We start from the raw sequence: 50,275 nt of genomic DNA, 5'->3' as shown, positions 1-50,275 counted from the left end.
CGCCGCGTTCCTCCGCATTACCGCTTCCTCGCGATAAGCCGGCAAGCACCGCGACCTCGTCGAGCCCGGCGATATGGAGGAAGGCCTCACCGCCGCCAGCGCCATCGGCGACGACGCGCTGATGAAGGGCGCCGGCCGAGCGGTGAACCCCGAAAGCTTCACCCACGGCTCCAGCGCCGAGCGCATGCGCTGGCTCAAGCGCGGTCTCGACACCGGGAACGAGGATGCGTGTGACACGTTCACGTCGGCAGAGTGACACTTTGGTGGCGCGGCGAACTGCGCCGTGCCGGGGCATGCAGGAGGACAGACGATGCACCGCAAGTTGCTGGTCGCGGCAATCACCGCGGGACTTCTCGCCACACCGGCGGTGGCGCGTCAGGAAGACAAGCCGATCACGGCGCGCGATCCCGATGCGATGGACGTGGCCAAGACGCCGATCAACGACCTGAACGTCGGCCGTGATGGCGAGATCCCGCCGCTGCTGGTCAAGGCGGGCAGCGAACCCTATTCGCTCGCCGGCCTGGGCAAGTGCCGCCAGATCGCAGGCGCCATCCAGGAACTCGACGAGGTGCTGGGGCCCGACATCGACTTGCCCGCCGCGGAGCGCGATCGCATCAGCGCAGGGCGGGTGGGCCAGTGGGTGGTCGCCTCGTTCATTCCGTTCCGCGGCCTGATCCGCGAAGTCTCGGGCGCGAATGCGCAGGACCGCAAGGTCAATGCCGCGATCCAGGCGGGGCTGACCCGTCGGGGCTTTCTCAAGGGCGTCGGACAGGCAAAGGGTTGCCGTTACCCCGCCTCTCCCGCGCCGGCGCACGTGGTCCAGGCGCGCATGGACGAACTCCAGGCGGGCGACCGCGAGGACAAGCCCGGCAAGAAGGCGAAGAAGGGCGACAAGGACCTTGCCTTCAAGTCCGAGCCTGAAGTCAAGCAATCAACTCCGCGGAAGTGAACCGCGCTGGACGCGCGATGACGCGTCGAAGCGTCGTTTCGAAGCTGCTTTCGGGCGGCTGACCAACTGTGAGCCCGGCGCGACGACATGCTCGCCGGGTCGGGCTCAGTTCCGGCGGGTCGTCTCCTTGCGCAAGTCGTGGACGCGCCCATTCCTGTTTTCGATCACCGGGCTGAAATCCACCGGCTCGTTCACCAGATCGTCGAACAACGCGCGGAAGTGCACGAACGCCCAGCGCAGTTCCTCGATGCCGCCTTGGCCGCTGGCATGCGCTTGTGCGATGGCATGCCCCGTGCGGTACTGCACGATGAGTTCGCTATGCTCTACGGGTTGATCTTCGGTGCCCGGCTCAAGGTCGGCAACCGGATAGCCGCAGGCGAGCATGACCTGCGTCAGCAGGGTGTCGGCACGTTTGACGGCGCCAGCGGCGTCGGTCACGAACTGCGACTGCACCTGCCGCCAAGCAGCGATGAAAGCGTCACGCTGCCCCGGTGACAGGCACCAGCTTCTTGGACCGGCCATCCCTCTCTCCCGCTCGTCCAGCATGAGACCCAGCGCGCTGGCGCCGCTTTTGGGCGCCAGTGTCCGCCGGTACTCCTCGCCGAAGCGGTCGCGCAGAGCGGCACTGCGACCGTTACGGACGAAGATGGCGGCCGCGCCCGCAATGGCCACGACCAGCAAGAGGGCGACCGCGATTTCGAATGGACCAAAGGCTACCACGCAGCGCTCCCGCTTCTGCTCGCACACAACGGGAAAGCGGACCGCACTCAGTTGGTTTCCGCACCCCGCGCGATGTGGCAGTTTTCAGCCGCGGGGATGGTAGAAGTCATAGACGGCCTGCGCCACGGCCGAACTTACCCCCGGCGCGCGCTGGAGGTCTTCGAGGCCGGCGGCGCGGACCTTGCCCGCGGTCCCGAAGTGCAGCAGCAGCGCCCGCTTACGCGCTGGGCCGATGCCGGGGATCTCGTCCAAGGGGCTGGCGCTGATCGCACGGCTGCGCTTGGCGCGATGTGCGCCGATGGCGAAGCGATGCACTTCGTCGCGCAGGCGCTGGAGGTGGAACAGGACGGGCGAGTTGACCGGCAGCATCTTCTCGCGCCCGTCGGGGAAGTGAAAGACTTCCCGGCCCTCGCGACCGTGATGCGGTCCCTTGGCGATGGCGATGAGGTTGACGTCCTCGATGCCGAGTTCCTCCAGCGCGTCGCGCACCGAACTCATCTGGCCCTTGCCGCCGTCGATCAGCACGAGGTCCGGCCACATGCCGCTCTGCCGCTCCGGGTCCTCCTCCTGCGCGCGGCCGAAGCGGCGGGTCATCACCTCGCGCATCATCGCGAAGTCGTCGTCTGTCTGGGCGGACTTGATGTTGAACTTGCGGTACTGGTTCTTCACGAAGCCTTCTGGCCCGGCCACCACCATCGCGCCCAGCGCCTTCGTGCCCTGGATATGGCTGTTGTCGTAGATCTCCACCCGCTGCGGGATCTCGGGCAGCTCGAGGAACTCGGCCATCTCGCGCCAGACCTTCGCCTGCGTCCCGCGCTCGGCAAGGCGTCGGTCGAGCGCCTCGACCGCGTTGCGAGTGGCCTGAGCGATCAGCCGGCGACGAGTACCACGTTGCGGCACCGAAATCTCGACCTTGCCCCCTGCCCCTTCCCTCAGCGCCTCGGAGATGAGGTCCGCCTCGGGGAGTTCGCGGTCGACGAGGATACAGCGTGCGGGCGGCACCTCTTCGTAGAACTGCGCCAGGAAGCTCTGCATCACCTCTTCCTCGCTCAAGTCTTCGGTGTGGGTGGGGAAGAAGGCGCGGTGCCCCCAGTTCTGGCCACCGCGGATGAAGAAGGCCTGCACGCCGACCTGCCCGCCCTTGGTCGCCATCGCGAAGATGTCGGCATTGTCCAGCCCCTCCGCATTGATGGCCTGGCTGCCCTGGATGAAGGTCGCCGCCCGCAGACGATCGCGCAGCATGGCGGCACGCTCGAAGTCGAGGTCCTGCGCCGCTTGCGCCATCTGCGCCTCGATCTTGCGCTGGACCGCGCTGGAGCGGCCGCCCAGGAAGTCCTTGGCCTCCTGCACGAGCTCGTCGTAGCCGGCCTCGTCGATCCGCCCCACGCAGGGCGCGGAGCACCGCTTGATCTGATAGAGCAGGCAGGGACGGTCGCGACGGGCGAAGAAGCTGTCCGTGCAGCTTCTGAGCAGGAACAGCTTCTGCAGCGCGTTGATGGTCGTGTTGACCGAACCGGCGCTGGCGAACGGCCCATAGTAATTGCCCTGAGCCTTGCGCGCGCCGCGGTGCTTCATGATGCGCGGGAACGCATGGTCGGCCCGCAGGAGGATAAAGGGGAACGACTTGTCGTCGCGCAGCAGCACGTTGTACGGCGGGCGGAAACGCTTGATCAGCTGCGCTTCCAGCAGCAGCGCTTCGGCTTCGGAATTGGTCGTGACGATGGTCATCGAGCGCGTCTGGCTGACCATGCGCTGCAAGCGCCCCGGCAGGCGCTCCCACTGCGTGTAGTTCGCGACCCGGTTCTTCAGCGCCCGCGCCTTGCCGACGTAGAGCACCTCGCCGCGCGCATCCTGCATGCGATAGACGCCCGGCTTGGGTGGCAGCGTGCGCACGGTGTCGCGGATCACCTGGACGCCGGCCTGCAAGTCCGGCTGATCCGATCCGCGCACGGTGTACGTGGCACGGTCCTCGTTGAAGCGTTCGAGTCCTTGGGGGTGTTCGGGAGTGCCGGCAGGTGTTCGCGCCATGTTCGTGCAGATAGAGATCGAAAGCCCGCAGGGGAAGTGAGGCGCGGCCGGCGCTTGGGGACTATTTCTCAGACTGCGGCGCTATGGCCGAGCCGGCCCGGCAGGATCATGCCCTGCCGGGCTGGACGATCAGAACAGCTTGCGGAAGTCGATGCCGAGCACTCGACCCTGCGGCGCGCGATAGCCAGGCTGGTAGGCGATCGGAGTGTCGCCGTTCTCGTCGGTCACCCGCTGGCGTGAATCGAGGAGATTGTCCGCCACCAGCGAGAGCCGCGTACCCTTGAGGAACGGCATCCTGGCGACCAGGTCCTCGTTGCGCCCGAGATCCGCGAAGATCCTAAGCGAAACGTCGAAAGTGCTCCCGAAGCGCAAGTCAGAGCTACCGGGCGCGCCGGAGCCGTTGACCCGCGCGGGCGCCTCCCACTCGGCCTTGAGCCGCAGGCCGTAGCCGTTCTTGAACAGCCCGCCCTCGGCCTCGATCGCATGCCGCGGCACGCCGCCGGCCGCGATCGCGTCGCCGTCGAGCTCGTCGAGCACGGGCACGCCCGGCGCGATGCTCACCGTGTCGGTAAAGCGCCAGGTATGGTAGACCGCGATGTTCCAGCGGCTACCGCGCGGGCCGCCAGGGCCCATCGGCGGGCCGCCCGGCCCCATCGAGGGGCCGCCGGGCCCGCGCCCGTTCATGCCGCCTTCGCCGCGCGGAGCCCCGCCTCCACTCGATTGCATCGGCGGCGGGCCGCCTGCAGACCGCATCTCACGCATCGCATCCCCGGCCGGCGCCGGCGCGCCGCTGCCCGCGCTGCCGCTGGTCGTTGCGCTGCCATCGGCCGTGCAGAAGCGCGCTCGCAGCTGTTCGAGCCGCTGCGGGTCGACCTTGCCGTCAGCCCCGACAAGCCGCTCGCGCATGCGGCTGGGCAGGCTGGTGATGTCCGGCGGGCCACTGCCACCGGAGCAGAGCGCGGTACGGATCCTCTCGAAGCGTTGCGGATCGAAAGCACCTTCACCCGGTCCGCCGGGGCCGGCAGGCCCGTTCGCGCCATCGGCGGCGCAGGCACGCTCCTTGAATTCCGCGAGTTTGGCGGGGTCGATCTTGCCGTCGGCTCCCAACAGGCGCTGCCGCAGTCCCTCGGGCATTTGCGAGAGGTCGGGTGCGGTCGCACCCGGCGCGCAGAGTTGCTGGCGCACCGCAGCAAAGCGAGCCGGATCGAAGCCCGGGCGCCCGCCCGGGACTCCTGCCGGCTTCCCTCCCAGCGTCTGCACGCCCGGCATCGGGCCGTTGGGACCGGTCACCGGGGCCGCGGGCGCGCCCTCCGGCGCCGCCGCGGCACGGCCGGCACCCCCGGTGGACGTCGAGGACGACGAGGAGTCCCCCAGGCTACCGGACAAATTGATGCCCCAGCGCATCGACGAGGTCTTGACCTCGTCGAACGTGACCGGTCGCCGGTCCAGGGCGATCAGATTGCCCGCTGCATCGCGCGTCACGCGGTCGGAAAACGCTGCCTCGACCGCAGGGGTGAGCAGCGGGAACGACTGGGTGACGTCGCTCGACCGATTGCGGAAGTACTCGACGATGAGGCTCGAGCGGCTGAGGAACGGTAGCTGCCACTGCGCCGAGAGCTTGATGTCGCGCTGCGTCTCCTTCCGGAGGTTCGGATTGCCGCCGCTGATCGTCGTCACCAGAGCGGTGCGTGACGTCGTGAAGTCGTACACCGCGACGTTGTAGGTCAGGATGTTGGGAGCGGCGAGTTGGGTGAGCTTCGGCGCGGCCTCCTCGACGATGTAGCTGGCCTGAAAGCTGAGCTTTTCGGTGGGAGACCAGGTCAGGCCGGCGCTCCAATTGCTCAGTGTGCCGAAATCCGAAAGGCGGTCGAGCCCGCCGCTCAGGTTGAGCGTCAGGTCCCCGACAGCACCCAGGAAGTCCTCCCCCTTGCTGGTGAGGGGCAGTGCCAGGTTCACGCCGCCGAGCACGTCGCCACGCTTGAGCGTGACGGCGCCGAGCGTGTTGCGGGTGTCCTCGCTGCTGGAGCGATCGAAGTCGTAGCCCGCCTTGACGGTGAGATTGGCCTCACCGGCCGGCATGCGAAATGGCTTGCCTGAGATCGTCGCGAGATTGCTGAGCGTGAGCTGGCGCGTGGTCGCCACGTCGACTCCGGCGCCGGGCACGAACGGCAGCGCGCCGTCGATCGCCAATGCGCCTGCATCCACCTGGGCCTGGAGGTCCGATCCGTCGCGTCGGCGATCCACCCGCGTGCTCGAATCCGCGTAGGTGGCGTTGGCGGTGGCGCTCAGCTGCCACTCGCCCACCATGGTGCTGTACCCCAGCCCACCCTCGAACGTGTCGGATATGGCGCGGGTGGTGAGCGGGTCGGGTAACGTCCGCTGAAGGCTGCCGCTGTCATCGGTCAGGGTGACGGTGTCGAGGCCCGAAAGCGAGGTGGTCTGTGAACGGGTGTAGCCGCCGGTGACGGTGATCGCCCCGGCGAGGCCTTTCTCGCCCAGACCCTGGGTCATCGTGCCTTCCAGCACCAGCTCGGAATCCTTCCCGGCAAGGCTGCGATAGCGAGCCGGGTCGGGGTCGGTGGCGAGATCGGACGTGCGCGAGTCATCCTGGATGATGTTGCGCTCCGCCTCGGTCAGCATGCTCGTCTCATCGAGCTTGGCGGTCACGTTGTAGCGGCGCGGGCCGGAGATGCTGAACAGCCCGCTTTCCAACTCGTAGTTGTCGTAGCCGCCGCGGGTCGGGCGGTTGTACTCGCCCGATGCGGTGACAGCTGCGAACTGCTCCTTGAGGATGATGTTCACGACCCGCTGGTTGGCGGCATACCCGAACCGCAGCGCGACTTCCTCCGGCAGCACCTCGACGCGGCGGATCGCCTCCGGCGGGATGTTGCGCATCTCTCGGAAGCTGGTGATCCGCTGGCCGTTCAGGAGCATGACGGGACGCCCGTCGCCGCGACCGCGGCCACTGCCCGTCTGGGGCGAAATCGCTTCGAGCAGTTCCTCGATCGAACTGGCGCCGTAGGAGGCGATGTCGTTCTCGTCGAACACCTCTATGGGCTGCTGCGGTACGTCGATCTGGCCCATGATCCGCGGCGCAAGGACGATGATCTCGTCGCCCTGCACTTCCAGCGGATCGTCGGCATTGCTGTCGTCGTCTTCCGCAGCTGGCGGCACCGGCGTCTCGGCCGCATATGCAGCGGCGGGCATGCCGAGGCACGCGACAAGGCTTATCAGAGGTAGGGAACGCAACTGCAATCTCCGCCAAGGTGCATCTGTGTCAAAAAGTTAAGTTCCTCCCCACAGCTCTGATGCCTCGCCGGCCCAGGAACGACAAGGCGCTGCCCAGTATCATTTTGTCGCAACCGTCTTGCGCCGCGATGAACCGCGAAGGCTTCCAATTTCGGGGAGTCGTGGCTATGTCGCGCCGCGATGACACACCAGAACAACGGACACTGATCGCCAATGGCGAAAGAAGAACTCCTCGAAATGCGCGGTCGCGTGGTCGAACTGCTGCCGAACGCCATGTTCCGCGTGGAGCTGGAGAATGGCCACGAAATCCTGGGTCACACCGCCGGCAAGATGCGCAAGAACCGCATCCGCGTCCTTGTCGGCGACGAGGTTCTGGTCGAACTGACGCCCTACGACCTCACCAAGGGGCGCATCACCTACCGCTTCATGCCCGGTCGCGGTGGCCCAGGGCAGTACTGACGGCGGGTCCGGAGCCGGTTCGGTCGCAGGCTGCGCCGCACCCCCTGCTCTCGTCCTGGCATCCGCCAGCCCGCGCCGTCGCGAACTGCTCTCGCGCCTCGGCGTGACGACGTTCACGGTCGCATCCGCCGACATCGACGAGACGCCCCGCCCAAGGGAGAACCCCCGCGACTATGCGCGGCGGATGGCCCGTGAAAAGGCCTTGGCGTCGATGCCCGGAGAGGCGTTTGTCCTCGCCGGCGACACCGTGGTCGCCGCAGGACTGCGCATCCTTCCCAAGGCCGAGGACGAGGCGACCGCGCGCTCGTGCCTCGCATTGCTTTCCGGGCGACGCCATCGCGTCCTTTCCGCCGTTGCCCTGCGCGCGCCCGACGGCTCCTTGCGCGAGCGGTTGAGCGAGACGGTCGTGCGCTTCAAGCCCCTCTCCACGCCGGAGGTCGAGGCCTACGTCGCGGGCTACGAATGGCACGGCAAGGCGGGCGGCTACGCCATCCAGGGCAGCGCCGAGGGTCTCATCGCGTGGATCTCCGGAAGCCACTCGGGCGTCGTCGGCCTGCCGCTATTCGAAACGCGCGCCCTGTTGAAGGCGGCAGGATTCGCGATTGCCTGAGTGGCTCGTAGAGGACGGGATCGGCGAATCCCGTGCCATCCTGGTCGACGGAGGGAACGTCCTCGCCGCCCGTCTTGACTGGCCCGGCCGCCTTGCCGCGGGCCAGGTCGCGGACGCCGTGCTGGTGTCGCGGCGCGCCGGTTCACGCCGCGGCACGCTCCGCTTTCCAACCGGCGAGGAGGCCCTGGTGGACGGGTTGCCGCGATCTGCAGCCGAGGGCGCCCTCCACCGCGCCATCGTCGTGCGCTCGGCCATGGCCGAAACGGGGCGGCTGAAGCGCGCGCAGGCCCGCATCAGCGATGCACCGGTTCGCCCCGCACCGACGCTGGCGGAGACTTTGCGCGCAACGGGTCAGCCTGTGCGCCTCGTACGCCGCTTTCCCGACGACCCGTGGCCCGAGATCGCGCTGGAAGCGCTGGACGGCATCGTTCCGTTCGACGGCGGGTCGCTGGTCGTGACACCGACGCCGGCGATGACGCTCATCGACATCGACGGCGGGCTCCCGCCCGCAGCGCTGGCCCTTGCCGCCGTACCCGCGGTGGCGCAGGCGATCGGGCGGCTGGACCTGGCCGGCTCGATCGGCATCGACTTCCCCTCGCTCGAGGGCAGGGACGACCGCAGGGCTGTCGACGAGGCACTGGAACACGCGCTGGCGGCGTGGCCGCACCAGCGCACCGCCATGAACGGCTTCGGCTTTGTCCAGATCGTGGCACGCCTGGAACGGCCATCGCTCCCGCAGCGGATGCGGGGAGCTCCCGCAGCGGCGGCGGCCCGCCTGCTCCTGCGGCAGGCGGAAGCAATCACCGATCCGGGCGTCCTGCTCCTGACGGCTTCTCCTGCGGTTCGCGCGGCCATCAGGGACGAATGGATCGCCGAACTTACCCGCCGGACCGGCCGGGTACTGCGCTGGCGCGACGCACCGGGCCTTGCGCTCACCGGCGGATTCGCGCAGGCGCTAGGCGCATGACCCGTCTCGAACGCAAGTGCCCCATCTGCGGCAAGCCGCGTGCGGCCGAACACACCCCATTCTGCTCCAAGCGCTGCCGCGACCGCGACCTGCTCCAGTGGCTGGAGGACGGCTATGCCCTGCCCGGACCGCCGAGCTTTCCCGACAATCCACAGGACGATTGAAATCGTCCCGTCATTTTGGGGTTGCCAAGGTCGGCGCGCTTCGCCATAGGCCCGCCACCAACCGCTCGCCGGTCCCTTCGGAGGCCGCTGCAGATGCGATGCCCGGGTAGCTCAGTTGGTAGAGCATGCGACTGAAAATCGCAGTGTCGGTGGTTCGAATCCGCCCCCGGGCACCACTTCCTTTCCTTGCAAGAAAACGGCGAAGACCGGCCGGTGGTTCCGGCCCGACCTGACGGAACCGCCCCCTCGGGTCGCAAATTGTCGCACGTGCGAAATGGAGCCTTGCGAGGTCGGGTCTTTGCTTCGATAGGACGATGCAAGTCCGAACAAGGCGTGCGCATTGAAACCCGATACCCCCCCAGCTTCCCGGCGCCTCTTCAGCTGGCGCCGGCCTTTCATGCTCGTCGTGGCCGCCGCACTGTCATCCTGCGGGACTGAAGCGCCGGATCAGGGCGGCAAGCCCCCGGCACAAGTCGGCTACATCGTGGCGCAAACCAGCAGCGTCCCGATCGGCGTCACCCTGAGCGGCCGGACCGTCGCGTTCGAGACCTCGGAAGTCCGTCCGCAGGTCACCGGCGTGATCCGCAAGCGCTTCTTCACCGAGGGGAGCACCGTTCGCGCCGGTGAGCCGCTGTTCGAGATCGATCCCAGCCTCTACCGCGCTGCGGTGAACCAGGCGCAGGCCAATCTCGCCAGCGCTCGCGCCACGGCCGATGCGGCGCAGGTTCGGGCAGATCGCTACCGTCCTCTCGCCGAGATGGAAGCGGTGGCACGGCAGGACTACACCGATGCCCTGGCGGAGGCGCGCACTGCCAAGGCCTCGATTGCTCAGAACGCCGCCGCGCTCGACACCGCGCGCATCAACCTGCGCTTCACCACGGTGCCGGCGCCGATCAGCGGCCGGATTGGCCGGTCCTTGTTCACCGTCGGCGCTCTCGCGAGCGCGACCCAGGCAGAGCCGCTCGCAGTGATCCAGCGCATGGATCCGATCTACGTCGACATGCAGCAGTCCGCAGCCGATCTCACGGCGCTGCGCCGCCGGCTGGCGGAAGGCGGAGTCCTGCCCGGCAGCACCGAAGTCCGGCTGATGCTCGACAGCGGCGCGGCCTATCCGCTCCCGGGGACCGTGCAGTTCTCCGAAGTGACGGTGGACCAGAGCACCGGCACCGTGACGCTGCGCGCCCGCTTCCCGAACCCGGACGACCTCTTGCTTCCCGGCATGTTCGTCAGCGCCATGTTCGACCAGGCTGCGGACCCCAACGCGATCCTGGTGCCCCAGAATGCCGTGCAGCGGGACTTCGACGGCAGCGCCTTCGTCATGCTGGTCGGGCCCGGCAACAAGGCCGTGCGCCGCAAGGTCACGGCCGAGCGCACCTCGGGCGCGAACTCCGTGGTGACGGCGGGCCTCAGGAAGGGTGACAAGGTCATCGTGCAAGGGCTGAACGGGCTGCGGCAGGGCACAAGCGTGAAGCCGGTACCCAGTTCCAGCCCGCAGAAGGTCGCTCCTCCCCGCGAGGGCGAACAGCAAGACGGCAGATCGGGCGCGGGTTCCGGCACCGGCGGGGGCCACTGAGCCCGGCATGTCACGCATCTTCATCGATCGTCCGATCTTCGCCTGGGTCCTGGCGATCATCGTCATGCTGGCGGGCCTTGCGGCCCTCAACTTCCTCCCCAAGGAGCAATACCCGGACATCGCGCCGACGCAGGTGAACATCCGTGCCACCTACCAAGGCGCATCGGCAGAGACGATCGAGAACTCGGTCACCCAGATCATCGAGCAGCAGCTGACCGGGATCGACGGGCTGCTCTACTTCAACTCCACGTCCAGCAACCGTGGGCAAGCATCGATCAGCGCCGTCTTCGCGAAGGGAACCGACCCCGACATCGCGCAGGTCCAGGTCCAGAACAAGGTGCAGTCAGCGCTTCCACGCCTGCCGCAGACGGTGCAGGCGCGGGGCGTCACCGTCACCAAGTCCAATCCCGATGAACTGCTGCTGGTGGCAGTCTATGACGAGACGGACACGCGGCAGAACCAGGACGTGTCCGACTATCTCACGTCCAACATCCAGGACCCGCTGTCCCGCGTGAACGGTGTCGGCGACGTCAACGTCTTCGGTGCACCGCACGCGATGCGCATCTGGCTGGACCCGCGCAAGCTCGCAGCCGTGGCCCTGATGCCGAGCGACGTCACCTCGGCGATCCAGGCACAGAATACCGAAGTGGCGGCGGGCGAAGTGGGCGGCATGCCGGCCGTGCCGGGACAGGCGATCAACGCGATCGTCACCGCCGGTTCGCGGCTCCAGACCGAGCAGCAGTTCCGCGACATTGTCGTGAAGACCAATGCCGATGGCTCGATCGTGACGGTCGGCGACGTCGCGCGGGTGGAGATCGGGGCCGACAACTACAACACCATCAGCCGCGTCAACGGCCATCCAGGCGCGGGTATCTCGATTTCGCTCTCCCCCGGCGCCGACGCGCTGGCCACCGCCGAGGCGGTGAAGGCCAAGATGAAGGAGCTCGCGGCGAGCCTGCCGGACGGCCTGACCTACATCTACGGCAGCGATTCCACCGAGTTCATCAAGCTGTCGGTCGAGGAAGTGCAGAAGGCGCTGTTCGAGGCGATCGTCCTCGTCGTGATCGTCATGTTCGTCTTCCTGCAGACCTGGCGCGCGACGCTGATCCCGGCGATCGCCGTGCCGGTCGTGCTTCTGGGGACCTTTGCCGTCTTCTATGCGGTCGGCTTCTCGATCAACACGCTGACCTTGTTCGGCCTGGTACTGGCGATCGGCCTCCTTGTGGACGATGCCATTGTCGTGGTGGAAAACGTCGAGCGCCTGCTGGAGGAGAACCCCGGCATGACTCCGCGCGAGGCGACCATCAAGTCGATGGAGGAGATTCAGATCGCCCTCGTCGCGATCGCGCTCGTGCTCTCGGCGGTATTCCTGCCGATGGCGTTCTTCGGCGGCTCGACCGGCGTCATCTACCGCCAGTTCTCGCTGACGATCGTGACGGCCATGGTGCTCTCCGTCCTCGTCGCCCTCATCCTCAGCCCCGCGCTGACAGCGACGCTGCTCAAGGCGAAGGTGCCGGAAGACGAGCGCGAGCCCAGCTTCGTCGAACGGCGCCTGCCATGGCTGGCGCGCGGATGGGACCGCTTCCACCATGGCTTTAACCGCGGGTTCGAACGGACGACCGAACTCTATGTGCGGCAGGTCGACCGCGTCGTGCAGCGCAAGTGGCGCTGGCTGGGGCTGTTCGTCCTGACCTGCATTGCCACCTTCTTCCTGTTCCAGCGCCTGCCCACCGGGTTCCTGCCCAACGAGGACCAGGGCAACATCATGATCCAGTGGCGCTTGCCCGCAGGCACGCCCCGCGCCCGCACCGAAGAAGTCCAGCACGCGGTCGAGGACTACTTCCGCACGTACGAGAAGCACAACCTCAAGGGCATGTTCACGCTTTCGGGCGGCGGCCAGGGAGCGTCGGGGCAGAACAGCGGACAGGCCTTCATCAACCTGACCGACTGGTCGGAACGCACCGATTCCAAGGACAGCGCCGAGGCTATCGTGCAGCGGGCCAGCGCGGCTTTCCGGGGGCTGCGCGACGCCCAGGTCTTCGCGCTCGTGCCCGGATCCATCCGCGGCCTTGGCAGCTCGTCGGGCTTCACGCTCGAGCTGCAGAATGCCAACGGCATGAGTACGGAGCAGTTTGCCGAAGCGCGCGAGAAGCTGCTCGCGGCGGCTACCGCCAGCCCCCAGCTCCAGGGCGTGCGCCTCAGCAACCTGCCCGACGTGTCGACGCTGAAGATCGACACCGACACCCGCGCTCTCACCGCGTTCGGACTCACCCCGGGCAACGTGAACGCGACGCTGTCGACCGCCTGGGGCGGCAACTACGTCAACGACTTCATCGACAAGGGCCGCGTGAAGCGGGTCTACGTTCAGGGCGATGCGCAGTTCCGGTCCCGTCCAGAGGACCTGGCCCAGTGGTTCGTGCGCGGCAGCGATGGCCAGATGGCGCCCATCTCCGCCTTCTCGAAGATCGGCTGGTCCACCGCGCCCAGCTCGACCTCCCGGTTCAACGGCCTTCCGGCGTTCGAGTTCTCGGGCAATGCGGCGCCGGGGACCAGTTCCGGCACCGCGATGGGGATCATGGAGCAACTCGCCTCGCAGATCCCGGGCGTGAGCGTGGCTTGGGCCGGCTCGTCGTACCAGGAGCGGCTGTCGTCGGGACAAGGCCCGGTGCTCTATGCCTTGTCGCTGCTGGTGGTGTTCCTGTGCCTCGCCGCGCTCTACGAGAGTTGGTCGATTCCGGTCGCGGTGATCCTGGTGATCCCGCTCGGCCTGCTGGGCGCCATCGTCCTGGTGACGCTCCGCGGCCTGGAGAACGACGTCTACCTGCAGATCGGTCTGCTCACGACCATGGGCCTCGCCGCCAAGAACGCGATCCTGATGATCGAGTTCGCGGAACAGGCCGAACGGCAGGGCAAGCGCGTGATCGACGCCGCGATCGAAGCCGCGCGCATTCGCCTGCGCCCAATCCTGATGACCAGCTTCGCGTTCATCTTCGGCGTGCTCCCGCTGGCTCTGGCAAGCGGCGCGGGCGCCAACAGCCGCGTCGCCATCGGCACGGCCGTTGTCGGCGGCATGCTGACCGCGACCATCCTTGCCATCTTCTACATCCCGCTGTTCTTCGTCCTCGTGCGCCGCAGCGTGCGCGACGGCCTCGCCAAGGCGCGGCAGAAGCGGCAGGAGCGCCGAGGCCGTTCGGGAGAGACAGCATGAGCCTGACAGCACGCGTGCGCCTGTTCGCCGGGCTGTTGCCGGCGCTGGCGCTGGGAGCCTGCTCGCTGGCACCCAAGTACGTGGCCCCCGCGGCGCCGGTGCCCGCGTCCTGGCCCGTAGGTGACGCGTACCTGGCGCAGTCCGAAGCGGGGCTGCCACTCGTCTCGTACAAGGACGTCTTCCGCGATCCGCGGCTCCAGGCCCTCGTGGATCAGGCGCTCGCAAACAATCGGGACCTTCGCGTGGCAGCAGCCAACGTGACGGCAGCGCGCGCGCAGGTTCGGGTCATCAGGGCCAACCAGTTTCCCGCGGTGGGCGTGTCCGGATCGGCTGCGCATCAGGACGTCGGTGGCCGCGCTGGCAGCAGCGGTTCGAGTTATTCGGTGGAAGCGGGCGTCTCCAGCTTCGAGCTGGACCTCTTCGGCCGGCTCGCCAACGCCACGGAGTCGCAACGCAACACGGCGCTGGCCACCGAAGCGGCAGCCCGCACTGTGCGCCTCGGCCTTGTTGCCGACCTCGCGCAGGCCTGGGCGACCTACGCCGCGGACCGCGACCTTCTCCGGGTAGCGGAAGCGACCGCCGCCAACGCGCAGGAGAGCGTCCGCCTCTCGACCGCCCGCCTGCGGGGCGGCGTCGCCGCGCGCACGGAGTTGCGCCAGGCCGAGCAAGTGCTGGAAACCGCCCGCGGCGACATCGCCCAGCAAAGGGCGCTCCTGGCACAGGACGTGAACGCCATGCGCCTCCTTGTGGGCGCCGATGTCGATGAAGCTCTGCTCCCGGGGGGCATGGACGAAGTCAACACCAGCCTCGGCGAGGTTCCTGCCGGCACCAGCACGCAGATCCTGTTGCGCCGCCCCGACGTGATAGAGGCCGAGTACGACCTGCGCGCCGCGAACGCCGACATCGACGTCGCGCGGGCTGAATTGTTTCCGACCCTCTCGCTCGACGCGCTGATCGGCTTCGCCAGCTCTTCGTTGTCCTCCCTGTTCGACAGCGCCTCGCGCACGGCGACGCTGGGGGGCGGTGCCAGCTGGTCGATCTTCAACGCCGGCGGGCGCACCGCCAACGTCGAGGTCACGCGCGCCCAGCGCGACGCCGCTCTGGCGACCTACGAGAAGGCCATCCAGACGGCGTTCCGCGAAGTCGCCGATGCCCTGGCGGACCAAGGCACGCTGGCGGAGCGACTGCGCGCCGCCAGTGCTTTCACCGCCGCGGCGCAGGACACGGCGCGGCTGACCGAGGCGACGTATCGGCGCGGGCTGGTCAGCTCGCTCGACAACCTCGATGCGCAACGCAGCCTCTATTCCGCACGGCAGGCGGAAGTGGCGGTACGGCTGCAGCAGGCCAGCAACCGCATCACCCTCTACCGCGTCCTCGGCGGAGACCAGGGCACGGTGCCGCAGGAGCGCTGAACACCCCGCCTGCGACGGTCTGCTAGGAGAAGAGCGGCAGGATCTGCGGCAGCTCCACCGTCGTGCGGATGCCCGGCTCGGCCGCGCAGACCGCCGGGATCGCGTTGACCGGTCGATGCGCGGTGAGGCCGGGCGTATAGGCGGCGTAGTCCTCGGCAGCGACGGGGAAGTAGATGTCGACCTTCACCGGCGTGTCGCCCTCGGTGGTGATCCGCCAGCCGGATTCACGCAGATCCCAGTCGTCGTCGATGTCGGTCGTCACGTACCAGTTGGCGCGGAAGCGCAGCACGGGGCGGCCCTCGTGCTTGCACGTGATCGTCGTGCGCATGGCGCCCACCGTGCCGGCCGGGACGCTGCCCGCGGCGATCTGCAGGTCCCGCGTCGTCGGGGACAGTTCCCCATGCGCCTCTATCTCGTCACAGGGTAGCCCGATCGCCTGTGCCACTTGCGACAGCGAGCTGCCGAAATCACCCCTGAGGTGCTCTGCCCGGCGCTGGTCGAACGGCGCCATCGGTGCGGCGAAACCCATGATATGGAACAGCATGTCCGGCGAGTTGCGGCTGGACACGTCGGCGTACTCGTCGATCGTCAGCAACCGGTGCTCGCGCTGCAGCGACAGCAGCGGAATGGCCAGGGCTTCGGTCACGAACCCGGGGCTCGAGCCGGTCGAGTAGATCGAGCTGTTTCCTTTGGCACAGGCCTCCTCGATCCGGGCGCGCTTGTCGGGGTCGATCATCGGCGGGTAGTGGAAGTCGCCGCGGGTGGTGACCACGTTCTTGCCCGAAGCCAGCAGCGCGCAGAGTGCGTCCCAATCCGTGCCCTGGGGCATGTAGAGCACGCAGTCGGCGTCCAGCCCGACGATCTCCTCCAGCGAGTTGGTCGCCGTGATCCCCGTCGCCGGCAGCCCACACAGCTCGCCCGCGTCCTTCCCGGCCTTGTCGGGCGAGCTGACCCAGAGCCCCGCAAGTTCCATGCGAGGATGCTCGATCACCATGCGCAGCGCGCGGGTTCCGACGTTGCCGGTCGCCCACTGCACCACCCGCCAGGTATCCTGCTGCGACATTCGCTTCCTCTCTGCTTTGGCTGAAGATCGGTTTCGTCGAGCCCACCGCCGACCGGCCGCTACCGCAGTCTTGGTGCCGCCTTGATGCCGGGCAATCCCCGGGTGGGAACCGCTCCTCCGCCGATCAGAAGTTGACGCCGAACTCGATCCCGTAGGTCACCGGCTTGCTCCAGTTCGCGCCGATGCCGTAGCTGGAATACTGCGCCTGCGTCCGATAGCGGCTGTTGGTGACATTGTCCCCGAACAGCGCGACGTAGTACCGGTCCTCGGGAGCGTTCCACTGCGCGCGCAACGCCAGCGTCTCGTACCCGCCTTGCCGGAACTGTATGCCCGAGGGGCCGAAGAAGAAGCTGGAGGAGTGGAACAGGTTGCCGGACAGCGCGAGTTCGCCCCCGCCGAGCTGCGTCTCGTAGCGCGCACCCAGGAAGCCGGTAAACTCGGGCGTGCGCTGCATGGTAACGTCGGTGAGCGTGGTGGGCGCGACGACGAAGGTGACGCCGCTTGCGGCGCACCCGGCGGCGGTCACCGGGTCCAGCCCGGCGCAGCGCACATAGACCGGCGCGTTGTTGAACGTCTTGTACCGGGCATGGACGTAGGAGGCACCGGCGTTGAGCTGGAAGGCCGGGGTGAGCTGGTAGTGCAGAGACCCTTCCAGGCCATAGATCTCGGAAGTGGCCGCGTTGATGAGCTCCGCCGTGGCGGTGCGGAAGATCGAGACCTGCAGGTTCTTGTAATCGTAATAGAACGCAGCCGTCTCGAACGAGAGCCCCCGCTCCTCGAACTTGAAGCCGATCTCGTAGGCGTTGATGTCCTCTGGCCGGACATCGTTGCAGACGAAGTTCGTGGCCGGGGTCTGGCACGAGCCGCCGACGTCCAGCAGCGCGGCCTTGTATCCCTTGGTGAACGAGGCATAGACGCTCGTCTTGTCCGTGGGCTTGTAGCGCAGCACGACGCGCGGGGTGAGCTTGTTGTCGGAAATGCTGGGCACCGGCACCTCCGTCGCCACGAAGGCGCGGTTCCAGTACGCATCCACGATCTTGTCGTTGGAGTAGCGCGCGCCGGCGGTGAGGAAGAGCTGGGGCGTGAACTCGTAAGTCGCGTCGATGAACGCCGCGTAGCTCTTCACCGTGGTGCTCGACCCGCCCAGGCGCACGCGCGAGTTGGGATCGTTCCCGGCATTGTCGATGAAGGTGACGTACGTGTCGGTGTTCTCGAAGTAGAACAGCCCCGCGGTCCACTGCAGCTTCGACCCGCTCTTGGAGGTGAGCAGGAATTCCTGGCTCCAGGTCTCGTTGAGGTTCGGCAGGCCGAGCTGGAACAGGTCTGCCCCGGAGTAGTCCAGGTCCTGCGACATGTTGGTGTTTTCGCTGCGGTACTGGCTGTACGAGGTCAGGTCCGCGAAGCCGAGGTCAGCCCGGATCGTGCCCTGGACGACGTCGCTGTTGGAGCGGAAGAACTCGTCCACCGAGCCCGTGGCGATCCTGTTCTTTGCCGTGGTGTAGGTGCCGGGTATGCCGCCGAAGGGCGCGCCCAGTCCGAAGTCGGAAGTGTCCAGGCTTGATGCCAGCATCGTCGAGGGATCGTCGACGTCGCCGTGCTTGTAGCGCAGCAGGAACTCCACGTTGTCGCTCAGTTCGGCCTTGAGGCCCAGGCGCACCGACCAGTTCTCGTACTCACCGACGCGCCGGCCGCTGGAAATGTCGTGCTGCCAACCGTCGCCGCGCCGGTACTGCCCCTCGATGCTGAGCGCCACCCTATCGGAGATGACGTAGTTGGCGAAGCCTTCGGCCCGCGCCTCGTTGTAGCGGCCGTAGCTGGCACGCCCTTCGAACGAATTCGCGTTGGTGTTCGGCTCGCGCGTCGAGACGAGAATGGCGCCGCCCGTGGTGTTGCGGCCGAACAGCGTGCCCTGGGGCCCCTTGAGGACCTGGATGCTGTCCACGCTGATGAGGTCGAAGTCCGCGGCAAGCGGATTCGGCGAATAGAACCCGTCGATGTAGATGCCGACGTTGCCGCCCCCGCCCGAGGTGGTCACGGCGGTGCCGATGCCGCGAATGGTGGGCTGGAAGAAGCCGCCGGCAAAGTCGAAGCGCAAGGCCGGGGTCACCTTGCCGATATCCGCAAGCTGCTGCACGCTCGCCGTCTCCAGAGCGCTGCTGCTGATATTGGTGATCGAAATCGGCACGTCCACCTGCGCTTCCGCGCGGCGCTGGGCCGTCACGATGATCGCGCCGTCGTCTACAGTGGCGGATTCCTGGGCCTCGGCCTGGGCGAAAGCCGGCAGCGGGGCCAGCGCCGAAAAGCCCACCAGCGCGAACACGGACGCGCAAGTCCTTGCGATCTTCACGATCATCCCTCCCATTTGCAATTTTGCTTGACCGTACACGAAGGGGCGCGGGCTGCCAGCGGCCCACTGGACACCTGTCAAACATATCGCGAGGGCAGAATCACCGCATCAGGGGGCGATGTAGCCGATCGTCTCCTGCTGCGGATCGTAGGACTCCGCCTTCCACCGGACGGAGCCGAAAGGCCGCTCCAGCCGGCGGCGGACCCGCCGCCCGTGATGGCTGCGGTTGAAGGCGTCAGCCTGCGCCTGGATGTCGAAGTCGGCCTGTGTGTAGCGCCCCCGCATCCGTAGGTAGTCGCCCCAGGTGGGGCAATGATAGCGCTCGGTCCAGATCGCCGGATCCTCGATGTCGCGCGCGATGGTCCAGTCGAAGGCGCCGATGCGCTTGCGGACGCGCTGCATGGCGACCATCACGGCGTAGAATTCGCGGGCTTGGTCGGGGTTGACGTCGTACTCCACCTCCACCACGATCGGGCCTGATCGCAAGGTCAGCGCCAGGGTTGCGGCGGGCTCGTAGCCGATCTCGACCGAGTCCATGTCGGCGTCCGGCTCCTTGCCTAGCGGAAGCAGGAATCCGAGCAGCGCCGTTGCGGCGACCGCAATGCCCGAGGCGATGAGGGCGAAGGCGACGTCGTAGTTCGTCGCAACGACGCCCCAGGCCCATGCGCCGATGCCGATGCCTGCGGTGATCGCCGAGGAGAACAGCGAGAGCGCGCGCGCCGTCACCCATCGCGGCGCCGAAAGCTGGACGGTGACGTTGAGCATGGCGATGGTCAGGATGTTGCATGCGCCGACCACCAGGAACGCCGCACAGGTCAGCACCAGCGAGTGGCTGAAGCCGATCGCCACCAGCGCCACGCCGGTGCCGATGGCGAAGAGCCGGACGGCTCCCTCGGTCGAGAGCGCCGCCTGGATCTGGCTGACGAACAAGGCTCCTGCGACCGCGCCAACGCCCTGTGCGCCGAGCAGGATGCCGAAGGTCGCTGCATTGCCGGCCAGAAGGTCCTTCGCGATGAGCGGAGCGAGAGCCGAGGCGGTCGCCGTCGTCAGCCCGAAGGCGAGGACCCGCAGCAGCGCTGTGCGTACCGCCGGCGCGTGAAGAGCATAGCGGGCACCGGTCAGGATCGCGCGGTCGATCCGCTCCGGTGGCAACCGCGAGGGTACGTGCCGGCGGCGCCACAGGAAGAAGGCGACCAGCAGCGGCAGGTAGAGCAGCGAGGTCATGCCGAACACGGCCTTCACCCCGTAGACGACGACGATCACCCCGCCCAACGCCGGACCGAAGCTGCGCGCGACGTTGTAGCTGATCGTGCCCAGCGCCACGGCGGCGGGCAGGTGCGCCCGCGATACCTGCTCGGGGATGGAGGCCTGCCACGAGGGGGAGAACAGCGCCACGCCCGCGCCGATGAGGACGCAGAACGCCAGCAGCAACCACGGTGTCGTCAGCTCGAGGAAGGTGACGCCCGCCAGCACCGCCGCGCTCACCGCGCTGAAGGTGAGCCCGGTGATGGCGATGCGCCGCCGGTCGAACATGTCGGCGATCGCGCCGGCCGGCAGCGTGACCAGCATGAGCGGGATCATCAGAGAGGTCTGGACGAGCGCCACCATCGCCGGCGAATTGCTGAGCCGCGTCATCTCCCATTGCGCGCCGACGCCGAGAAACAGCTGGCCGAAGTTGGAGAACAGGCTCGCCGTCCAGATGTTGCGGAACGTGCGTTCGCGCAGCGGCGCGAAAGGCCCGCCTGCCTGTGTCTCGTTGGCCGCTGCCGCACCGCCTGTCATGGCCAAATCTATCCTGCCCTGTCCCGTTCGAGGTCGATGTTGTCTCCCCGACCGGCCACGTCAAGCCGCACGCGCCGCCGATCCCGCTCCTGCCCCCCCATGCGATATGCTAACCTTAGTCAGCAATCGCTGCGGCGATAGCGCCCGCGGCTGATTGCAAAAGCCTGAGCGGCCCCGCATCACGCCTGAAACGCGCGCTTTCCTGCGCGCCCGACATCCAAGGAGACCCCCGTGACCGAGGCCTACATCATCGACGCCGTGAGGACGCCGCGCGGAATCGGCAAGATGGGCAAGGGTGCCCTGTCGCAGATGCACCCCGAGCACCTCTCAGCCACCGTGCTCGCCGCCATCAAGGAGCGTAACGACCTGGATACCGCCGACGTCGACGACGTGATCTGGGGCGTCTCCGCAGCGCTCGGCCTGCAAGCGGGCGACATCGGGCGCATGGCAGCGCTCGATGCCGGTTATGACGTCAAGGCCGGTGGCGTCACGCTCAATCGCTTCTGCGGCTCCAGCCTCACCGCGACCAACCTGTCGGCGGCGATGATCATGTCGGGCATGGCCGATCTCATGGTCGCCGGGGGCATGGACATGCTCTCCTATGCCAACGCCTATGGCATGAAGATGCGTGAGGCCGGGGTCGGTAGCGCGGGAATGGGCGCGGGCAATCCCCGCCTCCAGGCCAAGCACCCGCAGTCCAACCAGGGCGTCGCCGCCGACGCGATCGCGGCGATGGAAGGCATCACGCGCGAGGAACTGGAAGCGCTGGGGGTCGAGAGCCAGCGCCGTGCGGCCGTGGCCATGGCCGAAGGCCGTTTCGACAGGTCGACCATCGTGGTCCGCGACGACGAAGGCAACGTCATCCTCGATCATGAGGAATACCCCCGCCCCGACACCACGGCCGAGAGCCTGTCGCAGCTCAAGCCCGCGTTCGAGATGTTCTACAACATGCCGTCCGCGCCGGGTGGGAAGACGTATGCGGAGCTCATCAACCAGGTCTATCCGGACGTCGAGATCAAGCCGATCCACCATGTCGGCATTTCCTCGGGCGTCGTCGACGGCGCCTCGGCCATCCTCCTCGCGTCGAAGGAGTACGCGCAGGCCCATGGCTTGAAGCCGCGCGCGCGGATCGTGGCGATGGCGGAAACCGGGGACTGCCCCACGCTCATGCTGAACGGACCCGTGCCGGCCGCCCGCAAGGTGCTCGCAAAAGCGGGCCTCGCCACGGACGACATCGACGTCTTCGAAGTGAACGAAGCCTTCGCGGTGGTCGTAGAGAAGTTCATCCGCGACCTTGACCTCGACCGCGCAAAGGTCAATCCGAACGGAGGCTCGATCGCGCTCGGGCATCCGATCGGCGGCACTGGCGCCATCCTGATCGGCACCGCCCTCGATGAACTCGAGCGGACCGGCGGGCGTTACGGTCTCGTCACGATGTGCGCGGCGGGCGGTATGGCCCCGGCGATCATCATCGAACGCGTGTGACGGCGCAGGACAAGGAGCAATGCGTGGCGACTGACGTCGAAGACAAGCCGCAAGGGACGATCATGAACCCGCTGGAAATGCGGGACGAAAGCCCGAAGCGGCAGGTCGGGCTGCGCATGACCATCATCGCGCGGCTGCAGCGGAACAACTTCGACCGCAAGGTGGCCGCGCTCAACGTCACGCGTTCGCAGTGGGCGATGATCGCGATCGTCGCCCGCTATCCCGGCTCCACGCAGCGCACCATCGCCGAATACCTCGAGATGTCGGAGGCCTCGGCCGGCCGCCTGATCGACCGCCTCTGCGCGGACGGCCTGCTGGAACGCCGGGACCGGCGCGACGACAGGCGCGCGCGCGCCGTTTATCTGACGGAACAGGCCAAGCCCCTGCTCGACCAGCTCGGCGCCATCGCTTCCGACAGCGAACAGCGCATGTTCAGCGGATTCTCGGACGACGAAGTCGACCTGCTGCTGAACTTCATGACCCGCATCTACGAGAACGTCAGCCGCGGCTGACCCGACGCCTCCCGGGCGTCTCGCCGTGCACGGCGCTCGCGTCCACAACGAAAAGGGCGACGCCATCGGCGCCGCCCTTTCCTTCTTGAGAGCTCGTAGGAGGCTTACTTCGCCGAAGCGAGTTCCTTCTTCGACATCGAGGTGGTGACCTTGCCACCCACGTCGCTGAGGCTCGAAGCCGGCACGGTCACGAGGCGGCCGGCCAGGATGACCTGCGGGTTGCCGTCGGCGGTGACGCGGTAGATCGGGGCGATGCGGGTGCCCTCGGCCGAGTAGAGCATCTTGCCGGCGTTCACGGCAACGGCCGCCGACGATTCCTCGGTGGCTTCACGGACCTGGGTGGTCTCGGCAAGAGCAGCAGCCGGCAGAGCGGCGACGGTGGCGAGCGCAACGAGCGAGGCAAACTTCTTCATGGTGTGTCTCCGAAACTGCGAACCTGAGGAGTGGGTGTATTCAACTTACTAAGCTGAGTTAGTATTTCTAACGCGTTGGGTCAATTGCTATTGTTGCAACTGCTAACGCAAATCCGGCAACATCATCGCTGCGGCGGGATCTGCGCCGAAGGAGGCGGGGCCGCGCCTCTGCAACCCCTGCAAACCTGCCGGACTTGGGCCATGATCGTCCGCACGATGGCCTGTGCGGTTGATCCTCCCAAGCAATGCGAGCACATCGGGGTCACTGTCGCAAACGGCTGATGAACGGCCCGCGGCCGGCAATCACAAGACAATGGGTAGGGACTGGCAGCAGATGTCGACAAAGGTCATGCAGGGCGTTCGCGTTCTCGAAGTGGCGCAGTTCACCTTCACACCTGCGGCCGGTGCAGTCCTCGCCGACTGGGGCGCGGACGTGATCAAGATCGAGCACCCGGTCCGGGGCGATACGCAGCGCGGCTTCCTCAACATGGGCGGCGTCACGCTCGACCCGCTGCGGCACACCTTGTTCGAGCACCCCAACCGCGGCAAGCGCAGCGTCGGCATCGACCTCTCCACGGCCGAGGGGCAGGAGGTGCTCTACGAACTCGCCAAGCAGTGCGACGTGTTCCTCACCAACTACCTCCCGCAGGTGCGGCAGAAGAACAAGTTCGACGTCGAGCACATCCGCGCCGCCAACCCGAACATCATCTATGCCCGGGGTTCGGCGCTGGGCAACAAGGGCCCCGAGCGTGAGGTCGGTGGCTTCGACGGCACCTGCTTCTGGTCGCGGAGCGGCATCGCCTACTCGATGACGCCGGAGGAACTGGGCGCCCCGCTGTCGCAGGGCATCCCGGCCTTCGGCGACTCCATCGGCGGCATGTTCATCGCCGGGGGCATTTCCGCGGCGCTGTTCCACCGCGAGAAGACCGGGGAGGCGACGGAGCTGGACGTCTCGCTCCTCTCGACGGCCGCCTGGGCCTCGGGCGCGCTCATCGCGCAGGTCGCCGAGACCGGGATTCTCACGCGCAACCCGATGCCGGGTTCCGGCGGGGCGACGCGCAATCCGTTCATGGGCAACTACCAGACGAGCGACGGCGGCACGATCAACCTGTGCACGATCTCACCCACCGGGCACATCCGCAGCCTGTTCGAGCATGTCGGCGTGCCCGAGGCGGCGGAAGACCCGCGCTTCTCGGAACCGCGCGCGCTGTTCGAGAATGCCGGCGCCGCCAGCGACATCCTGGTCAAGGCCTTTGCCGAGCACCCGTTCGAATACTGGCGCCAGCATCTCAAGAGCTTCTCGGGCCAGTGGGCTCCCATCCAGAGCTTCCAGGATCTCCTCACCGACGAGCAGGCGCTGGCGAACGACATGATCGTCGAGGTCGAGGGCGCGGACGGTGGTGCCCCGCTCAAGCTGGTGCGCGGCCCGGTGCAGTGGAACGGCGAGCCGGTCGAGACCTCGCGTTCCCCCCAGGCCTCGGAGCACACCGAGCTGGTGCTCATGGAAATGGGCATCGAATGGGACCGCATCGAGGAATGGAAGGCCAAGGGCGCGATCGCCTGATCGCGCCTCGGGCCCTGGGGAGAAGAGAAGGACGATGACGCAGGTGATGGCAGGCGTACGGGTGCTCGAAGTCGCCCAGTTCGTCTTCGTCCCTGCGGCGGGCGCGGTCCTGGCCGAATGGGGCGCGGACGTCATCAAGGTCGAGCATCCGGTCCGCGGCGACACGCAGCGCGGCATGCTCACCATCGCCGGCGCGCGCCTCGACCCGGTGGTCAACCCGATGATCGAGCATCCCAACCGCGGCAAGCGGAGCATCGGGGTCGACGTGGGCACGCCGGAAGGTCAGGCGCTGATCTACGAACTGGCCAAGAGCGCCGACGTGTTCCTCACCAACTACCTTCCCGCGGCCCGTCAGAAGCTCAAGATCGACGTCGAGCACATCCGTGCGGCCAATCCGGACATCGTCTATGCACGCGGCACCGGCTTCGGGGACAAGGGCCCGATGCGCGAGCGCGGCAGCTTCGATGCGACGGCGTTCTGGATCCACTCCGGCCTTGGCCATGCCATGACGCCGCAGGAGTTCGGCGTGCCGCTGACGATGGGCGTGGGCGGCTTCGGCGATTCGATCAGCGGCATGTACCTTGCGGGCGGGATCGCCGCCGCGCTGTACAAGCGAGGCCAGACCGGCGAGACCTCGGAAGTGGACGTCTCGCTGCTCAACAGCGCGATGTGGTCGATGGGCCAGGTCGTCGCGCCGTACCTCCACACCGGCACGATGATGCGGGTAGGCACGCCGCAGGCCGGAGGCGCCAGGGTCAATCCCTTCCTGGGGCACTTCCCGACCGCGGACGGGCGGGTCATCAGCCTGTTCATCATGGTGCCCGATCCCTACATCCGCGACACCTTCGAGCACCTGGGCATCCCCGAGGCGGCGGACGATCCCCGCTTCGCCGACGCCCTGTCGCTGATGGAGAACAGCGAGGCTGCCAGCGCGCTCATCACCACGACCATCGCCGCGCAGCCCTTCGCCTACTGGTGCGAGCGTCTGCAGACGATGCGCGGCCAGTGGGCGGCGGTGCAGACGCTGCTCGACCTCGGGGAGGATCCCCAGGCCATCGCCAACGACAGCTTCGTTGAGGTGGAGCCGATCGACGGCTCAGCGCCGATGCGGATCGTGCGCAGCCCCGTCCAGTTCGACCATCTCCCCTTCGCGACGCCCCGCGCGCCGCAGCTATCCGAACATACTGAGACGGTACTTCTCGAGCTGGGCCTTGAATGGCCCGAGATCGAGCGCCTAAAGCAATCCGGTGCGATCGCGTGAGACAACGCAAGTCCACCCGGACCGAACGCAAACACGAGAGATGAAGGAACCTGGAATGAAGCCTGGAACTCGCCTGAAGAGCGCCGCCTGCGACACCGAAGTCATGGTGATCCGCGCCGCCGACGGCCAGATCGCGTGCGGCGGCGCACCGATGGGCGAGGCCAAGCCGGCCGACGCGGCGCCGCTTGCGGCCGACTTCTCGGCAGGGACGCTGATGGGCAAGCGCTACGTCGATGCGGAGGGCAAGTACGAGCTGCTCTGCGTCAAGCCGGGCAAGGGCTCGCTCAGTGTCGACGGCATCGCCCTCGTCGTCAAGGATGCCAAGCCCCTTCCCGCCTCCGACTGACCTTCCTCCCTCCGACAGGCACACCGCAAACCGATGAACATCGCTCTCCTACTCGAAATGGCGGCCGAAGCCGCGCCGGACCGCATCGGCCTCGTATGCGACGGCAAGCGCTGGACCTACGGCGATCTGCTCGCCGCCGCCCGCGGAGCGTTCATGCTGATCCAGGACAGCGGCGCCGACTACGTCGCGCTGCTGGACGAGAGCAGCGAGGCGGCGGTGATCGCGGTCTTCGGCGCGGCACTGGCCGGCGTGCCCTACTGCCCGCTGAACTACCGCCTGCCCGACGGGGACCTGGCGGCGCTGCTGGGCCGCATCGCACCCGCGCTGGTGATCGGAGACGAGGAACGCGTGCTGCGCATCACCGGTGACGGCGAGGCGGGCGATTGCGGGCATACGATCCTCTCGCGCGAGGAGTTCACGCTCAAGGCACAGGAAACGGTGCCGGGCGACGACGCACGCGAGTACGATCCCGGCGAAGGTGTGGCCATCCAGCTGTTCACCAGCGGCACCACGGCCGCGCCGAAGGCTGCGATCCTGCGCCACTCGAACCTGCTCGGCTACATCCTCGGCACGGTGGAGTTCGCCAGCGCGGACGAGGCCGACGCCGCGCTCGTCGTCGTGCCGCCTTACCACATCGCGGGCATCTCGGCGCTGCTCTCCTCGATCTACGCGCAGCGCAAGATCGTGATGCTGCCCAGCTTCTCGCCCGAGGGCTGGCTGGCGCTGGTCCAGGCGGAGGCGATCACCAATGCCTTCGTCGTCCCCACCATGCTGGCGCGCATCGTGGAGGCCATGGAGAAAGGCATCACAGGCGAGACCGCCAGCCTTCGCGCCATCGCCTATGGCGGCGGCAAGATGCCGCTCGAAGTCATCCACAAGGCGCTGGAGCGCTTCCCTTCGGCAGGCTTCACCAACGCCTACGGCCTGACCGAAACCAGCTCGACCATCGCGCTGCTCGGCCCGGACGAACACCGCGAGGCGCTGGCGTCCGATGACCCGAAGGTGCGCGCGCGGCTCACCTCGCTCGGCAAGCCGATCCCCACCGTGGAGATCGAGATCCGCGGCGAAAACGGCGAGGTCCTGCCCGCCGGTGAGCCTGGCGAGATCTACGTGCGCGGGGAGCAGGTCTCCGGCGAGTACAAGGAGAAGAGCGCGCTCGATCCCGAAGGCTGGTTCCCCACCCGCGATGCAGGCTACATGGACGAAGACGGCTACCTCTTCCTCTCCGGGCGCGCGGACGACGTGATCGTGCGCGGCGGGGAGAACATGTCGCCCGGCGAGATCGAGGACGTCCTGCTCACGCATCCGGCCGTGGTGGACGCCTGCGCCTGCGCCATTCCCTCGGTTGAGTGGGGCGAGGCGGTGGGCGTCGCCATCGTCACGCGCGACGGGCACGACACCCCGGCGGAGGCCGAGCTGAAGGAACTCGTCCGCTCGCGCCTTCGCTCCTCGCGCGTGCCCGAGAAGGTCGCGTTCGTGGCGGAGCTGCCCTACAACGAAATGGGCAAGCTGCTGCGGCGCAAGGTGAAGGAAGTCCTTGCCGGTTGAGGACGCCTCCACCAGCCCGGCGATCCCGCTGGCGCGCTGGGCGAGCCGACAGTTGCAGGCCATGGCTCTCGCGCAGGACAGCCGCGCGCTGGCTGCCCTCGACGGCCCCACCCTCTTGGGCGAGCGCGGATCGAACGGTCGCTATGTGATCGCCGGACCGGTGTCGGCGGGGCTCGGCGGCAGCCGGCTCCTGCCCACGCGGGACGGCGGCTGGTTCGCACTCACCCTGATCCGGGATGTCGATCGCGAACTGCTTCCCGCCTTGTTCGGCGATCCGGACGTGGACACGGGCGACTGGAGCGCCATCGCAGAGCACGTGCTGCGGCATGATTGCGACCATCTGGTATCCACCGGGCGCACGCTGGGCTTGCCGGTGGCCTCCGCGGACGAGACACCAGCCTCGCCTCCCGTCACGGTCCTGCAGCAAGGGCTTCGCCGCGACCGGTCCCGTGACCAATGCCGCGACCACAGGCCCCTCGTCGTCGATCTCTCCGCGACCTGGGCGGGCCCCTTGGCCGGGCACCTGCTCTGGCAGGCGGGCATGGAGGTGGTGAAGGTGGAGAGCCTCACCCGCCCCGACCTTATTCGTCGCGACGATCCCTTCACCTTCGATCGCATCAACCAGGGCAAGGCCAGCCTCCTGGTGGACTTCGGCAGCGGTGCCGAAAAGGCCCGCCTGGTCGAGCTCATCCGCCGCGCCGACGTGGTGATCGAATCCTCGCGGCCGCGTGCCCTGCGCCAGCTGGGGATCGACGCGGATGCCTTGGTGCGAGAAGTGCCGGGGCTCGTCTGGCTGTCGATCACCGGTCACGGAGCCACCGCCGAAGCCGCCAACTGGACGGGAATCGGGAATGACTGCGGAGTCGCCGGCGGCCTGACGCGCGCCATGGCCGAGGCGGGCGGCGGCATCGGCTACGTGGGAGACGCCATCGCCGATCCTCTCACCGGCATCACTGCGGCGCGCGAGGGCCTCGCCGCCTTGCGCGAGGGCGCAGGCCGGCGCATCGGGCTTGCCATGAGCGCGATAGCCGCCATGGCGCTCGCCGAGGAACGGGCGCATGACGAGGCCGCTTTGCGGGCGGAGCTGCTCGCCTGGGGTCTCGCGCGGGGCAAGCCCTTCCCCCGCGTCCGCCCGCGGCCGCTCCGCGGCGAAGTCCGCTCGCTCGGTGCCGACACCGCGCGCTACCTGGGCGCGCCGGTGCGATGCTGATCCGGGGCGCCGAGGTCTGGCGGCACGGGCGGGCCGACGTCCGACTGGCGGGCGGCACGATCGCCGCCGTCGGCACTTTGACGCCGCTTCCCGGCGAGCCCGTGATCGACGCGCAGGGCGGCCTGCTGCTGCCCGGACTGCACGATCACCATATCCACCTTGCGGCGCTGGCCGCCCGGCGGGCATCGCTCGACTGCGCGAAGATCCGGGACGAGGGGGAGCTTGCCCGGCTCCTGCGCGCGCCCGGCACGGGGTGGCTGCGCGCCACCGGCTTCGATGAGGGCGCGACCGGCGGGTTCCTGCCCGACGCCGAAATGCTCGATCGCATCGTTCCCGACCGGCCGCTGCGGGTGCAGCACCGCACGGGGCGCATGTGGCTGCTCAATTCGCGCGCGCTGTCCGAACTCCTGGTCGCCGGCCCTCCTCCCCCCGGGATGGAGCGCGCTGGTGATCGCTTCACCGGACGGCTCTTCGACGAGGACGCGTGGCTGCGAAAGGCACTGGGCAGCACGCCGCCGGATCTGGGTGCCGTGAGTGTCGAACTCGCCCGCCATGGCGTGACGGGGATGACGGACATGTCGCCCCGCAACGATCCCGCCTTTGCGCGCCACATCGCTGAGCAGCGGGCCGGCAGGCGCCTGCTGCAGCCGACCGTACTGGCGGGGGCCCTCACCCTGGCCCTCGCGCGCGAGGACGGATGGCGCATCGGGCCGCTGAAGCTGCACCTTCATGAGGCCGCCCTGCCCGACTTCGACGAGGCCTGCGGCACCGTGCGGGCAGGTCACGAGCAGGGGCGCGCGGTGGCGATCCATTGCGTCACCGAGGTGGAGCTGGTCTTCGCGCTGGCCGTGCTGGAGACCGCCAGCGCGGTTCCGGGAGACCGCATCGAGCACGTTTCGGTCGCGCCATCCGAGCTGGTGGCCCGCATGCGCGCGCTCGGTCTGCAGGCCTGCGTGCAGCCCCACTTCATCGCCGAGCATGGTGACCGCTACCTGCGCGATGTCGAGCCGCGGCACCACCGCGATCTCTACCGGCTGGCCACGCTGAGGGACGCGGGGCTCGTCCTCGCCGGGGGCAGCGACGCGCCTTACGGGAGCGCGAACCCGTGGCAGGCGATGGCGGCGGCGCACGCCCGAACCACTGCCGCGGGCCTCCCGATCGGTCCGGATGAGGCGCTGTCTCCCGAGGAGGCCGTGGCGCTGTACCTAGGCGACGGGCTCGACCTGTCGCGCGAGCGCCGCGTCGCGGTGGGCGCAGCGGCCGATCTATGCCTCCTCGACCGCTCCTGGGCCGAGGCCAGCGTGGACCTCGCCGCGGTGACGGTCAGCGCCACGGTCGTCGCCGGACATGTCGTCCACCAGCGCATCGACGAGGCCCCAGGCGTGCGCCTGGCGCGCGCCCACTCGCCGGCCTGACAGCACCATCAGAGCCGTCCGCTGGCGCCCTATGCGCCGGGTTAGAGAGACGCAGCCCCCAGCCCCCGGCAGGATGCCCATGGCAAGTTCGGGCAGCTGGAACCATGACCGGCTGGTCGCCGTCACGCGGCCGGCGAACGCCGCCAGTTCCAGCCCGGCTCCCACGCAGGCGCCGTCGACGTGGGCGTTGAAGCGCTCGCGGCAGTGGATCGCCTCGCGCGCAGGAAGCGTACGGCAGCGGATCATATGCGCCTGCGCCGGATCCCTGGTGGTGCCGAACTCGTCCAGGTCCGCGCCGAGGCTGAAGGCCTTGCCCGCCCCCATTAGGGTGAAGCGCCGGATGGTGCGATCGAGGTTCACCAGTGAGAACGCCTCGTGCAGCGCGTCGCGCATCGCCCGGTCGATGGCGTTGCCGGTGCCGGGGCGATCGAGTTCGGCCGTGACCTCGTCCTCCCGCCGGGTGAGCATGACGCGTCCTTCCGGCACCGCACCCGTCCGGGGGACGCGACCTGCGATCCACGCCTTGTGCGCCTCGCTCCCCTGCAGCATCGCATAGGCCCACGACTCTGCATCAAGGCCCGCTTCCCACGACAGCGAAGGGAGCACCCGGAGCAATTGCACCAGAGTCGCGGCGGCGAACGGCTGTGCCAACGCGGCCGCGACGAGTGGCCTCGCTTCATCCCGCGTGGCGACCACCGTATCCATGTACGTGGCCAGGGGATGGGCTGCATCGCCTATCCCGATCACCGGGCAGGCGGGGATTCGCGGGCCCTCTATGTTCGGCGGCACCTGGTCGAGAGACACGAGCAGGATCGCCTGATCCCAGCCTTGTCCGTGCTGGACAAAGTCGTGAACCGACTGCGTCAAATGGCCCAAATCCAAGGTTCTTCTTCGATTCCAGAGTGATTGCCACGGTTCGATGCGGAACATGGACCGGAGCGGCGCCGTTGACCAGTCCCCGCGCTCCCGACATACTCGAACGCGTCGGGAGGAGCGAGCGGAAGCGGATGCATCCGTTCCCGAGGCAGCCAAGCTCCCCATCAGGTTCGTATACAAAAGTGGTGCTTGATGAACACCGCTGTTGATGCTAACCCAAGTCAGCAAAAAACGAGAATGACTCAGTTATCTGGGCAACGACTCGGGGATTGAGGCACTCGGCAAGAAGATCGAGTTCATCAACCAATCGGAGGGAGGAGAGACCTCATGGCTGGCAAGACGTCGTCATCGAATAAGGCTAAGATCGCAAGGCGCGTGATCGAGGTACTGGAGTACTTCGACGATGCCCATCGCGAAGCAACTGTCATGGACATCGTGCGGCGCTACAATCGCCCGCAGTCCAGCACTTCGGAACTTCTGTCGAGCCTGGTGGAACTCGGGCTTCTTCACAAGGATCCCTATTCCCGCGCCTACAGCCTCACCCCGCGCGCGGCGCTGATCGGCACCTCCGGCCAGCCCGAACTGGTGCGCGACGGGCGGATCGTGCGCCTGATGGACCGTCTGGTGGCGCAGACCGGCCTCTCGGTCGCCCTGCACTCGATGGTCGGCCTCGACGCGCAGATCGTGAACTGGCGCCATGGTCCGCGTGCGCTTGCCGCCACGCGCGAACTGGCCGGCGGCGTCAAGGAGCCGCTGGCCCGCAGCGCCCCGGGCTGGCTGATGCTGTCCACGGTCGCGCGCCAGCGCTGCGAGGGCATGGTGCGCCGCCTGAACGCGGAAGCCGCCGAGCAGGAGAAGTTCGCCTTTTCCGAGATGATGGCCCGGATCGACGGCTGTCGCGAGCCGCGCCACCTGTTCGGCCCTGCCGGCTTCGGCACGGGCGCGGATGCCCTCAGCGGCCTCGTCCCGCGCCAGCCCGAAGGCCACCCCCTGGTGGTCAGCGTGATCTACGGCAAGGACGACAAGGTGAATCCGGAAGCGCTGTTCCAGTGCCTGAGCGACGCCATGCGCGCCTGCCTGCCGGACGGCCCTTCGCACCACCATCACCAGCAGTCGACGGTCGAGCAGTTCTCGCACGCCGCCTGATCCATTCCGAACCCAACGGAAAGCACCCCGCGAGGCCACTTGCGGGGTGCTTTTTTTTTCGCGTCAGGCGATGATGCCGGGATACCCCCCCTGCCCCGCGGCCGGGGATCGCTCCCCGACCGCGGAGGGCGCGTGTCGGTCAGGCCTCCTGCGCCATGCGGCTCATCCGATCGGCATCCTCGTGGCGCACGAACATCTTCATGATGTCGCCCGAAGTCACCGGGCGCACTTCGCCCTCCGCCAGGGGCCGCTCGCCCAGCGAGGACTTGGGCGTCACGTCGACGCCGGCCTGGCGCGCCTTTTCGCGCAGCGCGCCCACCGTCAGGTCCGCCTTCGCGTGATGTTGGAAGGGATCGAAACGGAACCAGCGCATTGCGTTCAGGTGCGTGATCTTGTCGATCTGCGCGTCCGTGAGGTGATTGATCGTAGGCCACAGCCGCTCCGGCACCTCGGGCCACAGCGTGTCCGAGTGCGGGTAGTCGCACTCGTAGGCGATGTTGTCCTCGCCGATGAAGCCGATGTTCTGCAGGCCGAAGGCATCGTCGATGAAGCAGTTGAGGAAGTGCCGCCTGAACATCTCGCTCGGCTTCAGCTGCTGGAAGCGCGAGTGGGTCCAGTACTTGTGGCGCGAGTTCGAGAAGTCGGCGCGCTCGGTGAAATAGGGCACCCAACCGATCGACCCCTCGGACAGGGCGATGCGCAGGTCCGGGTAGTCGTGCAGCGCCTCCAGTTGCAGCCAGTCCGACGCGGCATAGGCAATCGTCATCGGCATGGTCGAGATCCACGCTTCGATCGGCGTCTCCATGGAGGCATGCGGAGCCGGGTTGCCGCCGCCGATATGGAGGCAGATCGTCATGTCGAGGTCGTTGATCGCCTTGTAGAACGGATCCCAGTACGCGTTGTGGATGCTGGGAAGCCCCTGGCAGGTCGGGTTTTCGCTGATCGAGACCGTATGGCACCCCTTGTCCGAAACGCGCTTCAGCTCGGCCAGGGTCGCGTCCATGTTCCACGTCGGCAGGATGGCGCAGGGAATGAAGCGGCCGGGGTGGGACCCGCACCATTCGTCGATATGCCAGTCGTTGTAGGCGCTCACGTGCTTGACCGCGAGGTCCTTGTCGGGGACGCGGTGGAGCCGCCCGCCGGCGAAATCGAACACCGAGCCGAAGTTGAGCGAGGCCGCGATGCCGTTGACATCCATGTCCTTCACGCGCTCGTCGACCATGTAGACGCCCTCGCGCAACTGGTCGAGCGAGGTGGGCTCCATCCCGTATTCCTCGAAGGGCCGCCCGACCACCGCGTTGAGCGCCACCGAGGCGAAGCTCTGGCCCTGGTACACCCACACGTCCTTGCCGTTGTCGTCCTTCACCAGCTTCGGCGCGCTTTCGAGCAGCGCACCCGACAGGTGGTTCTTGAACATGTCCGGCGGCTCGCTGATGTGGTCATCGACGCTGATGATGACCATGTCGTTCATTTCCATCTCTCGTCTCCCTTGATCGTGGATGCCGGTGCTTCTTCCCGTTGTTCTGGTTCTTGTCCTTGTCCGGCGCGCGTGACGGCGAAGCGCGTGCGCAGCCGGTCCAAACGCTGCGGCGTCTCGCGGGTGAAGTCCTCCATGGGCGCGGGTCCCACGGCCTTTCCCGCCCGCTCCGGCTGCATCGTGAAGCAGCTCGGCCGGTGAAACAGCGCAGCGCGCTTTTCCTCGTCGGAATACGTGCGGCTGTGAGCCACCAGGCCCGCCCACTGGAGCAGGCGCGCCGCTTCCTGGCGGGCGCCGGACAGGCCTGAGATCCAGTCCCGCAACGAGAGGAGCGAGAGCCCCCGGATCTCCAGGGGCTCGATCAAGGTCCCGTCCTGCTCCACCCACCGGTGCAGCGCCGTACCGCCGCCGCGGATCTCCAGCACGCGCTCACCCGCGTCCGGGTCGCTGACGGCGATCTCGTAGGCTTGGGGCGCGCGATCGCTCGCATGCGCGGCGGCCAGGACCGCGAGGTCGTGCAGATGGGTGCAGTTCGCCTGCTTTTCCCGCCTGGCGGTCACCTCTCTCAGCGGCTGACCCATGAACGTGCGACGGAGTGCCTCCTGCGCCCCCGGGCAGGTCGTCCAGGGCGCCCGGTCCATGAAGGCCTCCACGCCCGTCACGATCCCGTCCCGGTGCCGTAGCTCCACCGCCATGGCGTGCAGGTCGTCCTCCAGCAGCGCAAGAACGCGGCCGGCCGGGTCATTCCCCGCAGGCTCGACCCGGAGGAAGCGCCGGTAGCCGGGCAGCAGGAACGCATCTGCGGGCGCACAGGCGATCACGGCGCTCCTTTCCCAAGACGGATGATCCGCCCGGCAGGCCCGCCCATCGTGGGTCTTCAGCCTTGCCGTTCACGTCCGAGACTATCGCTCCCGCACCGCCCAGGCCATACGGCAAGCGCCGGATCACCAGCCATCGCATGTGCGATTGGCATCCCCGTGCGGGGGCACTGCCCTTGCCCCGGGCGGCGGGAGAGCGAGCCCGTCGCCGACATCGCCGACACTCTCCATCGCGCCCGCGATTGCCACCCGGGCCGGATTGAACGCCTTCGCAACCTGTGTTCAGGACCGATGCGAGAGGCGTGCCTGTCCGCCCCGATCGACAACGATAAGCCCCGGGAAAGCCTGCCATGAACTTCGATCTGACCGACGAACAGGAAATGATGCGCGACACCTTCGCGCGCTTTCTCGACGAGAATTCCAGCACGGTGCGCGTGCGCAAGGCGCATGAGACGGCCGGCTTCGACAGCGCCTTGTGGAGCGGGCTCGCCGACCTCGGCGCCTTCGCCATGCGCGTGCCGGAAGATGCGGGCGGCATGGGGCTCGGACTGTTCGACGCGGCGCTGCTGATGGAAGAGGCCGGGCGGACGCTGGTTTCCGGGCCGCTCGCCGAAGCGCTCGTCGCCGCCCGCCTGCTGGGCCAGCTGGGCGGGCAGGAAGACCTTCTGGAGCAGGCGATCGCCGGCGAGGCGGTGGTCACCATCGCCATGCACGACCTTGCCGAGCGGCCGAAGCAGTGGATCGCGGGCGGGACGGTGGCGCGGGCCGTGATCGCCCGGCGCGGCTCCGAAGTGGTGCTCGCGGTTCTGGCCGAAGGTGCCGCGAAGGCCGAGGAGAACCTCGCCACTACCCCCATCGCCGAGATCGAACTCGCCGCCGCGGAGCTGACCGTGCTCGCGTCCGGCGAGGAAGCGGTGCAGGCGTTCGGCGCCGCGTTGGAGGAGTGGAAGCTCTACATGGCCGTCGCGCTCTCCGGCCTCGGCCGGCAGGCGCTGCAGATGGCGGCCGCCTATGCCGGCGAGCGCAAGGCCTTCGGCCAGCTCATCGGCACCTTCCAGGGCATCTCGCACCCGCTTGCCGACCTCGTGTGCGACACCGACGGTGCCAAGTTCCTCGCGTGGAAGGCGATCCGCGACATCTTCGACGGCTCGGCGGAAGCCGGCCCGACGATCTCGCTCGCCTACTGGTACGCCTGCGACGCGGCGGCGCGCGCGGTGGCGCAGGGGCTGCACACCTTCGGCGGCTACGGCCTGTCGAACGAGTACGACATCCACCTCTACAACCTGCGGGCCAAGGCCTGGCCGCTGGTCGCGGGCGACCCGGCGCTCGCGCTGGAGGAAGCCGGCCGCCGGCTCTATGCCGGAGAGCAGCCCGCGCTGCCGGAATCGGGCGAGGTGCCCCTCGACTTCGACCTCGGGGACGAGGCGCGGCAGGTCTGCGCCGAGATCGCCGAGCTCTTCGCCACCAAGGTGACGCCGGAGCAAAAGGCCAAGTTCCACTACTCCTGGGAAGGCTACGTCCCCGAAGTCCACAAGATGCTGGCCGAGCACAATCTGCTCTTCCCGGGCCTACCGGAGCATCTCTCCGGCCGCAACATCACGCCCTACGCCCGCATCGCGGCGATGGGCGAGATGGAACGGCAGGGCTACAACACGCCCGGCGCGAACGTGGCCGCGATGGTCGCCATGGTGATCGACAAGTACGGGAGCGACGAGCTCAAGGCCGAAGTGCTGCCGCAGATCGTCAACGGCGACGTGCTCTGCTCGCTGGGCTACTCCGAGCCGTCCTGCGGCTCCGACGTCTTCGCCGCGCAGTGCAAGGCGACGCAGCAGGAAGACGGCTCCTGGCGCATCGACGGCACCAAGATGTGGACCAGCGGCGCCAACCTCTCCACCTACGTGCTGATGCTCACACGGACCAACCCGGATGTGCCCAAGCACAAGGGCCTGACCATGTTCATCGTCCCGCTCAAGACGGAGGGCGTCACCGTCCAGGCGGTCCACACCTTCCAGGACGAGCGCACCAACGTCACCTTCTACGACGGGGTGGTGGTGCCGGACTCGTGGCGCCTGGGCGAGATCGACGGCGGCGTGAAGACGATGAGCGCCGCGCTCGAGCTGGAGCACGGCGGCGGCTTCTCCAAGGTCATGAAGGCCATGATCGAGGCGGCCGAGGCGCTGACCGAAGAGCTCGGCATTGCCGGCGAGGTGCGCACGCAGTGCCGCCTGGCGCGCAGCGTGGCGCACTTGTGGATCTCCGACATGCTGACCTACCGCTCGCAGTGGGCCAGTGTCGAGAAGAAGCCGAACCACGGCTTCGGACCGATGTCGAAGATGTATTCCTCCGAAAAGTTCCTCAGCGACAGCCGCGATCTGCTCGACCTCACGGCGCCGGTCTCGCTGTCCAAGCGCGAGGGGCCTGCGGGCTTCCTGAACCAGTGCTATCGCCACGCTGCCGGCACCACGATCTACGGCGGCACCAGCGAGGTCCATCGCTCGATGGTGGCCGAACGCGGCCTGGGCCTGCCGCGCACCCGTGGCTGAGGAGACCGCAATGACCGACGAAGCACCGCACCTGCTGACCGAGGAACGCGACGGCATCCTGGTCGCCACGCTGAATCGCCCCGACAAGCTCAACGCGATCAGCCGCGAGATGATGGACCTGCTGACGGCGGCGGTGCTGCGCCTGCGCGACACGCCCGAGCTCAAGGTCATGCTGATTCGCTCCACCGGCCGCTACTTCAGCTCGGGCGCCGATCTGCGCGGAGGCAACCAGAATACGATCTCGCCGGTCTACAACAGCGCCAGCGCGCGCGGCATCCGCGAGAACCACAGGCTCAACCTCAACAACATGCAGCAGCTGTGGGACGAGATGGAGCACATCGAGAAGCCCATCGTCGTCGCCCACCACGCCATGTGCGTGGGCGGCGGGCTGGAGATGAGCCTCTCGTGCGACTTCCGCCTGGCCGCAAAGAGCGCGGGCTACGCGTTCCCCGAAGGCCTGTTCGGCGTGCTGCCGGCCTCCGGCGGCGTCTCGCGCCTGACGCGGATCTGCGGTCCGCACTGGACCCGCTGGCTGGTCATGGCCAACAAGCCCGCCAGCGCGGACATGGCCTTCACCATGGGCCTCGTCCATCAGGTCTACGAGGACGCAACCTTCGAGCAGGAGGTGATGGACTTCTGTCGCCACCTGACCAAGCAGAACGGCGAGCAGATGGGCGCCGCCAAGGTCGCGATCGAGCTCTGTGCCGAGGTCGGCCGGGATTCCGCCCGGCACGTCGAGCGCATGGCGAACAGCGCCTTGATGCTGAACCCGGACTACATCAAGGGCATGGAAGCCTACCTCAAGGGCGTGGGCGGCAAGTCCAAGTAAGTTCACCGGCGCGGCTCGCGCTGCCGCGCCCGCATCCAGATCGGACAGAGGCGGAGACTCCGCTTCCGGATCGCTCTGACGCGGCGGCCGGTGGTCAGTCCAGCAGTGCCACCGGCCGCTCGCCGCAACCGCCCGAGCGCGCATCCGCGATGGCGAACTCCATCAGCCGCGCGCCGGGGACGAGGTAGCGATCCTCGCTCAGTTCGGGCTCGATGCCGACGAGGCGGCGCAGTTCGCGATCGGTCACCAGCGTCACCGAGCGCTCGATCCCGATCATGACCATCGTCGCCATGGAGGTATGGGGCCCGAGACCCATCGCCTCCTGGCCCATCTGCCGCAGCAGCAGCGCGATGATGGGACGGCTGCTGACGATGCGATGCCGCACCATCCGCGCGTCCTGCTGGTCGGCGAGCGCGTTGCGCAAGTGCAGCAGGCGGGAATGGCGCAACCAGAATGCGTGGTAGGCGCGGACGAACCGGTAGCAGTGGTCGAACAGGGCATCATCGGGCCAACGCTCGCGCAGGACGCACAGATAATCCTGCTCGGCCGTCGCCATGACCGGATCGAGCACGGCCAGGAGCAGCTCGGTCATGTCCGTGAAGTAGTTGTAGACCGAGGTCATGCCCAGCGAGACCCGGCGCGCCACCCGGCCCAGCGTGACCGGCTCGTCCGTGTTCTCGATCACTTCGAGCGCGGCGGCGAGGATGCGCTCGCGCGTCACCCTCCCCTTGCGGCCGAGCTTCTGGCCGTTGACGTTGTGGCTGACTTCGGCGCAGGCCTGGATCACCGCCGCCGCCAGCGACGGATCAACCCCGGCGAGGTGATCCGTCTCGACGGTCTCAGGCCCGTCCACCATCGTCGGGCTCGTCTCAGGCAGGCTCCGCCTGCGCGACCGGCCACGCCAGCATCTTGACGTCGGTGTACTCCTCGATGCCCTCGAGGCCCCATTCGCGGCCCATGCCGCTGGCCTTGAAGCCGCCGAACGGGATGTCGCCCGAGATGCACATGCCGTTGTTGACGCTCATCGAGCCGGTGCGCACGCGCCGGGCGATGTTGATCGCGCGGTCGTGGCTGCCCGAAACGCCGCCGGACAGGCCGTAGGAGCTTTCGTTGGCGATCCGAATCGCGTCCTCGTCGTCCTCGTAGGGGATCACCACCAGGACCGGCCCGAAGATCTCCTCCTGGGCGATCCGCATGTCGTTGGTGACGTCGACGAAGCAGGTGGGCTCGACGAAGAAGCCGCCGCCCTTGTCCGGGCGGATATTGCCGCCCACCAGCAGCGTCGCGCCCTCTTCCTGGCCGAGGTCGATGTAGCTCTTGACCCGCTCCATCTGGCGGCGGGACACCACCGGGCCCATGATGTGCGCCGGGTCGTTGGGATCGCCCCAGTTGTCGCCGAACTGGCCGTAGGCGCCCTTGAGGATAGCCTTGGCCTCCTCGTAGCGGCTCTTGGGGACGAGCAGGCGCGACTGCACCGCGCAGCCCTGCCCGGCGTGGAACACCAGCATGGTCATCGCCACGTCCATCGCGAAGTTGGGCGCGTCGTCGAGCACGATCTTGGCGGACTTGCCACCCAGTTCGAGGAACACCCGCTTCAGCGTGGCAGCCCCCTGCTCCATGATGCGCTTGCCCACGCCGGTGGAGCCAGTGAACGAGATGAGATCGACGCGCGGGTCCTGCACCAGCATCTCGCCCGCCAGGGCTGGATCGGCGCCGAAGACCACGTTGATGACGCCTGCCGGGAACCCGGCTTCCGCCGCCAGCTCACCGAAGATCGCGCCCATCCCGGGGGTGTTCGGCGCGGGCTTGAGGATGACGGTGCAGCCTGCCAGAAGCGCGGCGACGACCTTGCCGATGTTGACGTAGAGCGGGACGTTCCAGGGCGTGATCGCTCCCACGACCCCGACCGCCTCGCGCACGCCGAGACGCTTGTGGATCATCCCGAAGGCCGGCTTCTCGCCGTAGTCCTTCTCCCACTCGATCTTGTCGAAGACGGTCATGTAGTCGTCCCAACCGTCGAGGGCCATGTCGACGTGCGCCCGGTTCACCGCGCCCAGCGCCGCACCGGCTTCGTGCATGGCGAGCTGGCCGAGCCGCGCCCGGTCCCGCTCGAACAGCTCGCGGTACTTGCGCACGAGCGCCACGCGCTTCTCGACGTTGGTGGACCAGTCGGTGGTGTCGAAGGCCCGCCGCGCCGCCGCGATCGCCTCGTCCACGTCCGCCGCCGTGGCATCGGCAGCCTTGCCGGCCGGTTCGCCGGTCCAGGGGCTGATCACGTCGAAGGTCGCGCCCCCGGTCGCATCGCGAAGCTTGCCGTCGATGTAGAGCCGGGCGTCGGGAAGAGTGGTCATTGTCGGGGTCCTTGGCAAGAAATCGGAGAAGGGATCAGGGCCTGCGCCCGCCGATGACGAGGTGCGGAACGTGGACGTCGGCCGGCAGGTCGACGACCGCGAGGAACACGTCGGTGACCGAGTTCGAGTGCGACACCGGCCGGGCCCGCAGGTCCAGCCCGTTCTTCGCGCAACCGGCGTGGAAGCGCATCGCCGCGTCGCGGTCCCAGTTGGGCAATTCCTTGCTCTCGTCGAACATCGAGCCGGCGCGCAGCAGCGTGACGCGGATGCCGCTCTCGTCCAGTTCGCGCTCGAGGGCGGCGGTGAACATCTCCAGCCCCGCCTTTGTGCACTGGTACAGCGAGAGCATGACGAAAGGCAGGTCGATGGATTCGCTGCCGACGTTGATGATGAGGCCGCCGCGCTCCATCATCGGGATGGCCGCGCGGCAGCAGTAGATCGGGCCGTTGAGGTTGGTGGCGATGATGCCGTCGATCTGCCCGTCGGTCGCTTCGGCCACGGTGAAGGGCTCGTAGACCGCGGCGTTGTTGATGAGCACGTCGATGCGCGGGTGCGCCTCGGCGATGGTGGCGAAGGCAGCGCGCACGGAATCGGCGCTCGCCACGTCACATTCGACGGCCAGCGCGTCCCCGCCCAGTTCATCGGCAAGGGCCTGCACCTTGGAAAGGGTACGGCCGAGCAGGACTACCGTCTCCCCCTCGGCGGCGAACCGCCGCGCCAGGGACTTGCCGAGACCCGCTCCGGCACCGGTGATGACGATCGTCTTGCCCACGCTTGCTCCCTCTCATGCCAGCGCCCGCTGCCTGCAGGTCGCTCGATTTCTCGGGAGCATAACGGCTCCCCTATCACCCGCCTATCGCGGTCACGATAGATCGCCCCGGCGCCCGTCCGACGCGCCCCGGCGATACCGCTCAGGTCGCGCGCGGGTCCGGTCGCCGGTCCATGTCGAGGATGAGCCGCGTCAGCGTCTGCTCGGCAATCTTCCAGCCTTCCGGGGTGCGCAGGCAGACCTCGTGATAGTGACCGTAGCCGGTCAGTGCGAAATCGTCCTTGATGACGCGGTCCTGCATCGCCCAGACGACCTCGGCGCGGTCGCCCTCGATCGAGATCTGCGGCGAGTGGATCTGGTGCGCCGTGCGGGCGTCCGCCAGCGCCTGGGAGACCTGCGCCACGAAGCGGTCGCGGCCCTCCTCGCGGGTGCCCCCGCTCGGCCTTGTATCGACAACGCAGTCCTCGGTGAAGAGCTGCTTCCAGCCCTCCCAATCCTTGGTGTCGAGCAGGCGGCAATAGGCCGCCTTGAGGTTGCAGATCGCGAGCCAGTCGGCGAAGTCGGGCGTTGCCATCCCGGTCAGCCCGCCAGGCGACCGGCCGCCAGCTTGCGCAGCTCGGCGGTCTTGATCTTCGCGCTCCCGGTGGTCTCGAGGTCCGATTCCGCGACGAACAGGATGCGGCGGGGCAACTTGTAGCTGGCCAGCTTCTCCTTCGCGAAGTCGCGGATCGCCTCGGGCGTGGGTGCGGTGCCCTCGACCGGGACGATGCAGGAGACCACCAGTTCGCCCAGCAGTTCGTCGGGCACACCCACCGTCTGCGAGACCTTCACCTCGGGGTGGGCGCGGATCACCTCGTCGATCTCCAGCGGCGAGACGTTGGCGCCGCCGGTCTTGATGATGTCGTTGAGGCGGCCTTCCCAGAACAGGCGCCCCTCGCCGTCGATGTAGCCGCCGTCCGCGGTGCGCAGAAAGCCGTCACCGTCGACCGATTCGTCCAGCGGGATGCCGAGGTACCCCAGCATCAGGGTCGGCCCCTTGACCGCGACCTCGCCGCGCTCGCCCAGCGGCATGGTGGCGCCCGTCAGCGGATCGACGATCTTGATGGTGGAGCCGGCCGTCGGGATGCCGTGCGATTTCCCGGCGATCGCCTCCGGGGTGCCCGCGGCGTAGACGGTGATGAGCGTGAAGGTCTCGGTGTTGCCGTAGGCCTGCCCCGGCTCGTCCCAGGTGCTGGACACGGTCGGATGGCGGGCGATCGGCATGTGCCTGTCCACGTAGACCAGCGAGGACAGGTCGACCTGCGCGTAGTTGGGCGCTGCCTCCAGCTGCGGCCACTGGTGCGGCCAGGCCAGCGCCATGTTGGCGCGCTCCTTGGCCATGAGGTCGAGCGCCTCGGCGGCATCGAACCAGCGCTGCAGCACCAGCGTGCCCCCGCGCGAGAGCGTGCCGCCCAGCGCCATCGTGAAGTTGCCGGACCAGAAGAACCCGTTGGCCGACCATGTGCGCGCGGGCAGGTCGTCGCGGATGGCGTACCACTGCGGCCAACGCCAGAGCTGGAGGCACACGCCGCGATGTGCGCTCAGGATGCCCTTGGCCTTGCCGGTCGAGCCGGAGGAGAACAGGAGGATGCCGGGATCGGACGGCGCCACGGCGTCGCTGGCGGCGAGCACGAGATCCTCGTCCACGTCCTCACCGCGGGCGAGGAAGGCGTCGAAGGACTCGATCATGCCGTGGGGCCGGTCGGCGCCGATCATGGCGGCGTAGCGAAGGAAGGGGAACTTGCGCGATGCCAGTGCCCCGGGCTGCGCGTCCAGTACCGCCGGCTCCAGCTCGGCCAGCATGTCCGCGAAGTCCTTGCGCAGCACCGAGCGCTCCAGCAGGAGCACCGAGACGCCCGATGCCTTGAGCACCACCTCCAATTCGGTGGGCGTGAAGAACGTGCTGATCGGCGTCGCCACGCACCCGGCGAGCGCTGCCCCGAACGCGGTCGAAAGGAACTCCAGCCGGTTGGTCATGAGGATGCCGACGCGGGTGCCCTTGCCGGTGCCCAGCGCCAGGAGCGATTGCGCCACCCGCATTGCGTGCGCGTAGAGGTCGTCGTAGGTCCAGCGCACGGCCTTGCCGTCCAGGTGGATCACCGCCGCCTCGCGCGGGCCGTAGCGCTCCACGACCTCGCGCAGGTAGCCACCCAGCGTCAGCGCGCCGATCCCCTGCTCTTCCGCCAGCGGTATGCCGTGGGCTATCGAGAGCCCTTCCACGACCGTCACCGAACCCGTCATTGGCATCCTCGTTGTCATTGCAACCGGGTTCCGGCGGGCGCACGACCCGCCGGCCCTTGCTCAGGCGTTCACGTCGACGATGTAGCGGCCCTTGACCTCGCCCGACATGAACTTGCGCGCGGCCTCCACCGCTTCGCCCAGGCCGATGGTCTGGCCGATGGTCTCGAGCGCGGCGGGATCGAGATCGCGGGCGAGCCGGTCCCACGCCTTGAGGCGCTTGGCCTTCGGCGCCATGACGCTGTCGATGCCGAGCAGCGCGACGCCCCGCAGGATGAAGGGCATGACGGTGGCGGGCAGGTCCGCGCCCTGCGCCAGGCCGCAGGCCGCCACGGCGCCGCCGTACTTCGTCTGCGCGCAGGCATTGGCGAGCGTGAAGCTGCCGGCGGTGTCCACGACGCCCGCCCAGCGCTCCTTCTGCAGCGGCTTGCCCTTCTCCGACAGTTCGGCGCGGTCGATCACCGTCTCCGCGCCCAGCGCCTTCAAATAGTCCGCCTCGGCGGCCTTGCCGGTGAGCGCCGCGACCGAGAAGCCGAGCTTCTTCAGGATGGCGATCGCGACCGAGCCGACGCCGCCGGTGGCGCCGGTGACCAGCACCTCGCCCTGGTCCGGCGTCACGCCCCAGTCGGCCAGCGCGTCGATGCAGAGCGCGGCGGTGTAGCCCGCGGTGCCGATCGCCATCGCCTGCGCCGGCGTGAACGCTGCCGGCAGCGGCACCAGCCAGTCACCCTTCAGCCGTGCCTTCTGCGCCAGGCCACCCCAGTGGACCTCGCCCACGCCCCAGCCGTTGAGGACGACGGTGTCGCCGGCCTTCCAATCGGCATGGCTGCTCTCGGTCACGGTGCCGACGAGGTCGATGCCCGGGACCATCGGGAACTTGCGGACCACGGGCGAGCTGCCGGTGATGGCGAGGCCGTCCTTGAAGTTGAGCGTCGAGAAGGCAACGTCGATCGTCACGTCACCTTCGGGCAGGGCGCTCTCGTCGAGCTGCTGGAGGCCGACGGACTGGCCCTCCTCGGTCTTGTCGATCACGATGGCGGAAAACATGGCTTCAACTCCCTCGTCGGCCCGGCGGGCGGCGAACCTCCCCGTCGTGCTGACGGGTTCGCCCCCTCCCCGTCAATGCCATCGGCGCATGGCATCGCGGAGGCGAAATGGAAGTGTGCAGGCGCGAAGAGAGTGGGCGTGGCAGGCGTGTCAGGGCCGCTCCGCCCCCGGGCCTCCCGCCAGCCGCGCCGCGACTTCCGGGAAGCGTTCGGCGTTCATCGAACCGTACATCGAGAGGCGCAGGATCTCGTGGCTGAAGCGGCGGGACAGGTCGTTGCGCTCCTGGTCGTTCGCGGCGTGCGCGCGCACGAAGATCGGCCAGAAGAACATGCCCGCAAGGTTGAGCACCGAGAGCACCTCCGCGTCCACTCCGGGCATCGCCAGCTTGGTCTCCGCGAAGCGCTGGAGCGATCCCGCGTATTCGCGCCAGAACGGGTCCTGGCTGGGATCGGGCGAGGCAAGGACCTGCTGCAGCCAGACGCGGCAGATCTCCGGGTTTTCCATGGCGAAATCGCAGAGGCGGTCGGTCAGCGCGGCGGTGTCGACCTCCTCCACGCGGCGCTCGCCGATCGTCTCCGGGTCGCCGAAGACGGCGCGGAACAGCTTGTCGGAGACCCAGTCGATGGTGGCCTCGATCAGCTTCTCGCGCGTCTCGAAGTGCTGATAGGCGGTGCCGCGGTTGACCGCCGCCAGATGAGCCACGGCGGAGAGGCTGACGCCCTCCAGCCCGTCCTTGGCAAGCAGGTTGCTGGCCGCCTCGAGGATCGTCTCGCGTGTCGCGGCCGGGTCCCTGACCCGGCGCCTGGCCCTCGCTTCCATACTGCCCCCAACTCTCCGGAAAGGGGCCGGCTATAGCGACGGCGCCACTGAACAGCAATGTTGACTTGGAGACGATCCGCACCGCGGCGCACGATATCGTCGTCCCGGCACGATCCAGGACGACGGACCGTCAGGCCAGCGCCGCCACCTCGCGCAGCACCCTGTCGGCATGCTCCTTCCGGCAGATCAGCAAATCGGGCATGTAGACGTCCTGCTGGTTGTAGACGAGCGGGCTGCCGTCGATGCGCGAGACGTGCAGGCCCCACCCCAGCGCCACCGCGGCCGGGGCGCAGCTGTCCCACTCGTACTGGCCGCCCGAATGGAGGTAGATGTCCGCCTCGCCGCGCAGCACCGCCATGGCCTTGGCCCCGGCCGAGCCCATCGCCACCAGTTCGGCACCGATCGCCTCGGCGACGGCGGTGGCCTCGGGTGCGGGGCGGGTGCGGCTCACCACCATGCGCAGCCTCCCGGGCGCGGCGGGAACCTCCTCGGGCCGGTCCGAACGCAGGACGAGGCCCAGTCCCGGCAGCGCCACCGCGCCCAGCACGGGCGCTCCGTCGACTGCCATGCCGACGTGGACCGCCCAGTCGGCGCGCTCCTCGCCGTACTCGCGCGTACCGTCGACCGGGTCGACGATCCACACGCGGCTGAGCGCCAGGCGCTCGGCGCTGTCCTTCTCCTCCTCGGAGAGCAGGCCATCGTCCGGCCGTTGCTCGCGCAGCGCGTGGCAGAGGAACTGGTTGGCGGTCTGGTCTCCCGCCTTGCCCAGGGCCTTGCCCCCGAACAGGCCGGACGCGCGGACCTGCAGCAGGATCTGCCCCGCCACGCGGGCGAGATGCGCGGCGAGATCGCCGTCGGACAGGCTCATCAGGCGTCTCCCAGCAGAGTGTCGACGATGAGGGTCGCGGCCTCGTCGGGGGACATCGTGGTAGTGTCGATCCGGATCTCGGGGTTGCGCGGCGCTTCGTAGGGACTGTCGATCCCGGTGAAGTTCTTGAGCTCGCCCGACCGCGCCTTCTTGTAGAGCCCCTTCACGTCGCGCGCCTCGGCCACCTTGAGCGGGGTGTCGATGAACACCTCGAGGAACTCGCCTTCGGGCATCATCGCGCGCACCATCTCGCGATCCGCCTGGAAGGGCGAGATGAACGCGGTGATGACGATCAGGCCGGCGTCGGTCATCAGCTTGGCGACCTCGCCCACGCGGCGGATGTTCTCGATCCGGTCGGCCTCGGTGAAGCCCAGGTCCTTGTTCAGGCCATGGCGCACGTTGTCGCCGTCGAGGAGGAAGGTGTGCCGGTTCATCCGATGCAGCTTCTTCTCCACCATGTTGGCGATGGTCGACTTGCCCGATCCCGACAGCCCGGTGAACCACAGCACCGCCGGCTTCTGGTTCTTGAGGTTGGCGTGCTGCCTGCGGTCGATGTCGACGGCCTGCCAATGCACGTTCTGCGAGCGGCGCAGCGAGAAGTTGAGCATGCCCGCGGCGACGGTGGCGTTGGTCATCTTGTCGATCAGGATGAAGCCGCCCAGCGTCCGGTTGTCCGCATAGGGCTCGAACACGATCGCCTTGTCGGTGGTCACTTCCGCGACGCCGATCGCGTTGAGCTCCAGCGTCTTGGCCGCCATGTGGTCCATGGTGTTTACGTTGACCGTGTACTTCGGCTCCTGCACCGTCGCCGAGACCATCTGCGTGCCGAGCTTGAGCCAGTAGGCGCGTCCGGGGACGAGTGCCTCGTCGGCCAGCCACACGATGGTCGATTCGAACTGGTCGGCGGTCTGCGGCGGATTGTCCGCCACCGCGATCACCGAGCCGCGCGAGCAGTCGATCTCGTCCTCGAAGCAGACGGTCACCGACTGGCCGGCGACCGCTTCCTCAAGGTCGCCGTCGAAGGTGACGACGCGGGTGATCGTGCTCGTCTTGCCCGAGGGCAGGACGCGGATCTTGTCGCCGGGCTTCACGCCGCCGGTGGCGATGAGCCCGGAGAAGCCGCGGAAGTCGAGGTTCGGGCGGTTGACCCACTGCACCGGCATGCGGAACGGCTTGTCGGCATCCACCGAGGACAGCACCTCGACCGTCTCCAGGTGCTCCACCAGCGTGGTCCCGGCATACTTGGGCGCGGTGTACCAGGGCGTACTCTCCGACAGCGTCGTGATGTTGTCGCCCTTGAAGCCGGAGATCGGCATCGCGGTGAAGCTCTCGATCCCGATCGAGGCGGCGAACTCGGTGTAGTCCTTGACGATGGCGTCGAACACCGCCTCGTCGTAGTCGACCAGGTCCATCTTGTTGACGGCCAGGACGATGTTCCGGATGCCGATCAGGTGGCACAGGTACGAGTGGCGGCGAGTCTGCACCAGCACGCCCTTGCGCGCATCGATCAGGATGACCGCGAGGTCGGCGGTCGAGGCGCCGGTCACCATGTTGCGGGTGTACTGCTCGTGGCCCGGGCAGTCGGCGACGATGAACTTGCGCTTCTCGGTGTTGAAGAAGCGATAGGCGACGTCGATGGTGATGCCCTGCTCGCGCTCGGCGGCAAGACCGTCCACCAGCAGCGCGAAGTCGATCTCCTGCCCCTGGGTGCCGACCTTCTTGGAGTCGGCGGTCAGCGCGTCGAGCTGATCCTCGAAGATCATCTTGGAATCGTAGAGCAGCCGACCGATCAGCGTGGACTTGCCGTCGTCGACGCTGCCGCAGGTGATGAAGCGCAGCATCGTCTTGTGTTCGTGCTGCACGAGATAGGCGTCGATGTCCTCGGCGATCAGCGCGTCGGTGACGTAGACGGCGTCCTTAGTTTCAGTTTCTGGCATGGAATTCTCTCCGCTTGCCCTGAGCTCGTCGAAGGGCATTGGCGCTACGCTCGAAGGCTTCGACAAGCTCAGCCTGAGCGACAACGGGAACGGGGCTTTTAGAAGTACCCCTGCTGCTTCTTGACCTCCATGCCGGCACCGCCGGCATCCTTGTCGATGGCGCGGCCCTGCCGCTCGGACGTGGTGGTGAGCAGGGTTTCCTGGATCACCTCGGGAAGAGTCTTGGCCTCGCTCTCGACAGCGCCGGTCAGCGGGTAGCAGCCGAGCGTGCGGAAGCGGATCGAGCGCATCACCGGCTCCTCGCCGTCCTTCAGCGGGAAGCGGTCGTCGTCCACCATCAACAGCATGCCGTCGCGCTCGACGGTCGGTCGCTTGTCCGCGAAGTAGAGCGGCACGATCGGGATGTCGTTCAGGTGGATGTACTGCCAGATGTCGAGCTCGGTCCAGTTCGAGATCGGGAAGACGCGGATCGACTCGCCCTTGGCCTTGCGCGCATTGTAGAGGTTCCACAGCTCCGGGCGCTGGTTCTTCGGGTCCCAGCCATGGCTGGAGGTGCGGAACGAGAAGATGCGCTCCTTGGCGCGGCTCTTCTCCTCGTCGCGGCGAGCGCCGCCGAAGGCCGCGTCGAAGCCGTACTTGTCCAGCGCCTGCTTGAGCCCTTCGGTCTTCCACATGTCGGTGTGGAGCGCGCCGTGGTCGAAGGGATTGATGCCCTTCTCCACCGCTTCCGGGTTCTGGTAGACGAGCAGGTCCATGCCACTGTCGCGCGCCATCTTGTCGCGCAGCTCGTACATGGCCTTGAACTTCCAGGTCGTGTCGACGTGGAGCAGCGGGAACGGCGGCGGCGAGGGATAGAACGCCTTGCGCGCGAGGTGCAGCATCACCGCGCTGTCCTTGCCGACCGAATAGAGCATCACCGGCTTCTCGGCCTCGGCGACGACCTCGCGGATGATGTGGATGGATTCGGCCTCAAGCCGTTCGAGGTGTGTGAGCGTCTTCATCAAGGCGTCCCTTCGTTGGGGTGGCCCCTTGCCGGTCAACTTCGCGTCCGTGGGCACGAATCGTTCCTTGCAGGGATGACACAGCGGCAAACCTCCCATATGGGAGGTAGATGGCCCTGACCTCCATCGACGAAACCGATCTCCTGCTGCCGCTGATGCGCGGGATCGGGGAGGAAGCGCAGCTTTCGGAGTTCCTGCGCCGCCTGCGCCATCGCACCGGCGCCGAATCCACGGGCCTCGTGGTGCGACAGGGCGAAGGCCCGCACGCCCAGGCCGTTCGCTTCCGGCCGGCCCCGATGCCGCCGGTCGCCGAGCGCGATCCGTTCGAGGCGCATGCGCTGGAACGGGTCCACTATGACCGCCTGCGGCCGGGCCGGGTGTACGGCGTCGGCGAGTTCGTCGACCACGACCCCGTCTTCCGCGCCGACCGCCAGGCGAAGATGCGCCGGCTGGGCATCGCGGACGAGCGGGTGGTGCGCCTCCCCGACATCGGCGATACCGCTGCCTGGCTGATGCTCGCGCGCGCCCGCGCCTGCGACGCGGCGGACAGCGCCATCCTCGCCACGCTCGTCCCTTACGTCGAAGCCGCATTGCGCAGCTACGTGACGCTCGAAAGCCACCGCATCAGGGCCAGCGTCAGCACCCAGGGGCTGGCCCGGAGCGCGACGGCCTGGATGGTGCTCGATCGGGAGGCCCGGCTGCTCGCTATCGACCCCCGGCTGGACGCCTGGATGCGCGACCACCTCGGGCACGTTCCCCGCCTGGGAGAGCGCCTGCGCGACATGGGCGTCCAGGCCGAGCGCGAGCTCGGCGCCGCCGCCGCAGCCTTCACCTCCGCCGATCCGCCCGCGCCGCGCGCGGTCTTGCTGCACGACCATCCGCGGCTCGAGGCCTTGCTGACGAGCACCGCAGACATGCCGCGCCCCTCCATGCTCGCGCTATGCCGGTTGCCCCATGCCCGCACCCAGGAGAGCGCGGCCCGCCTTGCGCGGCTGTTCGACCTGCCGCCGCGGGAGGCGGAGCTGGCGATCGCCCTGAACGAAGGGCTCTCGATCGCCGAAGCGGCGGAGCGGATGGGGCTGACGCTGGAGACCGCGCGCAACTATTCCAAGCGGCTCTATGCCAAGCTCGGCGTCCGCGGCCAGGCCGAGCTGGTCCGGCTGGTGTGCGACAGCGTGGCGGTGATGGCCTGAGCTAGGCTCCGGACTCAATTGCACCAGAAGATGATGGCA

The 50,275-nt window shown here is 68.0% G+C and carries 39 protein-coding genes, 1 tRNA gene and 2 pseudogenes; 22 read left to right on the top strand and 20 right to left on the bottom strand.

Annotated features, from left to right (window positions below; translation table 11 throughout):
• Nucleotides 1-37: 37 nt before the first annotated feature.
• Together ACFFJC_RS19105 and ACFFJC_RS19100 are read left to right on the top strand one after the other, a co-directional pair.
• A pseudogene (locus ACFFJC_RS19105) lies at nt 38-256 on the top strand (neutral zinc metallopeptidase); the annotation flags it as partial.
• Between the two features lie 54 nt (nt 257-310).
• Nucleotides 311-949 carry a hypothetical protein gene (locus ACFFJC_RS19100; protein ID WP_379488988.1) on the top strand — a complete coding sequence of 213 codons (639 nt, stop codon included), beginning with the start codon at nt 311-313 and terminating at the stop codon, nt 947-949.
• Between the two features lie 105 nt (nt 950-1,054).
• On the opposite strand, the gene ACFFJC_RS19095 is transcribed toward ACFFJC_RS19100, so the two are convergent.
• From ACFFJC_RS19095 to ACFFJC_RS19085, 3 genes are all read right to left on the bottom strand, one after another.
• Nucleotides 1,055-1,669 carry a hypothetical protein gene (locus tag ACFFJC_RS19095; RefSeq protein WP_379488987.1) on the bottom strand — a complete coding sequence of 205 codons (615 nt, stop codon included), beginning with the start codon at nt 1,667-1,669 and terminating at the stop codon, nt 1,055-1,057.
• Nucleotides 1,670-1,753: 84 nt separating this feature from the next.
• Nucleotides 1,754-3,697, bottom strand: coding sequence for an excinuclease ABC subunit UvrC (gene uvrC / locus ACFFJC_RS19090; RefSeq protein ID WP_379488986.1), 1,944 nt, complete (start codon nt 3,695-3,697; stop codon nt 1,754-1,756).
• A gap of 129 nt (nt 3,698-3,826) precedes the next feature.
• Nucleotides 3,827-6,904: a TonB-dependent receptor domain-containing protein gene (locus ACFFJC_RS19085; RefSeq protein WP_379488985.1), complete on the bottom strand. Its 3,078-nt coding sequence runs from the start codon at nt 6,902-6,904 to the stop codon at nt 3,827-3,829.
• Between the two features lie 255 nt (nt 6,905-7,159).
• Between ACFFJC_RS19085 and infA the strand changes: the two genes are divergently transcribed.
• From infA to ACFFJC_RS19045, 8 genes are all read left to right on the top strand, one after another.
• Nucleotides 7,160-7,405, top strand: a complete 246-nt coding sequence (infA, locus tag ACFFJC_RS19080) for a translation initiation factor IF-1 (RefSeq protein WP_007014967.1) — start codon at nt 7,160-7,162, stop codon at nt 7,403-7,405.
• Nucleotides 7,406-7,460: 55 nt separating this feature from the next.
• Complete coding sequence (locus ACFFJC_RS19075; protein ID WP_379488989.1) at nt 7,461-8,015, top strand: Maf family protein; 555 nt, start codon at nt 7,461-7,463, stop codon at nt 8,013-8,015.
• The gene (locus ACFFJC_RS19070) at nt 8,008-8,982 is read left to right on the top strand and encodes an Rne/Rng family ribonuclease (RefSeq protein WP_379488984.1); all 975 of its coding nucleotides are present in this window, start codon (nt 8,008-8,010) and stop codon (nt 8,980-8,982) included. Before ACFFJC_RS19075 ends, ACFFJC_RS19070 begins: the two co-directional genes overlap by 8 nt.
• Nucleotides 8,979-9,146, top strand: coding sequence for a DNA gyrase inhibitor YacG (yacG, locus tag ACFFJC_RS19065; RefSeq protein WP_379488983.1), 168 nt, complete (start codon nt 8,979-8,981; stop codon nt 9,144-9,146). The genes ACFFJC_RS19070 and yacG overlap by 4 nt, the downstream gene beginning before the upstream one ends.
• A 100-nt stretch (nt 9,147-9,246) precedes the next feature.
• Nucleotides 9,247-9,322: transfer RNA gene (locus ACFFJC_RS19060), tRNA-Phe, on the top strand.
• Nucleotides 9,323-9,543: 221 nt separating this feature from the next.
• Nucleotides 9,544-10,719 (top strand): efflux RND transporter periplasmic adaptor subunit, encoded by a 1,176-nt coding sequence (locus ACFFJC_RS19055; RefSeq protein ID WP_379488982.1) that lies wholly within the window; start codon nt 9,544-9,546, stop codon nt 10,717-10,719.
• A 7-nt stretch (nt 10,720-10,726) separates the two neighbouring features.
• Nucleotides 10,727-13,927, top strand: a complete 3,201-nt coding sequence (locus tag ACFFJC_RS19050; protein WP_379488981.1) for an efflux RND transporter permease subunit — start codon at nt 10,727-10,729, stop codon at nt 13,925-13,927.
• A complete protein-coding gene (locus ACFFJC_RS19045; RefSeq protein WP_379488980.1) occupies nt 13,924-15,339 on the top strand; it encodes an efflux transporter outer membrane subunit in 1,416 nt (471 codons plus the stop codon). Before ACFFJC_RS19050 ends, ACFFJC_RS19045 begins: the two co-directional genes overlap by 4 nt.
• A 22-nt stretch (nt 15,340-15,361) precedes the next feature.
• Here the strand turns inward: ACFFJC_RS19045 and ACFFJC_RS19040 are convergent, their stop codons facing one another.
• The 3 genes from ACFFJC_RS19040 to ACFFJC_RS19030 form a co-directional block, all read right to left on the bottom strand.
• Nucleotides 15,362-16,402: an NAD(P)H-dependent amine dehydrogenase family protein gene (locus tag ACFFJC_RS19040; protein WP_379488979.1), complete on the bottom strand. Its 1,041-nt coding sequence runs from the start codon at nt 16,400-16,402 to the stop codon at nt 15,362-15,364.
• Nucleotides 16,403-16,526: 124 nt separating this feature from the next.
• Nucleotides 16,527-18,755 (bottom strand): TonB-dependent receptor, encoded by a 2,229-nt coding sequence (locus ACFFJC_RS19035; RefSeq protein ID WP_379488978.1) that lies wholly within the window; start codon nt 18,753-18,755, stop codon nt 16,527-16,529.
• Between the two features lie 102 nt (nt 18,756-18,857).
• Nucleotides 18,858-20,531 carry an MFS transporter gene (locus ACFFJC_RS19030; RefSeq protein ID WP_379488977.1) on the bottom strand — a complete coding sequence of 558 codons (1,674 nt, stop codon included), beginning with the start codon at nt 20,529-20,531 and terminating at the stop codon, nt 18,858-18,860.
• 231 nt (nt 20,532-20,762) lie between these two features.
• Here ACFFJC_RS19030 and ACFFJC_RS19025 point away from each other — a divergent pair, with 231 nt between their 5' ends.
• Both ACFFJC_RS19025 and ACFFJC_RS19020 read left to right on the top strand, forming a co-directional pair.
• Nucleotides 20,763-22,016, top strand: a complete 1,254-nt coding sequence (locus tag ACFFJC_RS19025) for an acetyl-CoA C-acetyltransferase (protein WP_379488976.1) — start codon at nt 20,763-20,765, stop codon at nt 22,014-22,016.
• A gap of 23 nt (nt 22,017-22,039) precedes the next feature.
• Nucleotides 22,040-22,528, top strand: coding sequence for a MarR family winged helix-turn-helix transcriptional regulator (locus tag ACFFJC_RS19020; protein ID WP_379488975.1), 489 nt, complete (start codon nt 22,040-22,042; stop codon nt 22,526-22,528).
• Between the two features lie 104 nt (nt 22,529-22,632).
• Here the strand turns inward: ACFFJC_RS19020 and ACFFJC_RS19015 are convergent, their stop codons facing one another.
• Complete coding sequence (locus ACFFJC_RS19015; protein WP_379488974.1) at nt 22,633-22,941, bottom strand: hypothetical protein; 309 nt, start codon at nt 22,939-22,941, stop codon at nt 22,633-22,635.
• A gap of 334 nt (nt 22,942-23,275) precedes the next feature.
• On the opposite strand from ACFFJC_RS19015, the gene ACFFJC_RS19010 reads away from it, so the two are divergent.
• Genes ACFFJC_RS19010 through ACFFJC_RS18985 form a run of 6 tightly spaced genes read left to right on the top strand, consistent with a single transcriptional unit; the run spans nt 23,276 to nt 30,285 of the window.
• Nucleotides 23,276-24,505, top strand: coding sequence for a CaiB/BaiF CoA transferase family protein (locus ACFFJC_RS19010; RefSeq protein ID WP_379488973.1), 1,230 nt, complete (start codon nt 23,276-23,278; stop codon nt 24,503-24,505).
• Between the two features lie 34 nt (nt 24,506-24,539).
• On the top strand, nt 24,540-25,766 hold the full coding sequence (locus tag ACFFJC_RS19005; RefSeq protein ID WP_379488972.1) for a CaiB/BaiF CoA transferase family protein: 1,227 nt from the start codon (nt 24,540-24,542) through the stop codon (nt 25,764-25,766).
• 55 nt (nt 25,767-25,821) lie between these two features.
• On the top strand, nt 25,822-26,112 hold the full coding sequence (locus tag ACFFJC_RS19000; RefSeq protein WP_379488971.1) for a hypothetical protein: 291 nt from the start codon (nt 25,822-25,824) through the stop codon (nt 26,110-26,112).
• Between the two features lie 33 nt (nt 26,113-26,145).
• Nucleotides 26,146-27,660 carry a class I adenylate-forming enzyme family protein gene (locus tag ACFFJC_RS18995; RefSeq protein ID WP_379488970.1) on the top strand — a complete coding sequence of 505 codons (1,515 nt, stop codon included), beginning with the start codon at nt 26,146-26,148 and terminating at the stop codon, nt 27,658-27,660.
• Nucleotides 27,650-28,870: a CoA transferase gene (locus tag ACFFJC_RS18990; RefSeq protein ID WP_379488969.1), complete on the top strand. Its 1,221-nt coding sequence runs from the start codon at nt 27,650-27,652 to the stop codon at nt 28,868-28,870. Before ACFFJC_RS18995 ends, ACFFJC_RS18990 begins: the two co-directional genes overlap by 11 nt.
• Nucleotides 28,864-30,285: an amidohydrolase family protein gene (locus ACFFJC_RS18985; RefSeq protein ID WP_379488968.1), complete on the top strand. Its 1,422-nt coding sequence runs from the start codon at nt 28,864-28,866 to the stop codon at nt 30,283-30,285. The genes ACFFJC_RS18990 and ACFFJC_RS18985 overlap by 7 nt, the downstream gene beginning before the upstream one ends.
• Here ACFFJC_RS18985 and ACFFJC_RS18980 read toward each other — a convergent pair.
• Nucleotides 30,280-30,678, bottom strand: a pseudogene (locus tag ACFFJC_RS18980) (enoyl-CoA hydratase/isomerase family protein); the annotation flags it as partial. The gene ACFFJC_RS18985 and the pseudogene ACFFJC_RS18980 overlap by 6 nt on opposite strands.
• Before the next feature lie 858 nt (nt 30,679-31,536).
• On the opposite strand from ACFFJC_RS18980, the gene ACFFJC_RS18975 reads away from it, so the two are divergent.
• The gene (locus tag ACFFJC_RS18975) at nt 31,537-32,307 is read left to right on the top strand and encodes a helix-turn-helix domain-containing protein (RefSeq protein ID WP_379488967.1); all 771 of its coding nucleotides are present in this window, start codon (nt 31,537-31,539) and stop codon (nt 32,305-32,307) included.
• Between the two features lie 139 nt (nt 32,308-32,446).
• Here the strand turns inward: ACFFJC_RS18975 and ACFFJC_RS18970 are convergent, their stop codons facing one another.
• The gene (locus ACFFJC_RS18970) at nt 32,447-33,784 is read right to left on the bottom strand and encodes an amidohydrolase family protein (RefSeq protein WP_379488966.1); all 1,338 of its coding nucleotides are present in this window, start codon (nt 33,782-33,784) and stop codon (nt 32,447-32,449) included.
• A complete protein-coding gene (locus tag ACFFJC_RS18965; RefSeq protein WP_379488965.1) occupies nt 33,775-34,605 on the bottom strand; it encodes a DUF2889 domain-containing protein in 831 nt (276 codons plus the stop codon). Before ACFFJC_RS18965 ends, ACFFJC_RS18970 begins: the two co-directional genes overlap by 10 nt.
• Nucleotides 34,606-34,952: 347 nt before the next feature.
• Between ACFFJC_RS18965 and ACFFJC_RS18960 the strand changes: the two genes are divergently transcribed.
• Together ACFFJC_RS18960 and ACFFJC_RS18955 are read left to right on the top strand one after the other, a co-directional pair.
• Nucleotides 34,953-37,145 (top strand): acyl-CoA dehydrogenase family protein, encoded by a 2,193-nt coding sequence (locus tag ACFFJC_RS18960; protein ID WP_379488964.1) that lies wholly within the window; start codon nt 34,953-34,955, stop codon nt 37,143-37,145.
• Nucleotides 37,146-37,155: 10 nt separating this feature from the next.
• Nucleotides 37,156-37,974, top strand: coding sequence for an enoyl-CoA hydratase/isomerase family protein (locus ACFFJC_RS18955; RefSeq protein ID WP_379488963.1), 819 nt, complete (start codon nt 37,156-37,158; stop codon nt 37,972-37,974).
• Nucleotides 37,975-38,068: 94 nt separating this feature from the next.
• Here ACFFJC_RS18955 and ACFFJC_RS18950 read toward each other — a convergent pair whose 3' ends face one another.
• The 10 genes from ACFFJC_RS18950 to cysD form a co-directional block, all read right to left on the bottom strand.
• Complete coding sequence (locus tag ACFFJC_RS18950; protein ID WP_379488962.1) at nt 38,069-38,830, bottom strand: TetR/AcrR family transcriptional regulator; 762 nt, start codon at nt 38,828-38,830, stop codon at nt 38,069-38,071.
• A gap of 13 nt (nt 38,831-38,843) precedes the next feature.
• Nucleotides 38,844-40,325, bottom strand: a complete 1,482-nt coding sequence (locus ACFFJC_RS18945) for an aldehyde dehydrogenase family protein (protein ID WP_379488961.1) — start codon at nt 40,323-40,325, stop codon at nt 38,844-38,846.
• A gap of 34 nt (nt 40,326-40,359) precedes the next feature.
• Nucleotides 40,360-41,097, bottom strand: coding sequence for an SDR family oxidoreductase (locus ACFFJC_RS18940; RefSeq protein WP_379488960.1), 738 nt, complete (start codon nt 41,095-41,097; stop codon nt 40,360-40,362).
• Nucleotides 41,098-41,236: 139 nt separating this feature from the next.
• Entirely contained in the window at nt 41,237-41,668 is a 432-nt protein-coding gene (locus ACFFJC_RS18935) for a nuclear transport factor 2 family protein (protein WP_379488959.1), read from the bottom strand.
• A gap of 5 nt (nt 41,669-41,673) precedes the next feature.
• The gene (locus tag ACFFJC_RS18930) at nt 41,674-43,380 is read right to left on the bottom strand and encodes a class I adenylate-forming enzyme family protein (RefSeq protein WP_379488958.1); all 1,707 of its coding nucleotides are present in this window, start codon (nt 43,378-43,380) and stop codon (nt 41,674-41,676) included.
• Between the two features lie 54 nt (nt 43,381-43,434).
• Nucleotides 43,435-44,418 (bottom strand): acrylyl-CoA reductase (NADPH), encoded by a 984-nt coding sequence (gene acuI / locus ACFFJC_RS18925; protein WP_379488957.1) that lies wholly within the window; start codon nt 44,416-44,418, stop codon nt 43,435-43,437.
• Nucleotides 44,419-44,568: 150 nt separating this feature from the next.
• Nucleotides 44,569-45,237, bottom strand: coding sequence for a TetR/AcrR family transcriptional regulator (locus tag ACFFJC_RS18920; protein WP_379488956.1), 669 nt, complete (start codon nt 45,235-45,237; stop codon nt 44,569-44,571).
• Between the two features lie 130 nt (nt 45,238-45,367).
• Entirely contained in the window at nt 45,368-46,105 is a 738-nt protein-coding gene (locus ACFFJC_RS18915; protein WP_379488955.1) for a 3'(2'),5'-bisphosphate nucleotidase CysQ, read from the bottom strand.
• Complete coding sequence (cysN, locus tag ACFFJC_RS18910; protein ID WP_379488954.1) at nt 46,105-48,042, bottom strand: sulfate adenylyltransferase subunit CysN; 1,938 nt, start codon at nt 48,040-48,042, stop codon at nt 46,105-46,107. Before cysN ends, ACFFJC_RS18915 begins: the two co-directional genes overlap by 1 nt.
• A 98-nt stretch (nt 48,043-48,140) precedes the next feature.
• Nucleotides 48,141-49,142, bottom strand: coding sequence for a sulfate adenylyltransferase subunit CysD (gene cysD / locus ACFFJC_RS18905; RefSeq protein WP_379488953.1), 1,002 nt, complete (start codon nt 49,140-49,142; stop codon nt 48,141-48,143).
• Between the two features lie 11 nt (nt 49,143-49,153).
• Between cysD and ACFFJC_RS18900 the strand changes: the two genes are divergently transcribed.
• On the top strand, nt 49,154-50,236 hold the full coding sequence (locus tag ACFFJC_RS18900) for a helix-turn-helix transcriptional regulator (RefSeq protein WP_379488952.1): 1,083 nt from the start codon (nt 49,154-49,156) through the stop codon (nt 50,234-50,236).
• The last annotated feature ends 39 nt before the right edge of the window (nt 50,237-50,275 follow it).

Origin of the sequence: Novosphingobium soli (assembly GCF_042432915.1) — a bacterium.
In the GTDB taxonomy this organism is placed as follows: Bacteria; Pseudomonadota; Alphaproteobacteria; order Sphingomonadales; family Sphingomonadaceae; genus Novosphingobium; species Novosphingobium soli.
The sequence above is the reverse complement of the archived record's forward strand: the minus strand, read 5'-3'. Positions and strand labels throughout refer to the sequence as shown.

Bases quoted from the DNA above. Each gene is read 5' to 3' on its own strand.
- ACFFJC_RS18945 (WP_379488961.1), bottom strand. From the start codon at position 40,325: ATGACCACTCTTCCCGACGCCCGGCTCTACATCGACGGCAAGCTTCGC.
- ACFFJC_RS18950 (WP_379488962.1), bottom strand. From the start codon at position 38,830: ATGGTGGACGGGCCTGAGACCGTCGAGACGGATCACCTCGCCGGGGTT.
- ACFFJC_RS18935 (WP_379488959.1), bottom strand. From the start codon at position 41,668: ATGGCAACGCCCGACTTCGCCGACTGGCTCGCGATCTGCAACCTCAAG.
- ACFFJC_RS19010 (WP_379488973.1), top strand. From the start codon at position 23,276: ATGTCGACAAAGGTCATGCAGGGCGTTCGCGTTCTCGAAGTGGCGCAG.
- cysN (WP_379488954.1), bottom strand. From the start codon at position 48,042: ATGCCAGAAACTGAAACTAAGGACGCCGTCTACGTCACCGACGCGCTG.
- ACFFJC_RS18915 (WP_379488955.1), bottom strand. From the start codon at position 46,105: ATGAGCCTGTCCGACGGCGATCTCGCCGCGCATCTCGCCCGCGTGGCG.
- ACFFJC_RS18930 (WP_379488958.1), bottom strand. From the start codon at position 43,380: ATGCCAATGACGGGTTCGGTGACGGTCGTGGAAGGGCTCTCGATAGCC.
- ACFFJC_RS18955 (WP_379488963.1), top strand. From the start codon at position 37,156: ATGACCGACGAAGCACCGCACCTGCTGACCGAGGAACGCGACGGCATC.
- ACFFJC_RS19040 (WP_379488979.1), bottom strand. From the start codon at position 16,402: ATGTCGCAGCAGGATACCTGGCGGGTGGTGCAGTGGGCGACCGGCAAC.
- ACFFJC_RS19055 (WP_379488982.1), top strand. From the start codon at position 9,544: ATGCTCGTCGTGGCCGCCGCACTGTCATCCTGCGGGACTGAAGCGCCG.
- ACFFJC_RS19030 (WP_379488977.1), bottom strand. From the start codon at position 20,531: ATGACAGGCGGTGCGGCAGCGGCCAACGAGACACAGGCAGGCGGGCCT.
- uvrC (WP_379488986.1), bottom strand. From the start codon at position 3,697: ATGGCGCGAACACCTGCCGGCACTCCCGAACACCCCCAAGGACTCGAA.
- acuI (WP_379488957.1), bottom strand. From the start codon at position 44,418: ATGTTTTCCGCCATCGTGATCGACAAGACCGAGGAGGGCCAGTCCGTC.
- ACFFJC_RS18900 (WP_379488952.1), top strand. From the start codon at position 49,154: ATGGCCCTGACCTCCATCGACGAAACCGATCTCCTGCTGCCGCTGATG.
- ACFFJC_RS18960 (WP_379488964.1), top strand. From the start codon at position 34,953: ATGAACTTCGATCTGACCGACGAACAGGAAATGATGCGCGACACCTTC.
- ACFFJC_RS19045 (WP_379488980.1), top strand. From the start codon at position 13,924: ATGAGCCTGACAGCACGCGTGCGCCTGTTCGCCGGGCTGTTGCCGGCG.
- ACFFJC_RS18995 (WP_379488970.1), top strand. From the start codon at position 26,146: ATGAACATCGCTCTCCTACTCGAAATGGCGGCCGAAGCCGCGCCGGAC.
- yacG (WP_379488983.1), top strand. From the start codon at position 8,979: ATGACCCGTCTCGAACGCAAGTGCCCCATCTGCGGCAAGCCGCGTGCG.
- ACFFJC_RS19035 (WP_379488978.1), bottom strand. From the start codon at position 18,755: ATGATCGTGAAGATCGCAAGGACTTGCGCGTCCGTGTTCGCGCTGGTG.
- cysD (WP_379488953.1), bottom strand. From the start codon at position 49,142: ATGGGAGGTTTGCCGCTGTGTCATCCCTGCAAGGAACGATTCGTGCCC.
- ACFFJC_RS19015 (WP_379488974.1), bottom strand. From the start codon at position 22,941: ATGAAGAAGTTTGCCTCGCTCGTTGCGCTCGCCACCGTCGCCGCTCTG.
- ACFFJC_RS19050 (WP_379488981.1), top strand. From the start codon at position 10,727: ATGTCACGCATCTTCATCGATCGTCCGATCTTCGCCTGGGTCCTGGCG.
- ACFFJC_RS18985 (WP_379488968.1), top strand. From the start codon at position 28,864: ATGCTGATCCGGGGCGCCGAGGTCTGGCGGCACGGGCGGGCCGACGTC.
- ACFFJC_RS19085 (WP_379488985.1), bottom strand. From the start codon at position 6,904: ATGCCCGCCGCTGCATATGCGGCCGAGACGCCGGTGCCGCCAGCTGCG.
- infA (WP_007014967.1), top strand. From the start codon at position 7,160: ATGGCGAAAGAAGAACTCCTCGAAATGCGCGGTCGCGTGGTCGAACTG.
- ACFFJC_RS18970 (WP_379488966.1), bottom strand. From the start codon at position 33,784: ATGGAAATGAACGACATGGTCATCATCAGCGTCGATGACCACATCAGC.
- ACFFJC_RS19005 (WP_379488972.1), top strand. From the start codon at position 24,540: ATGACGCAGGTGATGGCAGGCGTACGGGTGCTCGAAGTCGCCCAGTTC.
- ACFFJC_RS19100 (WP_379488988.1), top strand. From the start codon at position 311: ATGCACCGCAAGTTGCTGGTCGCGGCAATCACCGCGGGACTTCTCGCC.
- ACFFJC_RS19000 (WP_379488971.1), top strand. From the start codon at position 25,822: ATGAAGCCTGGAACTCGCCTGAAGAGCGCCGCCTGCGACACCGAAGTC.
- ACFFJC_RS18920 (WP_379488956.1), bottom strand. From the start codon at position 45,237: ATGGAAGCGAGGGCCAGGCGCCGGGTCAGGGACCCGGCCGCGACACGC.